At 68.2% G+C, this 57139-nt stretch carries 57 protein-coding genes (1 of these 57 cut by a window edge); 21 read left to right on the top strand and 36 right to left on the bottom strand.

Features of this window, described 5'->3' with window-relative positions:
* The 5 genes from LGY53_RS27890 to LGY53_RS27870 form a co-directional block, all read right to left on the bottom strand.
* A protein-coding gene (locus LGY53_RS27890; RefSeq protein ID WP_225729682.1) for a serine/threonine-protein kinase crosses the window boundary here: on the bottom strand, positions 1-1526 show its 5' portion. The gene continues 334 nt to the left of window position 1, outside the view; 1526 of the gene's 1860 nt are visible here — the first part of the coding sequence; its start codon is at positions 1524-1526; its stop codon lies beyond the left edge, outside the window.
* 95 nt (positions 1527-1621) lie between these two features.
* The gene (locus LGY53_RS27885; protein ID WP_225729681.1) at positions 1622-2485 is read right to left on the bottom strand and encodes a class A beta-lactamase-related serine hydrolase; all 864 of its coding nucleotides are present in this window, start codon (positions 2483-2485) and stop codon (positions 1622-1624) included.
* Between the two features lie 7 nt (positions 2486-2492).
* Positions 2493-4499, bottom strand: coding sequence for a serine/threonine-protein kinase (locus LGY53_RS27880; protein ID WP_225729834.1), 2007 nt, complete (start codon positions 4497-4499; stop codon positions 2493-2495).
* A 45-nt stretch (positions 4500-4544) separates the two neighbouring features.
* The gene (locus LGY53_RS27875) at positions 4545-5198 is read right to left on the bottom strand and encodes a response regulator transcription factor (RefSeq protein WP_225729833.1); all 654 of its coding nucleotides are present in this window, start codon (positions 5196-5198) and stop codon (positions 4545-4547) included.
* Between the two features lie 35 nt (positions 5199-5233).
* On the bottom strand, positions 5234-6547 hold the full coding sequence (locus tag LGY53_RS27870) for a sensor histidine kinase (protein ID WP_225729680.1): 1314 nt from the start codon (positions 6545-6547) through the stop codon (positions 5234-5236).
* A 179-nt stretch (positions 6548-6726) separates the two neighbouring features.
* Between LGY53_RS27870 and LGY53_RS27865 the strand changes: the two genes are divergently transcribed.
* The 3 genes from LGY53_RS27865 to LGY53_RS27855 are packed head-to-tail and all read left to right on the top strand — an operon-like array spanning position 6727 to position 10251.
* Positions 6727-7038, top strand: coding sequence for a hypothetical protein (locus LGY53_RS27865; protein WP_167477105.1), 312 nt, complete (start codon positions 6727-6729; stop codon positions 7036-7038).
* Between the two features lie 22 nt (positions 7039-7060).
* On the top strand, positions 7061-7768 hold the full coding sequence (locus LGY53_RS27860) for an ABC transporter ATP-binding protein (RefSeq protein ID WP_225729679.1): 708 nt from the start codon (positions 7061-7063) through the stop codon (positions 7766-7768).
* Entirely contained in the window at positions 7765-10251 is a 2487-nt protein-coding gene (locus LGY53_RS27855) for an FtsX-like permease family protein (RefSeq protein ID WP_225729678.1), read from the top strand. Before LGY53_RS27860 ends, LGY53_RS27855 begins: the two co-directional genes overlap by 4 nt.
* A gap of 19 nt (positions 10252-10270) precedes the next feature.
* On the opposite strand, the gene LGY53_RS27850 is transcribed toward LGY53_RS27855, so the two are convergent.
* Positions 10271-12160, bottom strand: a complete 1890-nt coding sequence (locus LGY53_RS27850) for a serine/threonine-protein kinase (protein ID WP_225729677.1) — start codon at positions 12158-12160, stop codon at positions 10271-10273.
* Positions 12161-12393: 233 nt separating this feature from the next.
* Between LGY53_RS27850 and LGY53_RS27845 the strand changes: the two genes are divergently transcribed.
* Complete coding sequence (locus tag LGY53_RS27845; RefSeq protein ID WP_225729676.1) at positions 12394-13284, top strand: hypothetical protein; 891 nt, start codon at positions 12394-12396, stop codon at positions 13282-13284.
* Positions 13285-13297: 13 nt separating this feature from the next.
* Here the strand turns inward: LGY53_RS27845 and LGY53_RS27840 are convergent, their stop codons facing one another.
* Both LGY53_RS27840 and LGY53_RS27835 read right to left on the bottom strand, forming a co-directional pair.
* Positions 13298-13963 carry a response regulator transcription factor gene (locus LGY53_RS27840; RefSeq protein ID WP_167477109.1) on the bottom strand — a complete coding sequence of 222 codons (666 nt, stop codon included), beginning with the start codon at positions 13961-13963 and terminating at the stop codon, positions 13298-13300.
* Positions 13964-13994: 31 nt separating this feature from the next.
* Positions 13995-15221: a histidine kinase gene (locus tag LGY53_RS27835; protein WP_308103005.1), complete on the bottom strand. Its 1227-nt coding sequence runs from the start codon at positions 15219-15221 to the stop codon at positions 13995-13997.
* 169 nt (positions 15222-15390) lie between these two features.
* On the opposite strand from LGY53_RS27835, the gene LGY53_RS27830 reads away from it, so the two are divergent.
* From LGY53_RS27830 to LGY53_RS27820, 3 genes are read left to right on the top strand one after another with little or no spacing between them, the layout of a single operon-like run.
* The gene (locus tag LGY53_RS27830; RefSeq protein ID WP_225729675.1) at positions 15391-16104 is read left to right on the top strand and encodes a hypothetical protein; all 714 of its coding nucleotides are present in this window, start codon (positions 15391-15393) and stop codon (positions 16102-16104) included.
* Positions 16105-16160: 56 nt separating this feature from the next.
* On the top strand, positions 16161-17609 hold the full coding sequence (locus LGY53_RS27825; RefSeq protein ID WP_225729674.1) for an alpha/beta-hydrolase family protein: 1449 nt from the start codon (positions 16161-16163) through the stop codon (positions 17607-17609).
* Between the two features lie 42 nt (positions 17610-17651).
* The gene (locus tag LGY53_RS27820) at positions 17652-18095 is read left to right on the top strand and encodes an SRPBCC domain-containing protein (protein ID WP_225729673.1); all 444 of its coding nucleotides are present in this window, start codon (positions 17652-17654) and stop codon (positions 18093-18095) included.
* A gap of 45 nt (positions 18096-18140) precedes the next feature.
* Here the strand turns inward: LGY53_RS27820 and gatA are convergent, their stop codons facing one another.
* Positions 18141-19613: an Asp-tRNA(Asn)/Glu-tRNA(Gln) amidotransferase subunit GatA gene (gatA, locus tag LGY53_RS27815; RefSeq protein WP_225729672.1), complete on the bottom strand. Its 1473-nt coding sequence runs from the start codon at positions 19611-19613 to the stop codon at positions 18141-18143.
* Positions 19610-19909 (bottom strand): Asp-tRNA(Asn)/Glu-tRNA(Gln) amidotransferase subunit GatC, encoded by a 300-nt coding sequence (gatC, locus tag LGY53_RS27810; protein ID WP_225729671.1) that lies wholly within the window; start codon positions 19907-19909, stop codon positions 19610-19612. The genes gatA and gatC overlap by 4 nt, the downstream gene beginning before the upstream one ends.
* A 348-nt stretch (positions 19910-20257) precedes the next feature.
* On the opposite strand from gatC, the gene LGY53_RS27805 reads away from it, so the two are divergent.
* Complete coding sequence (locus LGY53_RS27805) at positions 20258-20908, top strand: amino acid-binding protein (RefSeq protein WP_167477115.1); 651 nt, start codon at positions 20258-20260, stop codon at positions 20906-20908.
* 4 nt (positions 20909-20912) lie between these two features.
* Here the strand turns inward: LGY53_RS27805 and LGY53_RS27800 are convergent, their stop codons facing one another.
* From LGY53_RS27800 to LGY53_RS27790, 3 genes are read right to left on the bottom strand one after another with little or no spacing between them, the layout of a single operon-like run.
* Positions 20913-21461 carry a GNAT family N-acetyltransferase gene (locus LGY53_RS27800; protein ID WP_225729670.1) on the bottom strand — a complete coding sequence of 183 codons (549 nt, stop codon included), beginning with the start codon at positions 21459-21461 and terminating at the stop codon, positions 20913-20915.
* Positions 21462-21492: 31 nt separating this feature from the next.
* Positions 21493-21837, bottom strand: a complete 345-nt coding sequence (locus tag LGY53_RS27795) for a hypothetical protein (RefSeq protein ID WP_225729669.1) — start codon at positions 21835-21837, stop codon at positions 21493-21495.
* Between the two features lie 14 nt (positions 21838-21851).
* The gene (locus tag LGY53_RS27790) at positions 21852-23096 is read right to left on the bottom strand and encodes an ATP/GTP-binding protein (protein ID WP_225729668.1); all 1245 of its coding nucleotides are present in this window, start codon (positions 23094-23096) and stop codon (positions 21852-21854) included.
* Between the two features lie 449 nt (positions 23097-23545).
* Between LGY53_RS27790 and LGY53_RS27785 the strand changes: the two genes are divergently transcribed.
* Positions 23546-23890: a hypothetical protein gene (locus LGY53_RS27785; RefSeq protein WP_225729667.1), complete on the top strand. Its 345-nt coding sequence runs from the start codon at positions 23546-23548 to the stop codon at positions 23888-23890.
* Positions 23891-23951: 61 nt separating this feature from the next.
* On the opposite strand, the gene LGY53_RS27780 is transcribed toward LGY53_RS27785, so the two are convergent.
* The 7 genes from LGY53_RS27780 to LGY53_RS27750 all read right to left on the bottom strand — a co-directional run bounded on the left by LGY53_RS27780 (position 23952) and on the right by LGY53_RS27750 (position 32050).
* The gene (locus LGY53_RS27780; protein WP_225729666.1) at positions 23952-24983 is read right to left on the bottom strand and encodes an S-adenosylmethionine:tRNA ribosyltransferase-isomerase; all 1032 of its coding nucleotides are present in this window, start codon (positions 24981-24983) and stop codon (positions 23952-23954) included.
* Complete coding sequence (locus LGY53_RS27775) at positions 24980-25678, bottom strand: SDR family oxidoreductase (protein ID WP_225729665.1); 699 nt, start codon at positions 25676-25678, stop codon at positions 24980-24982. The genes LGY53_RS27780 and LGY53_RS27775 overlap by 4 nt, the downstream gene beginning before the upstream one ends.
* 64 nt (positions 25679-25742) lie before the next feature.
* Positions 25743-27848 carry an NAD-dependent DNA ligase LigA gene (ligA, locus tag LGY53_RS27770; protein WP_225729664.1) on the bottom strand — a complete coding sequence of 702 codons (2106 nt, stop codon included), beginning with the start codon at positions 27846-27848 and terminating at the stop codon, positions 25743-25745.
* Positions 27849-27970: 122 nt separating this feature from the next.
* Positions 27971-29032 carry a methionine synthase gene (locus LGY53_RS27765; protein ID WP_374111247.1) on the bottom strand — a complete coding sequence of 354 codons (1062 nt, stop codon included), beginning with the start codon at positions 29030-29032 and terminating at the stop codon, positions 27971-27973.
* A complete protein-coding gene (mnmA, locus tag LGY53_RS27760; RefSeq protein ID WP_225729663.1) occupies positions 29016-30137 on the bottom strand; it encodes a tRNA 2-thiouridine(34) synthase MnmA in 1122 nt (373 codons plus the stop codon). Before mnmA ends, LGY53_RS27765 begins: the two co-directional genes overlap by 17 nt.
* A complete protein-coding gene (locus tag LGY53_RS27755; RefSeq protein ID WP_225729662.1) occupies positions 30137-31366 on the bottom strand; it encodes a cysteine desulfurase family protein in 1230 nt (409 codons plus the stop codon). Before LGY53_RS27755 ends, mnmA begins: the two co-directional genes overlap by 1 nt.
* 210 nt (positions 31367-31576) lie before the next feature.
* Positions 31577-32050 (bottom strand): hypothetical protein, encoded by a 474-nt coding sequence (locus tag LGY53_RS27750; RefSeq protein WP_225729661.1) that lies wholly within the window; start codon positions 32048-32050, stop codon positions 31577-31579.
* A gap of 323 nt (positions 32051-32373) precedes the next feature.
* Here LGY53_RS27750 and LGY53_RS27745 point away from each other — a divergent pair, with 323 nt between their 5' ends.
* Both LGY53_RS27745 and LGY53_RS27740 read left to right on the top strand, forming a co-directional pair.
* On the top strand, positions 32374-32613 hold the full coding sequence (locus LGY53_RS27745) for a hypothetical protein (protein WP_225729660.1): 240 nt from the start codon (positions 32374-32376) through the stop codon (positions 32611-32613).
* Positions 32614-32728: 115 nt separating this feature from the next.
* Positions 32729-33649 (top strand): helix-turn-helix transcriptional regulator, encoded by a 921-nt coding sequence (locus LGY53_RS27740; protein ID WP_225729659.1) that lies wholly within the window; start codon positions 32729-32731, stop codon positions 33647-33649.
* Here the strand turns inward: LGY53_RS27740 and LGY53_RS27735 are convergent, their stop codons facing one another.
* From LGY53_RS27735 to LGY53_RS27710, 6 genes are all read right to left on the bottom strand, one after another.
* Positions 33650-35311 carry a bifunctional 3'-5' exonuclease/DNA polymerase gene (locus LGY53_RS27735; RefSeq protein ID WP_225729658.1) on the bottom strand — a complete coding sequence of 554 codons (1662 nt, stop codon included), beginning with the start codon at positions 35309-35311 and terminating at the stop codon, positions 33650-33652.
* 131 nt (positions 35312-35442) lie between these two features.
* Entirely contained in the window at positions 35443-35748 is a 306-nt protein-coding gene (locus LGY53_RS27730) for a transcriptional regulator (RefSeq protein ID WP_225729657.1), read from the bottom strand.
* Positions 35745-36200, bottom strand: a complete 456-nt coding sequence (locus tag LGY53_RS27725; protein ID WP_308103004.1) for a hypothetical protein — start codon at positions 36198-36200, stop codon at positions 35745-35747. Before LGY53_RS27725 ends, LGY53_RS27730 begins: the two co-directional genes overlap by 4 nt.
* Before the next feature lie 76 nt (positions 36201-36276).
* On the bottom strand, positions 36277-37257 hold the full coding sequence (locus LGY53_RS27720) for a lysophospholipid acyltransferase family protein (protein WP_374111246.1): 981 nt from the start codon (positions 37255-37257) through the stop codon (positions 36277-36279).
* Complete coding sequence (locus LGY53_RS27715; protein WP_225729654.1) at positions 37254-38117, bottom strand: GNAT family N-acetyltransferase; 864 nt, start codon at positions 38115-38117, stop codon at positions 37254-37256. The genes LGY53_RS27720 and LGY53_RS27715 overlap by 4 nt, the downstream gene beginning before the upstream one ends.
* A 325-nt stretch (positions 38118-38442) precedes the next feature.
* Positions 38443-39735 carry an NAD(P)/FAD-dependent oxidoreductase gene (locus tag LGY53_RS27710; protein ID WP_225729653.1) on the bottom strand — a complete coding sequence of 431 codons (1293 nt, stop codon included), beginning with the start codon at positions 39733-39735 and terminating at the stop codon, positions 38443-38445.
* A 112-nt stretch (positions 39736-39847) separates the two neighbouring features.
* Between LGY53_RS27710 and LGY53_RS27705 the strand changes: the two genes are divergently transcribed.
* On the top strand, positions 39848-40705 hold the full coding sequence (locus LGY53_RS27705) for a LysR family transcriptional regulator (RefSeq protein ID WP_225729830.1): 858 nt from the start codon (positions 39848-39850) through the stop codon (positions 40703-40705).
* 270 nt (positions 40706-40975) lie between these two features.
* Here LGY53_RS27705 and LGY53_RS27700 read toward each other — a convergent pair whose 3' ends face one another.
* Together LGY53_RS27700 and LGY53_RS27695 are read right to left on the bottom strand one after the other, a co-directional pair.
* Positions 40976-41932 (bottom strand): electron transfer flavoprotein subunit alpha/FixB family protein, encoded by a 957-nt coding sequence (locus LGY53_RS27700; protein ID WP_225729652.1) that lies wholly within the window; start codon positions 41930-41932, stop codon positions 40976-40978.
* Between the two features lie 33 nt (positions 41933-41965).
* Positions 41966-42751: an electron transfer flavoprotein subunit beta/FixA family protein gene (locus LGY53_RS27695; protein ID WP_225729651.1), complete on the bottom strand. Its 786-nt coding sequence runs from the start codon at positions 42749-42751 to the stop codon at positions 41966-41968.
* Between the two features lie 197 nt (positions 42752-42948).
* Between LGY53_RS27695 and LGY53_RS27690 the strand changes: the two genes are divergently transcribed.
* The 6 genes from LGY53_RS27690 to LGY53_RS27665 all read left to right on the top strand — a co-directional run bounded on the left by LGY53_RS27690 (position 42949) and on the right by LGY53_RS27665 (position 48251).
* On the top strand, positions 42949-43734 hold the full coding sequence (locus LGY53_RS27690; RefSeq protein WP_225729650.1) for a bifunctional 2-polyprenyl-6-hydroxyphenol methylase/3-demethylubiquinol 3-O-methyltransferase UbiG: 786 nt from the start codon (positions 42949-42951) through the stop codon (positions 43732-43734).
* Positions 43731-45308, top strand: coding sequence for a glycoside hydrolase family 57 protein (locus LGY53_RS27685; RefSeq protein WP_225729649.1), 1578 nt, complete (start codon positions 43731-43733; stop codon positions 45306-45308). Before LGY53_RS27690 ends, LGY53_RS27685 begins: the two co-directional genes overlap by 4 nt.
* Positions 45305-46558: a glycosyltransferase family 4 protein gene (locus tag LGY53_RS27680; protein WP_225729648.1), complete on the top strand. Its 1254-nt coding sequence runs from the start codon at positions 45305-45307 to the stop codon at positions 46556-46558. The genes LGY53_RS27685 and LGY53_RS27680 overlap by 4 nt, the downstream gene beginning before the upstream one ends.
* A 26-nt stretch (positions 46559-46584) precedes the next feature.
* A complete protein-coding gene (locus LGY53_RS27675; RefSeq protein ID WP_225729647.1) occupies positions 46585-46791 on the top strand; it encodes a hypothetical protein in 207 nt (68 codons plus the stop codon).
* Positions 46792-46793: 2 nt separating this feature from the next.
* The gene (locus LGY53_RS27670) at positions 46794-47207 is read left to right on the top strand and encodes a type II toxin-antitoxin system VapC family toxin (RefSeq protein ID WP_225729646.1); all 414 of its coding nucleotides are present in this window, start codon (positions 46794-46796) and stop codon (positions 47205-47207) included.
* 102 nt (positions 47208-47309) lie between these two features.
* A complete protein-coding gene (locus LGY53_RS27665; RefSeq protein ID WP_225729645.1) occupies positions 47310-48251 on the top strand; it encodes an endonuclease domain-containing protein in 942 nt (313 codons plus the stop codon).
* A 354-nt stretch (positions 48252-48605) separates the two neighbouring features.
* Here LGY53_RS27665 and LGY53_RS27660 read toward each other — a convergent pair whose 3' ends face one another.
* Positions 48606-49892 (bottom strand): PQQ-binding-like beta-propeller repeat protein, encoded by a 1287-nt coding sequence (locus LGY53_RS27660; protein WP_225729829.1) that lies wholly within the window; start codon positions 49890-49892, stop codon positions 48606-48608.
* Positions 49893-50316: 424 nt separating this feature from the next.
* Here LGY53_RS27660 and LGY53_RS27655 point away from each other — a divergent pair, with 424 nt between their 5' ends.
* Complete coding sequence (locus LGY53_RS27655) at positions 50317-51066, top strand: acyltransferase (protein WP_167477142.1); 750 nt, start codon at positions 50317-50319, stop codon at positions 51064-51066.
* Positions 51067-51606 (top strand): DUF1697 domain-containing protein, encoded by a 540-nt coding sequence (locus LGY53_RS27650; RefSeq protein WP_225729644.1) that lies wholly within the window; start codon positions 51067-51069, stop codon positions 51604-51606.
* Here LGY53_RS27650 and LGY53_RS27645 read toward each other — a convergent pair.
* The 5 genes from LGY53_RS27645 to LGY53_RS27625 form a co-directional block, all read right to left on the bottom strand.
* Positions 51587-52765, bottom strand: a complete 1179-nt coding sequence (locus LGY53_RS27645; RefSeq protein ID WP_225729643.1) for a class I SAM-dependent methyltransferase — start codon at positions 52763-52765, stop codon at positions 51587-51589. The genes LGY53_RS27650 and LGY53_RS27645 overlap by 20 nt on opposite strands.
* Positions 52766-53743: a class I SAM-dependent methyltransferase gene (locus LGY53_RS27640; RefSeq protein WP_167477145.1), complete on the bottom strand. Its 978-nt coding sequence runs from the start codon at positions 53741-53743 to the stop codon at positions 52766-52768. It lies immediately after the preceding gene.
* Positions 53744-53768: 25 nt separating this feature from the next.
* Positions 53769-54542, bottom strand: a complete 774-nt coding sequence (locus LGY53_RS27635; RefSeq protein ID WP_225729642.1) for an enoyl-CoA hydratase-related protein — start codon at positions 54540-54542, stop codon at positions 53769-53771.
* A 50-nt stretch (positions 54543-54592) separates the two neighbouring features.
* Positions 54593-55360: an NUDIX hydrolase gene (locus LGY53_RS27630; RefSeq protein WP_225729828.1), complete on the bottom strand. Its 768-nt coding sequence runs from the start codon at positions 55358-55360 to the stop codon at positions 54593-54595.
* A 105-nt stretch (positions 55361-55465) separates the two neighbouring features.
* Positions 55466-56296 (bottom strand): ABC transporter ATP-binding protein, encoded by an 831-nt coding sequence (locus tag LGY53_RS27625; protein WP_225729641.1) that lies wholly within the window; start codon positions 56294-56296, stop codon positions 55466-55468.
* A 123-nt stretch (positions 56297-56419) separates the two neighbouring features.
* On the opposite strand from LGY53_RS27625, the gene LGY53_RS43720 reads away from it, so the two are divergent.
* Positions 56420-56548 carry a hypothetical protein gene (locus tag LGY53_RS43720; protein WP_255664841.1) on the top strand — a complete coding sequence of 43 codons (129 nt, stop codon included), beginning with the start codon at positions 56420-56422 and terminating at the stop codon, positions 56546-56548.
* Positions 56549-56563: 15 nt separating this feature from the next.
* Here the strand turns inward: LGY53_RS43720 and LGY53_RS27620 are convergent, their stop codons facing one another.
* Both LGY53_RS27620 and LGY53_RS27615 read right to left on the bottom strand, forming a co-directional pair.
* Positions 56564-56716 carry a hypothetical protein gene (locus LGY53_RS27620; RefSeq protein ID WP_225729640.1) on the bottom strand — a complete coding sequence of 51 codons (153 nt, stop codon included), beginning with the start codon at positions 56714-56716 and terminating at the stop codon, positions 56564-56566.
* Positions 56717-56867: 151 nt separating this feature from the next.
* Positions 56868-57139: peptidyl-tRNA hydrolase (locus LGY53_RS27615; RefSeq protein ID WP_305082756.1), on the bottom strand; the 272-nt coding region annotated here is incomplete at its 5' end.

Here is a 57139-nt window from a genome sequence, read left to right as displayed (position 1 = left end):
ACGCCCGCCGCGACCAGCGCGGCGATCACGATCAGGCCGATCAGCGTTTTCAGCGCTCGGCGCTCGGTCCGCAAGGGTTGTGGACCGGTCGCCTCGCGGGTGGTCGAATTCGACGGCGCGGCGGTCTGATTCGGCGGCGCGGCACCGTCGCCGAATGGCTCCGGTCGATTCGCCTGGGCCGCGGCACCGTTCGGCCGCGGCCCGCTCTGGTTCGGCTGCGCCGCATTCTGCTGCGCGGCATGCGAATTCGGCTGCACCACGGCCGAATTACCCGGCGGATCGGAACGATTCGACTGGGCTACCGACCGGTTCGGATCACCTGCCTGGCCCGGCCGATTCGCCTGCGCCGCACGCGGTTCCGCGCGCACCGGCTCGACTCGGATAGCGGGCCAGCTCATCTCCGTCGCGCTCGGCCGCACCGGACCGGGTGGCGTCGGATCATTGCGCACCGGTTGGTTCGGCCTTTGCTGGCCGGGCTGCCCGTAACCGGGTTGACCGGGTCGTGGCACCGGTCTGCTCGGCTGCGGTGTGCGATCGAGGCCGGGGCGCGGCGGCACCGGCTGCGGTCCGGAAATCCGCTGCGGCCGAGCCGGTTCCGGATGACTCACCGATCCGGCCCGGTGCGCGGCCCCGAGGTCGAGGAATTTGGCCGTCGGCGGAGCGGGGGCATCCGGCCGCGTCCGGACGGTCGGCGCAGCGGGCGGGGTGTCGATCGCCGAGCGCGCCGCGGCGGCCAGCTCACCCGCCGTCGGATACCGGCCGACGGGCGCCTTCGCCATACCGCGCGCGATCACGTCGTCCAAAGCCGTTGGCACCCGCGGATTCCGGCGACTCGGCCGGGGTGCCGGCTGCGAAAGGTGGGCCCGGATCAGCATGTTCATCCCGTCGGACGGGAAAGGCTGTGCACCGGTGAGCGATTCATAGAGCACACAGGTGAGCGAGTAGACGTCGGCGGTGCCGGTGACCGGACCGGCGTCGAAGCGCTCCGGCGCGATATAGCTGTAGGAGCCGATGGCGATACCGGTCCCGGTGACGCTCGGATCGCTGGCCGAGCGGGCGATGCCGAAATCGGCCAGGTAAGCGAAATCCGTTGCGGTGACCAGGATATTGGCCGGTTTGACGTCGCGGTGCACCAGCCCCTCGGCATGTGCCGCGTCGAGCGCGGCCGCGATCTGTTCCACGATGTGCACGGCGCGGGCCGCCGGCAGCGGACCCTGCTCGCGCAGCACCGATTTCAGGTCCTCGCCGCGCACCAGGCGCATATCGATGTAGAGCGTGCCCTCGATGACGCCCCAGTCGTGGATCGGGATGACGTGCGGTTCGGCCAGCCGGGCCGCCGCCTGCGATTCGCGGCGGAACCGCTCCTGGAAGCGGGGATCGGCGGCCAGATCGGGGGAAAGCAGCTTCACCGCGACGATCCGGTCCTTCACCGTGTCGTACGCCTCGTAAACCTCGCCCATCCCGCCTTTGCCCAGCAACGAGCGCAGTTCGTAGGGACCGAACCGGGTCCCGATCCGCGTTTCCACCCCGTTACCTCCACATGCGGGCACGCGCGGGCACCCCGCGATATCACTCACCCGGTATTCGCGATTCTCAGGTGTGGCCGTTACCTGGTCAAGCCTCAGCTCGGACACTTACCGCCGTTGAGTTCGCCCATGTGCTGGGAGATCAGCGTGGACATCTTGTCCAGCAACGTCATTCCGTCGGAGAACGCGCCCGAATCCGGTTGCGCGGCGAACGCGACGGCGAACTCACCGTTCGCGGTGGGCACCAGCCCGAACTGCCGGACCAGATAGGCGCCCTGCAGATCCGGGCCCCAGCCGCCCTTGAACTCCGCGTTGTTGAACGAGCCGAGGCCCCACCGCTGCTGCGGGGTGATCTGTTCCATCAGGTTGATCACCGTCGCCGACTGCGACAGGCAGGGTAGTCGCGAGGCGAACCGGACCTGGTCGGTGAGCGCCCAATCTGCCTGCCCGAACGAGGACGCGTCGGATCTGGTGCGGGTGGCGGGCACGGTGGTCTTGGTGTCGCCGCCCTCGCGCAACACCGCCTCCACCGCCTGCGCGGCCTCCTGGCTGCTGCCCAGCGATTGCCACAGCACGTCGGCGGCGGCGTTGTCGGACTGGGTGATCGCATTCGACGCGGCGTAGGTGGAGGTGGCCGGGTTGCGGCGCAGCGCGGCGATGGTGAGCGGAACCTTCATGGTGGACCAGGCGGGCCCGGAGGTCCACGAGCCGAAGGACACCGCCCGGTCGCCGCCGACCGGCATGATCGCCATCCCGATCTTGCCCTTCACCCCGGCCTGGAGTTCGGCGAAATCCGCTGCGAGCGTGCCGGGTACGGTGATCGCCAGCCCGGCCTGTTCGGTCTTGGCCGCCGCCTCGGTGATGCCGGTCTCCGTCGTCGAACCGTGCCCGGAGTTCCCCGCACACGAGGTGACCAGGAGAGCCGCGGCTAAAGCCGTACCGCACAACAGGTTTCGCAAGCCTCGCTCAATAAACATATACCACCGCGTTCTCACCGCCGATGCAGGTGACGAGTCGACCATCGGATGTACAAGTCATCGTGTAACTGCGCCCGGTGACCGGACTCACCGCAACCACGCTACGCTGCCCGCCGGAAGCGCTTGTCCCCGAAACGGTTTGGGCATACGCCTGGCGAACCGCCTCGGCGAACGGACAGCTCGTCACGCTGTTGCCCGCCGCGGCGTGCGAAAGCGGTGCGCCGCCCTGCGTCTGGCCACACGGCGTAGCGCCCGCGGGCAGCGTCGATGTCGTCGTCGAGGTGGACGGCGTCGAGGTGGTCGTCTTGCTCTGCGGCGGTGTGGTTTTGGTGAGCGTTGTCGCCGCCGAGACGGAGGTGTTGGTGGCGGTATTCGCGGCATTGCGTTTGCCGAGCACCTGCCAGCCGACCGCGATGCCGACCGCAGCGACGACTATCGCGACGACGGTGAACAGGATCGGCGCGACGATGGAGCGGCGACGGCTCGGCGTCTCGTATTCGCCCGCCTCCGACTGGTCGTGGTCGTCGGCGTACCCGTCCTGGTATTCGCCGTCGTAGTCCTGGTATTCGCCCTGATACGCGTGTGTTTGCGCGTAATCGTCGGCCGGACCGTACTCGTCGGGCTGCGGATGCCCACCGGACTGCCCATAGCCGCGCGCGTATTCGCCACCCTGTGGGTAGCCACCCTGCTGGTATCCATCGGGCGCACGGTGGGCCGGACCCGGCTCGGGTTGGAAGGGCGGGCGGTTCGGCGGATATTCCGGCCCCGTCCAGTTACCCGGCTGATTACTCGAAAAATATTGCGTCTCTTGGGCGTCCGGATAGCTCTCGGGATAGTTCCGCGCGCCGGGATGCGGACCGGAATGCTGGTTATCCGGATAGAGGTGCGCGTCCGGGAACGGCCGCACGGGCGGCAACTGGGTGGTCGGCGGGAACTGCGCGGGCGGCCCGAACGGCGCGGCGGGCTGCTGCGGCGGCAGCGGGGTGAACTGGGTTTCGGTGGGCCGCACCACCGTCGGCGCGCTCGGCGTGATCACCGCCGGCAACGACAGCTCCCCCGTGCTCTCCGGCGGCACCAGACCCAGATGCACCGCGGTCGGATCCGGTTGCCTGCCTGCCGGATCCGGCGGCCGCACCACCAGCGTCGGCCCGCTCTTCGGCGCGGGCGCTGCGCCGAGTGCGGCCTTGGCGGCCGCCGCGAGCGCGCCCGCGGTCGGATAGCGGTCGGCCGGATCCTTGGCCATGCCGCGGGCGATCACCTCGTCGAGCACCGCGGGAATTCCCGGCTGCTGCTGGCTCGGTCGCGGCGGCGGATTCGAAAGATGGGACCGGATCAGCACATTCATGCTGGCCGCCGGATACGGCGATGCGCCGGTCAGGCATTCGTGCAGCACACAGGCCAGCGAGTAGATATCGGCGCGTCCGGTGACCTCGCCGGCGTCGAAGCGTTCCGGGGCCATGTAGATGTAGGATCCGACGGCCATGCCGACCAGCGTCACCGCGGCATCGCCCTCGGTATGCGCGATGCCGAAGTCGGCCAGATACGCGAAATCCTTGTCCGCCACCAGAATGTTGGCGGGCTTGACATCGCGGTGCACCAGGCCCGCCGCATGCGCGGCGTCCAGCGCCGCCGCGATCTGCTCGACGATATGCACGGCGCGCGCCGCACCCAGCGGGCCCTGGGTGCGTAGCAGGGTGCGCAGATCGACGCCGCGCACCAGCAGCATGTCGATGAACAGCACGCCGTCGATGACGCCCCAGTCGTGGATGGGGATGACGTGCGAATCGGCCAGCCGGACCGCCGCCTGCGATTCGCGCCGGAAACGCACCTGATAGACCGGGTCTTTGGCGAGCTCGTCGGCGAGCAACTTGACCGCGACGACCCGGTCTTTCACCGTGTCATAGGCCTCGTAAACCTCACCCATACCCCCCTTGCCCAGCAACGACCGCAGTTCGTACGGCCCGAACCGCGTTCCGGTTCTCGGCCCAGGTGCCACCACCGAAGTCGTTCCTCCACATCCCGGGCCAGCCGAGCCTGCCCGTCAAACAGTGGATTCTCCGGGTGTCACCACCCCGTGGTCAAACGCAAAGACGATCGCGGCGGCCCGATCCCGTAACTCCAACTTCCCGAAAATGTGTCCTACATGGCTTTTCACGGTCACTTCCGAGATACCGAGCGTCCGGGCGATTTCCGAATTCACCCGGCCGCGGCCGATGAGCTCGAGCACCTCGTACTCGCGTGCCGTCAGTTCGGACAGCCGAGGATCGGTGCGCGCCACCGCCGGGCGAATGCTGCGGTAGGTGGACAGCACACGTTCGGTAACCGAGGGATCCAGCCAGGCCCCGCCGCCCGCCACCATGCGGACCGCGCGAATGAGATCCTCGGCGGGCGAATCCTTCAGGATGAATCCGGCCGCGCCCGCGCGCAACGCACCGGAGAGCAGCTGATCGTCGTCGAAGGTGGTGAGCACCAGAACCGGTGGCGCGCCGTCGATCGCGCGCAGCCGCCGGGTGGCATCGATCCCGCCGACGCGCTTCATCCGCAGATCCATCAGCACCACGTCGGGACGTTCCGCCGCGACGGCCGCGGGCACCTCGTCGCCGTCGGCGCATTCGCTCACCACGAAACCGTCACGCCTGCGCAGGATTCGGCGCAGACCGCCGCGCACCAGTTCCTGATCGTCGACGACGAGCACCTCGATGGTGTCCTCGACGGTGTGCGGTAGTACCGTCACGTGGCCTCCTGTTTGAATATGACGCACGCCCCGGATTTGGCCGGCGCCAACGGGAATCGCACTCGAACCGACCAGCCGTCGTCGTATGGTCCGGCGGTGATCCGGCCGCCGAGCAGTTCGACGCGCTGGCGCATACCCGAAAGTCCCATGCCCTGGCCGATTTTCGTAGGTAGCCCACCCGGCAGGGTGTTGTCGACGGTGAGGCGGGCGGTCGCGGCGTCCACCGAGAGCCGGACCCGCACGCTCGCACCCGGCGCATGTTTGACCACATTCGCCAGCGATTCCTGGCCGATTCGATACAGCGCGAGGCCGAGCGCGGCCGACACCGCGTCGGTTTCACCGTCGCACACGTAGTCGACCAGCAAGCCCGCGCGCACGAAATCACCGACCAGATCGTCGAAATCGGCGAGCCCCGGTTCGGGCGCGGGTTTGGACGGCCGACTGTCCAGCAGCCCGACCGTGCGGCGAATATCGGACATCGCCTGGCGGCCAAGGCGTTCGGCGTCAACCAGCGCGTCGACGGCCTCGTCGACATCGCGATCGGTCTGCAGGGTGTGCCGGGCCGCGGTCAGGTGCAGCAGTGTGATGCTGAGCGAATGCGCGATGACGTCGTGCACCTCGCGGGCGATCCGATGACGTTCCTCGTCGGCCGCCTGGTTCGCGCGGAACTGCTGATACTCCCGCTCCTGATAGAGGTGGCGGCGCTGGAACTGCAGCATCACCCCGACCATCCAGCCGAGTACGACACCCGCACAGTAGCTGGACAGGCCCTCGGAGTTCACCGCCGCCGTATCCCAGAGCACATGCCCGTAGACCGCGAAGGCGATCAGTTCGGCGATGGCGGCGACACCGAAGACGAGACTCACCCGCTTCGGTGCGATGGCCGCGACCTCACCCACCCCGATCATCAGCACGAACGGTGCGAAATCGGCCGAAACCGGCTGTACCAGGAATAGCGCGGCCGCGACCAGGCTGCCGACGCCGAGCAGCACCGGATGCGGCACGATCCCGACCAGGCAGAACAGCGGTACCGAGACGAACAGCATGAGCACCGCGAGAATCGGCAGCGGCGTCGGCCAATATGCGTGCCGCTGGATCGCCGCGGCGATACCGACCAGCGCGCACATCGCGTCGGCGGTGAGGATCAGCGACGGCGGATAGTCGAAGGGCAGTTCCTCCAGCGCGAGGCGCAGCGCGACGCTCGGGTTCCGCGTGAAGGCGCGCAGCCGATCGCGGATACGTCCCCGCTCACGGAATACGTCCGCGGCGGCCATCCGCCCCGGTCCGCCCATGGCCTGGGTCATATCCATACAGCAAGGCTAGCGACCTGGTCGGGCCCGGTACATCGTGCCGGGAGCGGTCACGCACTCCTACCGGGGTAGGAGACCGATTCGGGTCCGTGGCACGAAGACACCGGTGTCACCCGGCCGTAGCGTGATGATCACATCGAAGCGGGGGTAACCACGCTCATAAGGAAGGACGAGCACCAATGTCCTGGGAAGATCAGCACCGGCGCACCCGGATCGTGCACACCGTGCTCGACCGCGCGGCCCGCGATCCGCACAGCCCGGACCTGTTCCGTGAACTACCGGATCTGCAGCGTTTGTTCGGCGGCCCGATCGGGCTGCTGCGCGCGCTGGCCTATCGCTGGAACAACCATCTCGCCGCCAAACTCGACCAGGCCCAGATACAGGGTCAATCCGAGTTGGAGGCCTATCTGGAGCTCGCCGCGGAACAACCGGTGCTGCGCGCGCTGCTCGACGCCCATACGCACCGGGACGAAACCGTGCTCGCTCGCTGAGCATCGGAAAAGGGAGGGAATCATGCCGGAACCGGCGATGCTGGAACTGTCCGAGATCACCAAGGAATATCGCGTCGGGGACCAGACCGTCCGCGCGCTCGACGGCATCGATCTGCGCGTCGAATCCGGCCAATTCACCGCGATCATCGGACCTTCCGGCTCCGGCAAGAGCACGCTGCTGCATCTGCTCGGCGCACTGGACAGCCCCGACCGCGGTTCGATCCGGTTCCAGGGCGCGGAAATCGGCACGCTCACCGAGGAGCGGCAGGCCGAATTCCGCCGCCACCGTGTCGGTTTCGTCTTCCAGTTCTTCAACCTCCTGCCGACGCTGACCGCATGGGAGAACGTCGCGATCCCGAAGCTGTTGGACGGCACCGCATTACGCCGAGCCAAACCGAGGGCGCTGGAGCTGCTGGACCTGGTCGGGCTGGCCGACCGGGCCCAGCACCGTCCCGCCGAACTGTCCGGCGGGCAGATGCAGCGGGTCGCGGTGGCGCGGGCGCTGATCATGGATCCGCCGCTGATCCTGGCCGACGAACCCACCGGCAACCTGGACTCCAAAACCGGTGCCGCCATCCTGGAACTGCTGGGAAGCCTTACCGGCAACGGTAATTCGGTGGTGATGGTGACTCACGATATGGGCGCGGTGGCCTACTGCGACCGGGCGATCACGCTGCGCGACGGCCGGATCAACTCCGACGATCGGGTCGAGCGGGCGGTGAACGTATGACTGCGGGCTGGGATCGGTTGCGGCTGTTCAATATCGGCGAGTTGCTCGCCCATCGCGGCCGCACCGTCATGTCGATGATCGTGATGGCGGTCTCGGCCGGACTGCTCGTCTCGGTATTCAGCATCTCCGGTTCGGTCACCGGATCGGTGGACAAGTTGACGAAAAGCCTTGCGGGCAAGGCGGAACTGGAGGTCACCGGGATCACCGACGCCGGATTCGATCAGGGGCTGCTGCCGCGGATCCGCGCGGTGCCCGGGGTCGGGGCGGCGGTCCCGATGGTACGCGCCCAGATCGGCGTGGATGACAAGAAGGCGCTGCTGATCGGCGCCGACGGCAGCATCGCCGCGCTCGGCACCGCACTCGACGGACCGCTGCGCACTCAGGCGTCCCGGCTACTGACCGTGCCGAACGGCGTAATCGTCGGCGGCGCAACGGGTTACCGAGAGGGTGAGCATTTCCGGGTCGGCTCGGCCACGGTCACCGTCGCCGCCGTCCTCGATGACGCCACCGCGAATCGGTTCAACGGCGGCCACCTGGTGGTCACCACGCTGCCGCTGGCACAGCGGCTGCTCGGCCGGACGGGCAACCTGGACTCCATCCAGATCGTGCCCGGCCCGAATACCTCGGTGGCACAGCTGCGTTCAGCGCTCGACGAGCTGGTCGACGGTCGCGCGGTGGTCGCCGACCCGAGCCTGCGCACCGCACAGGCCGGTGGCCCGGTGACACTGATCCGCTACTCCACCACCATGGCGTCGGCCGCGGCGCTGATCGTCTCCGGCTTCCTCATCTACAACGCGATGAGTATGGCGGTGGCGCAACGGCGTCCGACGCTTTCGCTGCTGCGCGCGATCGGCGGCAGGCGCGCACCGATGGTCCGGGATCTGCTCGCCGAGGCGGCGCTGATCGGCATCGTCGGCGGGCTGATCGGCGCGGTATTCGGAATATTCCTGGGCCGCAACGCCATCGACCGGTTGCCCGCCGCCGTCGTGCAGTCGATGGAGGCGCGCACCGAATTCATGGTGCCGGGTTATGCGATCCCGGCGGCGGTGGCGGCCTGCGTGCTCGCCAGCGTCGGCGCGGCCGCGATCGCCGCACGGCAGATCTACAAGGTGCGCCCGGTCGAGGCGCTGGTACCGGTCGGGGTCTCGAAATCCGATGCGGTGAGCCCGCTGCTGCGTTGGAGCGCAGTACTTTTGGGCATGGCGATGGTGGCGGCGGCGATCGTCATCGCGACGGCGGATCTCGGCCGCATCTCGCTGGCGTCCATCTCCCTCTCGATCGTGGCGGCGGTGGTGCTCTGCTTCGCGGCCACCGAACCGATCGTGCGCGCCACCGGCGCCGTCGCCAGGCTTTTCGGTGCGCCCGGTGCGCTCGGGGCCACCACGCTGGAGCGCGCGCCGCGCCGGGTCTGGGCGACCGCGATGACGGTGCTGATGGCGGTCACCGCCGTCGTCGCCATGGGCAACGCGTCGCGCAATCTCGTCGACTCGGCGGGAGCCAGCTTCGACAACCTGGCCAGCTCCGATATCTACGTCAGCCCCACCTCGTGGCTGGAATTCCCGACCGGACCGCTGCTGCCGCCCGATCTGATCGGGAAGATCCGCGCCGTCCCCGGCGTCACCGGGGTGGACGCGGCGCAGATGGCCTGGGCCTCGCTCGGCGGTGGCCGGGTATTGCTGCAGGGCTACCCGAACAACTCGCGCGCCTACCCGGCCGACCTGGATTCCGCCACGGTGAATCGGCTCGCGGCCGGCGACGGGGTGGTGATCTCCCGCGACGTCGCCCGCGCGCAGGGCGTGCGCGTCGGCTCGACGCTCGAACTGCCGACGCCGACGGGAGTCCGGAAGGTCGAAGTGCTGCGGGTGATTCCGTACTTCTCCGCGATCGCGGGCGTGGTCATCCTGAACCTGGACGTGCTGCGGCAGTGGTATCAGCGGCCCGGTGAAACGGTGATCACCGCGAACTTCGCGCCCGGCGCCGATCGGACCGCCGTACTCGCGGCGATCCACGCCGCGATACCGCCCGAGCTGTACGTCAATCTCGGGAAGGATGCGGCCGCGCAGACCGCGAGCAGCGTGGAACAGGGTACGGCGCTGAGCAATTCGATCCTGTGGATCACCGTGCTCGTCGCCACCGTCGCCCTGCTCAACACGCTGATGCTTTCGGTGCTCGACCGCCGCCGCGAACTCGGGGTGCTGCGGGCCATGGGCACCGGGCGCCGATTCCTGTTGCGCACCGTGCTCGCCGAGGCGGCCGGAATCGGATTGGTCGGCGCCACACTGGGTTTGGCGATCGGTGCCGCAGTGCAGTTCCTGGCGACCCGCGCGCTCGGGCACGCCATGACCATCGACGTCGTCTATCGGGCGAGCCCGATGTTGGTGGTGTACGCCGCCGCGGCGCTGCTGCTCGCGCTGATCGGCTCGATACCGCCGGCGCTGCGGGCCGCGCGGATGCCGATTGTCGAGGCGCTCGCTGTCGACTGAAATATGCTGCGCCGCAACGTCACAGCGGAAGGTTGGACCACCAGGTCTTCCAGGCCGAGCTGGTCAGGCCGAAGCCGGAGGAGGCCACCGTATCGGTGATCGTCACATGCGCCAGGAACAGGTAGTTCGCCCGCGGCGGGTCGTTCTCGAAGCTCACCGCGATGAACCCCTCCGGGAATCCGGAACCCGATTTCTGCCAGCGGTAGGTGGTCACCGACTTGCCGTTCTTGATTTCCGTCGCCCTGGTGTTGGACGGGAATCCGGCGACGGCGGCCTTCGCATCATCGGCCGATTTGAAGGCGACGGCAATCATATTGGGCTCGTTGATCGGGGTGCCCCAGCAGTCCCAGCCGACGACCCACTTCGGGAAGTTCGGCACATCCGAATCGGCGGACAGCTTGGTGTCGTTGCGGTCGTTGGTCTCCAGGAAGCACTTCTTACCGTGGTAGCCGTCGCCGTTGCCGATACCGTATTTGGTGTCGACGCCCTGCGGCAGCACCTGCGGGAAGGCCTTGGCCAGCACCTGCGGATCTGTGGACGATCCCGCGGGTCCCGCGGCGCCGCTCGTTTTGCCCGACGCCGTCGGCGACGAATCATCGCCGCCGCCACCGCGATTCGCCACCACGATCACCCCGACGACGAGGACGAGCAGCACGACGACCGCGGCGCCGATCCCGACCAGCAGCCCGGTATTCGAGCGCTTCGGCGGCGGCGTGGCCGGAAATCCGCCCTGCGGTGGATAATTCGGCGGCGCGTAGGCGGTGGGCGAAAATCCCTGCGCCGCACCGTGTTCCGGTGACTGCGCAAACTGCGGAGCCGAAGTCGGAGCGAACTGCGATGCCGGAGTAGGGGTTGGTGCGTACTGCGGCGGCGCGGCACTGAATTGCGGCGCGGGAGCCGGGGTGAACTGCGGCGCGAACGCCTGCCCCTGCGGCGTCTCGGCCTGGCTCGGATACGGCGCGTCACCCTGATTCGCATAGGTCGGCGCGGCGGGATAGGCGAGCGCCGGAACCTGCTGCGACAGTGCGGGATTGGCCACCACCGTCGGCGCAGGCACATATCCGGGCGGCGGCGGTGGCGCGGTCAACGCCTGTTTGGCCGCCGCCGCGAACTCGCCGCAGGAGCCGAATCGCTCGGCGGGCCGCTTCGCCATCGCCCGGCCGAGCACCAAATCCAGCGCCGGATTCAGCCCGGGACGGATGGCCGCGACCGGCGGCGGGGCCAACTGCAGATGGCCGCGGATGATCTCGGCCGGATTGTTCGCGTCGAACGGGCCGACGCCGGTCAGCAACCAGTACAGCGAACAGGCCAGCGAATATTGGTCGGAGCCGCTGTCCAGATGTGCGCCGGTCATCTGTTCCGGCGAGGCGTATGCCAGGGTCGCGGTGAACATGCCGGTCTGCGTCAGATGCGTGGAATCCTCACGCAGCCGGGCGATTCCGAAATCGGTGAGGAACACCCGCTCGCGCTTGCCGCCGTCCGAGCGGGCCAGCATGATGTTGGCCGGTTTGACGTCGCGGTGCAGCACGCCCATGCCGTGCGCGTAATCCAGCGCCGCCGCGACACCCTCGATGATCTGCACCGCGCGCTCCGGCGGCAGGCTGTGCGGCTGCACCGTCGCGGCATCGATGCCGTCGACGTACTGCATCGAGATCCACAGCTGCTCGTCCTCCTCGCCGCGGTCGTACACCGCGACGATATTCGGGTGGTCCAGCTGCGCGGCCAGATCGGCCTCGCGCTCGAATCGGGCCCGCACCTCGGCATCGGTGAACAGCTCGCGGTTGAGCAGCTTCAGCGCGGTCTGCCTCGGCAGCCGCGGATGGCGGGCCAGATACACCGATCCCATACCGCCCTGCCCGAGCATGCGCTCGATGGTGAAGCCGGCGAAGACATCTCCGCTGTTCAGCAACGCGCCCCCCTTCAGGTGACCTACAAAATTCGGAGCGTACCCGGTTACCGGTTCGCGACATCGCTTCGAAATCCGCGACGACAATCGGCAAACTGTGTACAGGTCCTCGCTTCGCCACCGCTCGACGGCGTCTGCGATGATGACCCACCGATCGGTCGACGACCGACGGGCCCATGGATCAGTTTGCACCGCCGACGACAGCGGATACGCGCAGGGGTGGTGGGGAGGACGCGGTGGTGAGAGCTAAATATCGAGTTCCGGCCCTGCTGCGCGTTACGGCGGGCACCGCGGCCCTACTCACCGCCACCTCCTGCGGCCTGCTCTCCGGTGATCCACACCCCACGACACCACCGACCGTCAACACCGCGGCGCACTGGCGCCCCGGCCTCTCGGTGACCATGCCCGATTCGCTGGCCGCCGATTTCACCCAGCTGCAACCGACGCTCGGCGGTCAGGTGGGGATGGCGATCATGCCGGTCGGCGGCGGCCGGATGACCGTATTCGGCGACTGGACCTCCGGTATCGCCTGGTCCACCATCAAGGTGCCGCTGGCCATGGCGGCGCTGCGGCACGACTCCGGCGAGAAGATCTTCGAGGAGGCGCAGGCCGCAATCACCGTCTCGGACAACGATGCGGCCGAGGAACTTTGGGAATCGCTCGGCAACGGTCTGGAGGCGGCCGCCGCGGTGCAGGCGGTGCTCGACGAGGCGGGCGACGGTATGGCGAGCGTCGCCGGTCCGCGCACCCACCTCGACTATTCGGCGTTCGGCGGCACCGAGTGGACGTTGGCCAATCAGGTGCGCTTCGCGTCCCGGCTGCCGTGCCTGGCGCAATCCGACCAGGTCACCCAGTTGATGACGCAGATAACCCCGGAGCAGAGCTGGGGTCTCGGGGTGATCAGCGGTTCGGCGTTCAAGGGTGGCTGGGGTCCCGACGACGACACCGGCGTCTACACCGTCCGCCAGTTCGGGGTGGTGCCGACGCCGTCCGGCCGGATCGCGGTGGCCCTTGCCGCACAGGCGGATACCGGCGAATTCGAGGATGCGACCGCGATACTCACCCAGCTGGCGACCATGTTGTCGCGCCACCTCGGCGAGGTGCGCGGCGGCGGCTGTTCGCACTGAACCACAACGGTTTTCAGCCCGGCGTGACCAGACCGGATTCGTAGGCCAGCACCACCGCCTGCGCCCGGTCGCGCAGGTTCAGCTTCGAAAACACCTTCGACACATGGGTTTTCACGGTCTGCTCGGCGACGAACAGGGATTCCGCGATCTCCGCGTTCGACATACCCTTGGCGATCAGCTCCAGCACCTCGCGCTCGCGCGGGGTGAGCGAGGTCAGCGCGGGTGCGGGTTTGCTGCGGGCCGCCGCCCGCCTGCGGGTGACATCGGCGATGAGCCGCCTGGTGACCGTCGGCGCGAGCAGCGCCTGACCGTCGGCCACCACCCGGACCGCGCGCACCAGTTCGTCCGCGGGCGCGTCCTTGAGCAGGAAGCCGCTCGCGCCGAGGCTCAGCGCCTCGTAGACGTAGTCGTCGATATCGAAGGTGGTGAGCATCAACACCCGCACCGGCGGATCGAATCCGGCGGCCAGAATGGCCCGCGCCGCGTCCAGCCCGTTCATCTCGGGCATGCGCACATCCATCAGCACCACATCGGGGCGCAGCCGCTTCGCCTCGGCCACCGCCACCTTTCCGTCCGGCGCGTCACCTACCACACTGATATCGGGTTGCGCGGCGAGCAGGGCTCCGAAACCCTGCCGCACCATCGCTTGATCGTCGGCGATCAACACCGTAATTGCCACGCCCCAACATTAGGGAATCAGGCCCGAAACCTCATACCTGGTGCGCCGCGGCGATCACGCTCTCGGCGGAGGCGTGCAGCGGCAGCCGCGCCCGGACCTCGAAGCCGCCGTCCGGGTGCGGCCCGGCGTCGATATCCCCGCCGACGGCCACCGCGCGGGCGCGCATCCCCGCGATGCCGTGCCCGCCGTTGCCGACGGGTTTGGCGGGCACGGCACCGGGCCCGTTCACCACCGTCAGCGCCAGTTCGGGCGCGACAACGATATGGACCCGCACGGCCGCGCCCGGCGCGTGCCGCGACGCATTGGACAGCGACTCCTGCACGATGCGATACAGCGCGAGCCCCGCGGTATCCGGTACGGCGTCGAGCGGCCCGTCCACCGCCCAGGTGATATCGACGCCGGCGCGCTTGGCGCCGTCGAACAGGCCGAGCAAATCGGCGGCCCTCGGCTGCGGTGCGTGTTCGGGCAGCTGGCCGTCGCTGCGCAGCACGCCGAGCATGCCGCGGATCTCGTTGAGCGCCTCGCGCGCCGTCGCGCCGATCGATTCGAATTCGGCTCTGGCCGCGTCGGTCACCCCATCCACCCGGTACGGCGCGGTCTGCGCCTGCACCACCACCAGCGACATGTGGTGGGCGACGACATCGTGCAGGTCGCGGGCGATGCGCGCCTTCTCCTCGAGGATGGCGCGGCGGGCCCGCTCCACCTCGTTCTCCTCCTCCTTGCGCACCAGCTGCCGCCTGGAATGCACCAGCCAGCGCACCAGCAGCGCGATCAGCACGACGGCCGCGAGCGCGATCGGCCAGGCCCAGACGCCCTGGCCGGGCATGGTGGTGCCGAGCAGCAGCGAGGTCGCCGCCCAGGCGATGCCGACGATCTGCGGCGACGCCTGCACCGCCACCGCGAACAGCAGCACGAACAGCGCGATGATGTGCACCACCTGGAACGGAATGTGGCTACCGGGCTCATGCGGGATGGCCAGCGTGATGAGCAGCGCGGAACCCGCCGAAATGGCCCAGCCCAGCGCCGGGTTTAGCCGAACGAGCAGCACCGGGAGGGCGGCCAGCGCGGCGAACAGCGGCTGGATGGCCGCGGGCACGGAGTGCGTCACATGCAGGGTCGGCCAGGCGACGATGAAGAACACCGTCGCGACCAGCACCGTGAGCCCGTCGACGAACATCCGGCGGTCGATCCCGCGCAACCGCGACCTCGTCTTCGCGGGCCGCTCCAGTTGATCGACCTCGGTCCTGTTCCGCTTCATACCTATGACAGTAGAAACCGATCGGGCGACCGGTCCTCATACCCACGGGTGAATTCGCGACCGATACCCCGGTACCGGACCCGATGTCGGCTCCCCCGCCGGAAGCGGGCCGGGAACGGCTCCGCGGCGGGAGGCCGGATGGCGTCGGCGCTTCCTAATTTCGATGACCATGAGCACATCGACCAAGCGCCCGCGCCGGATGGCGGCGCTGACCGCGGTCGCCATGACCGCCATGGCGGCCACCGTCACATTCGCACCCCAAGTCAACGCCGCCACCGCGGACAGCGCGCCGCCGGAGAACGCCTCGGCGGGCAGCGCCATCGCCACGCTCACCGCCGACGGCGCGATCAGCGCACCCATCCCGGCCGATTTCGCGACCGAATTCGGTTACCGCCCAGCCGTTGTCGACGGCCTGCTGGTGAACCCGCAGGGCGACTGCTCATCGCCGATACCGCTGCCCGCCGAATTCGACACCGCGTGCAAGGCCCACGATCTGGGCTACGACCTGCTCCGCTACGCCGGACAGCACGGTGAGCCGCTCGGCCCGTGGGCCAGGCAGGCCGTCGACGCCGCACTGGCCCGGCGCATGCACGAATCATGCGGCGCCCGTTCGGATCTGCTGTCACGCGCACACTGCGATGTCATGGCATCGGTCGCCAACATCGCGGTGGATCTCAACTCGCTGCGCCAGGATTACGGCACTCCGATCGTCGAAAAGCTGTTCGGCACGGAGGTTTCCGGCACCGACCCGACCACGATGGCCCCGCTGCTCGCCATTCTGGGCACGGGCATGCTCGGATTCTGGATGCTGGTGCGCCTGCTGATCGGTGCGCTGCGCCGCATCAACCCGATTCCGGCTGCGGCACAGGTGGTTTCGCGATGATACGGAACGCGTTACCACCCGGCGTGGCGGACCACCGCGCTGTTGATCGAATCAGCTTGCGGCAGCGTGTCATTGCCGCCTCGGCGCGGATGGTGCGCCCGCGTCTCGGCACCGCGCTCGGCATCGGGGTCGGCGTGCTCATCTCGCTCGCACCCGGGCTGCTGCCGCGGACGGCGGGGGCGCAGGCGGTGCTCACCGGCCTGCTCGCGGCCGTCGCCCTCGCCGTCGCCGGACTGGTGCGATTCGTGCTGCGGCGCGCGAATTTCGAGATAGACCGCCGATTCGCCCGATGGCGGCTGCCCGCGTTCGTGATCACCGCACTGTTCGTGCTCGGCGCCGTCGCACAGGCGTGGCACTGGCAGAACCGATTGCGGGCCGCGATGGGGACGGCGGCGATCGGGCCGGACTATTGGCTGCGCTGGGCCGTCGGCGCGGTCGCGATCGTCGGCCTGTGCCTCGGCATCGCTCGCGGAATCGGTTGGGTCCTGCGGAAATTGGGTTGGTTGCGGGGGACCGCGGTCGGTGTCGTCGGGGTGTCGATGCTGTATCTGATCGGTATTCCGAGCGTGGTCGACTGGCGGCGCGACACCTACGCCGCCGCCAATGCGGAGATCGATCCGACAGTGGCCCAACCGGTTTCGCGGATCCGATCCGGCAGCACCGCGTCGGCGGTCACCTGGTCGTCCATGGGCGCGGAGGGACGGCGGTTCGTCACATCCGCTCAGGATCAACCGGTTACGACAGCGTCTTCGAGTCCGGCCGCTCGGTCGACCGGCGCGACGGAAGCCGCCGCGACAACGCGGGAATCCGGTCGCGGCCAGGTCCGCGTCTACGTCGGACTCGAATCCGCACCGGATCTGAATTCCCGTGTATCCCTTGCCATTCAGGAGTTGGAGCGAACCGGCGGCTTCGACCGCTCGAATATCGTCGTCGCCGTGCCGACCGGGTCGGGCTGGATCGATGCCAATGCGGTCGCCGGATTCGAGCGGCGCTTCGGCGACGACGCGGCACTGGTCGGCCTGCAGTACTCCTACGCGCCGAGCTGGGTGACGTTCGTCTTCGGCCGGGAGGACGCGATCCGGTCGGCGCGCGCCCTGTTCGACGCCGTCGCGGATCGGATAGCCACGCTGTCGCACAAACCGAAGCTCTATGTCTACGGGCAGAGCCTCGGCGCACTCGGCGGCAGCGCCGTCTTCACCGACGACGCCGATCAGGCGCGCCGCACCTGCGCCGTGCTCTGGGCGGGGCCGCCGGCCAATCGGGCACACCGCGCGAATGCCACCGTGCTGGCCAACAGCTCCGATCCGGTGGTCCGCTGGTCACCCGAATTGCTTTGGCGCGCACCTGATCTCACCGACACCCGGGCCGATGCCCCGCGCCCCGGCTGGTTGCCGGTGGTGAGCTTCGTGCAGACCACCGCGGATCTGCTCGCGGCGCTCGACGCCCCGCCCGGCCACGGCCACCGCTACGGCGCGGATCAGGGCACCGCGCTCGGCACCTGCTGACCCGGCTTGCCCCGCTTGTGAAACTTGTTCTAGTTTGCTGATATGGCCTTTGTCATCGACTCCGGATTCGAGACCGATGTGCCCGCCGCGGTCGTATGGCAGGTGATCACCGATTTCCCCCGGTATGGCGAGTGGAACACCTTCTGCGTCGAATGCCGCAGCACCCTGGTACCGGGCGATCCGATCGATATGCTCGTGCACCTCGGCCCGCGGACGCGGCGGCAGCGCGAATGGGTGCGCACGCATACGCCGGGTGCGGAGTTCAGCTATTCGATGAAGCCCGTGCCATTCGGCGCGCTGCACAGCCTGCGCAGGCACCGAGTGATCGCGCTGGGACCGGACCGCACCCGCTATGAATCGCATTTCGAGCTCGGCGGCTGGTTACGGCCCGCGGTGACCGCGCTGCTCGGTGCCGCACTGCGCACCGGATTCGCCGCGATGACCGAGGGAATCGAGCGCGAGGCGCGGCGGTTGCACGCCGCCTGATCACGGTCGGCGTCCACCTCGAAAGGCGAACGCCGACTGGCGTTTTCAGGCGATGGGTCCCCGTGCGACCTCATAGGCCGCCGCGACACGGTACAGGCGATCGTCGGCCAGCGCGGGCGCCATGATCTGGAAGCCCACCGGCATACCGTCGTCCTTGCTCAGCCCCGACGGCACCGACATGCCCGGATGCCCGGCCAGGTTGCTCGGCAGCGTGCACAGGTCGGACAGGTACATGGCCAGCGGGTCGTCGACCTTCTCGCCCAGCTTCCACGCGGTGAACGGGCTGGTCGGCGCGACGAGCACATCCACCTTCTGGTACGCGGCGTCGAAATCGCGCTGGATGAGCGTGCGCACCTTGAGCGCCTGACCGTAGTAGGCGTCGTAGTAACCGGCCGAGAGCGCGTAGGTGCCGAGCATGATGCGGCGCTTGACCTCCGGGCCGAACCCGGCCTCGCGGGTGGCGGCCATCACCTGTTCGGCGCTGTGCTGTCCGTCGTCGCCGACGCGCAGGCCGTAGCGCATGGCATCGAACCGGGCCAGGTTCGACGACACCTCGCTCGGCATCACCAGGTAGTACGCGGGCAGCGCGTATTCGAAGTTCGGGCACGACACCTCGACCACCTCGGCGCCGAGCTTGGTCAGCACCTCGACCGCCTCGTCGAACGACGCGATGACGCCCGGCTGGTAGCTGTCGGAGTGAAGTTCCTTCACCACACCGACTTTCAGCCCGCGCAGATCGCCTTCGGCGCCCGCGCGCGCGGCGGCGACCACCGGCGGCACCGGCACATCGCGGGAGGTGGAATCGCGCGGATCGTATCCGGCGATCACCTCGTGCAGCAGCGCGGTGTCGAGTACGGTGCGGCCGCACGGACCGCCCTGGTCCAGTGAGGACGCGCAGGCCACCAGACCGTAGCGGGAGACGGTGCCGTATGTCGGCTTGGTGCCGACGGTGCCGGTCATCGATGCGGGCTGGCGGATCGAGCCGCCGGTGTCGGTGCCGATGGCGAGCGGCGCCTGATAGGAGGCGAGCACCGCCGCCGAACCGCCGCCGGAGCCGCCCGGAATCCGGCTGGTATCCCACGGATTACGGGTGGGGCCGTATGCCGAATTCTCGGTGGACGAACCCATCGCGAACTCATCCATATTGGTCTTGCCGAGGATCGGGATGCCCGCCTGCCGCAGCCGGGTGGTGAGCGTCGCGTCGTACGGCGACACCCAGCCTTCGAGGATTTTCGACGCACAGGTCGTCGGCATATCCGTGGTGGTGAAAACGTCCTTGAGCGCCAACGGAACTCCGGCCAGCGGCGAGGCGGGCGCCCGGCCCGCGGCCAGCTCGGCGTCGACGGCGGCGGCAGCGGCCAGTGCCTGCTCGGCGCCGACGTGCAGGAAGGCGTGGTATTCGCCGTCGACCTCGGCGATCCGGTCGAGATGCGCCTGCGTCACCTCCACGGCCGACACCTCGCGGCCGTGGATCTTGTCCGCCAGCTCCGCCGCGGACAATTTCGTGAGGTCGCTCATTCGCCCTCTCCCAAGATCTGCGGAACCATGAACCGCTGCTCCTCGACCGCGGGCGCGCCGGACAGCGCCTCCGCCGGGGTCAGGCCCGGCGTGACCACATCGGGGCGGGTCACGTTGGTCGTCGGATTCGGCGACGCGGTTTCCGGGACATCGGCGGTCGCGACCTCGGAGATGGTCCGCACGTGGCTCAGAATCGAATCCAGCTGCCCGGCGAACTGATCGAGTTCGGACTCGGACAGCGCGAGCCGGGACAACCGGGCGAGGTGTGCGACCTCGTCGCGGGAGATGGCGGGCACCGCGTGACCCCTTTCGGCATGGTTTAGCTTGGTGAAACGGCCGACGAACAGCCTAATATGCGCTGTCGGCGAAGCCGTCATCAGCCTGCGCCGGGCCGAGCTCCTGTGCGAGGCACTCGCCTAGCCTGGGCGTGAGAAGGCCTGTCGGACGGGGACGATCGCATCCCGGTCGCCAACTCCGCGACACGTTTTCGCCACCCAGCCCGACACGCCGCATTGGCGGGAATCAGCCACATGAGCTACCTCACCCGACGTGCTCCGAGTCGATAACGCAGGCTTAGGGGTGTAAGTATTGCCAGACCCGGGTACCCGTTTTCCAGTCTCGGCCGCTCAAGGAAAGGAACGCACGTGTCATTCCTGCTCCGCGTGCAACTTCCGGATCGACCGGGAAGTCTCGGCGCACTCGCTCTCGCACTGGGTTCGGTCGGCGCCGACATACTCTCGCTGGACGTGGTGGAACGCGGGGCCGGATTCGCGGTCGACGATCTGGTGGTCGAGGTGCCGCCGAACGCACTGCCCGACACGTTGATCACCGCGGCGGAATCGATCAGCGACGTACACGTCGACTCCATCCGCCCCTATTCCGGCGTGCTGGACACCCATCGCGAACTCGAGCTCATCGACCAGGTGGCCAGCGCCCGCGACGACCGGCTGCAGGTGCTGGTCGACGGCGCGCCCCGAGTGTTGCGGGTGGGCTGGAGCACCATCATCGATATGGGTCCGCAAGGGGCCTACCGCGTCGTCGGCAGCCCGAGCGCACCCGAGACGCAGGCCGGTTCGGCGCCGTGGATGCCGCTGGAGAAGCCGGCCGTACTCGATCCGGAAGCCGATTGGGTACCGCAGATCTGGCGCGATATGGACACCAAACTGGCCGCCGCACCGCTCGGCAACACCGGCAAGGTGCTGCTGCTCGGCCGGCCCGGCGGGCCCGACTTCCGGCCCTCGGAGGTGGCCAGGCTCGGCTATCTGGCCGGGATCGTCGCCACCGTGCTCGGCTGACGAATCACTGCGCGCGCCAAACATTTTCGGCGATGCGCTCGGCGTTCGCGACGAGATCCAAGCGCAGCACGGGGAGCCGGTTGCCCGCGTCGGTGATCCAATCCCGTTCCGGCACACGGACGAATCCGAAGCGTTCGTAGATGCGCATGGCATCGGTCATAGTCGGCATCGTGGTGATCATCACCGCGGCATAGGATTCCGCGATCGCGCGGTCGATCACGGTGCGCACCAACGCGGTTCCGACTCCGAGCCCACGCGCCGCCTTGGCGACGGCCAGCATCCGGAACTCCAGCTCGTCGGGGCGCGCGGTCTCCGCGTACGGGGTGCCGGGCGCCGCGATCGTCAGCGAGCCCACCACCTGGCCCCGATACTCCGCGACCAGCACCTCGGCCAGGGGCGCGCGGCGCGCGGTATCCCTGAGCTCCGGCACATAGGCGCTGGCCGGATCGATATGACCCTCGCCGACATAGACGTCGACGGTCAGCTCACCGATCGCCGCGTACTCGTCAGGGCGGGCCACACGGATGACCGGCCGGGCTTCGTTCGCATCCATGATCGACGATCCTGCCATCCACGTCCGGCGCTCAGGAACCGAGATATGGCCGGACACCCGGGTGATCCACATGGAAGCTCATCGGATTGCGCGGGGCGTACAGCACGCTGAGCTGGTCGCCGACGGCGGGCCACTGGTTCACATCCCAGGCGAAACGGCCGAAAACCACCTCGCCCGGCACGCTCGGGCCGGACAGGTTGCCGGTGATGGTGACGTACTGCTCACCGTCGGCGTTCGGCAGCGGGCTCACCCCGGTGACATAGAGGGTGCCGGACTCCGCGCCGACCATCGGGCCCGCCCGCCTGCCGCGCAGGTAGGCGGCGACCGCGACGGCCGTCGCGGCGGCGAGCAGGATCAACAGACCGAACTGCAGCATGCCACCCATGCTATTCAGTGCTGGGTGAGCTCACTGACACCGTCCTCGGTGCGGCGCACCTGCCAGACCGCGGTGCGGGTGCGCGGCGAGCGACCGTTGCCGCGATCGATCAGCGCGCGATTGTTGGTGGTGAAAATCAGTTGGGCGCCACGGGAATTCGTCTCCGGATTCTGGAAAAGCTGGATCAGCCGGTCGGTTTCCTCGGCGGGCAGGTGCGCGCCGATATCGTCGACGGCGAGCACCTTCCCGGAATCCAGCGCGTCGAGCATCGCGGGCAACAGCCGCAGCACCGACAGGGTGGCGGTGGACTCCTCGGCGATGTCGAAGTGGGCATCGATACCGTTGTGCACCAATCGAAGTCCGACACCGCGGCGGGCGACCATGCGGGCGTAGAGCGCATCTCGCGCGGCGCGCAGGTTGGTCAGCTCCCGCTCCAGCAGCACCTCGGTGATGCCATTGTCGCGCAACAGCATATCCGCGTGGCTCGGTGAAACCGCGCACAGCTCGGCCTGTTTACCGATGTCGGCGATCTCCGCGTCCAGCTCCCGCAGATAGTCTGCATACATCGGATCCGGTTCGGCGACAAGCAGATCGACGATGCCGAGCCCGGCGGTGCGCAGCAGCAGGAGCAGGCGCGCCGCATTCTCCGGGGATTTCGACAGATGACCGCCGAGGCGGTGCGCCACCGCATCGGCATCCGTCGCGCCGTGCTGCACCTCGAGCTTCGACTCGAACCATCGGTAGGCGGGCACCAGCGCCTCGGCGTACAGCTGCCCGGCGAGGCTGAGCAGCAACGCATTCGGCCGCACCAGCGGCGCCAGCGCGGCGATACCGTAGCGCGCCGCCTCGAACATCGGGCCGACCTTCACCTGTTCGCCGGTGCGCTCGAACACGATTCGCTTGCGCGAGCGCGGATGCGTATACAGCCATTCGGCGGCGACCTCCGCGCTCTCCAACCGGAACCCGTAGGTGTACGGGTAGCCCTCGGCGACGAATTCGGCGACGAATTCCGATGGCCGCTCCGGGAATCCGAGGTGCGGCGCGCGCACCGGACCCGCGTACGGATCCCAGCCGGTCACCGAATCCAGCACCGCCGACCGCATCTGCGCCAGCGCATCGATCAGGTTCGTCTTCCCCGCGGCCGCCGCACCGTGTATCGCGGTCACCGGCACCGCCACCGGCCCCGCCCCCCGACTCGACCGCAACTCCTGTGCCCCCGCCAACGACTTGTGATTGGTCACCCGAAAACTGCGCAGCATTGAGCCATCCTGTCGGGTCCGAATTCATCCCGCGACACCGCGGTCCCGCCGCCGATGAATCCACCACCGGCCCACACATCGGCGATAGCCTCCCAACATGACCGTCCTTTCGATCGCGTACCGCTGGACGCAAGAGGAATTCCTCCTGGCTTGGGATGCAGGCGTATTCGATCGCCGCGCTACGAGCACACCGAACCCTCGCCATACGGCTACTTGAACCGCCGGAAATTCCCACCCGGCAACCACATTCCAGTGAGTTATGCGAACACTTCGATTCCGGTCGATGACCTACTTCAGGTTGACCCATAGCCATTAGGCATAGCGCCTCGGATTCGCGTTCGACCGGACACACCTGGACACGGCGCGTTACCATGCTGGCGCGTCGGGCTTGTTGCGCGGCGGATTTGCTGGACGTTCGGATTGATGAGGTAGTGATGGTTGGTCGGTTGGTGGTACGTGGGTCCGTGATCGCCGCGCTCGGGTTGGGGTCGGTGGTCGCGTTCGGGCCCGGGAACGCGGTGGCCGATGCGCCGTGTCCGGATGGGACCGCGCGGATCTTCGTCGCGGGCGGCCACGACGACGAGAGCACCGACACCTGCCAGGGGCCGGGGTCCGTGACGTTCAGCTGGCCCAAGGCGGTGTCGAAGGTGTGCGCGGTCGGCTCGGCGAAGGCCGTTGTCGAGATCTCGGGGGCCAAGCCATACGCCGGAACCTATGAGCTGGTCAACGGGCACTGCGCGATGTTCAACTACAAGAAGGTGGACTCCGCGACGATTACCGTCTCGCGCGGCTGACACCGCATCGGGCGTACCTCCGCCTTTGCTCCGGCCATGCGCTGGCCGCGGACAGCGCCCATCAGGCGCGGAAAAGCAAAGCGCTGTCGCCGAATTCGTGCCAGAGGTAGCCGGTTTCCAATGCCGCCGCGTACGCCGCGCCGACGGTCGCCGTGCCCGCGACCGCGACCAGTAGGTCGAGATGCGATGCGCCCGGCGCGTGCCAACCGGTGATCAGGCCGTCCACCACGCGTGCTGGCCGATGCTCGCCGAGCACGAGATCGGTCCAACCCGAGGATGTTTCGACATACCCCGCAGGATCGGCGGCCGACTCGAGCGCCCGGGTGACCGTGGTGCCGACCGCGATCACCCGCCCGCCCGCCGCCCTGGTGTCGTTGACGAGCCGAGCCGTCGCCGCCGGAACCGCGAAACGCTCCGGGCTCGGCGGCTCCCCGGCCTCCGGTGACGAAACACCGGTATGCAGCGTCACCGGCGCGACCGCGACACCGGAGGTGATCAGGTCGAGTACCAGCCGCTGCGTGAACGGCCTTGCCGCGCTTGGCATCTCCGCACTTCCCGGAATGCGCCCGAAAACGGTGTGATAGTAGTCCGCCGACCACTGCTGCGGCACATAGGAATACGTGATAGGTCGCCCGTACGCGGCCATCAGCGCGCGTGGATCGGTGTCGATATCGGCGATCCAGAGCCGCTTCGCCCCCGGCAGCCACGGCTCCCGCAATGTCGCGCAGGCACCGCCGGGCAGCCGGATCACGGTGCCGCCGTGCAGTTTTCCGGCAGTGAACGGCGTCCGCTCGGGTGTCCGCAGCTCGACCACCCACCGGCCGTCTTCCAGCCAGGTGGAAAAGTGCAGCGCGACCGCCGCGCCGTCGACCGACGCGTCGACGGCGGCGGGCAGCGTCGCCGAATTGTTCACCACCACAAGGTCGCCCGGCCGCAGCTGCCCCGGCAGTTCCCGAAAGACGGCGTGGGTCAGGCGATCACCGGCCACCAGCAGCCGCACCTCGTCGCGGGCGAGTCCGCGGGCCTCGGGTGGGGTGCTCGCATTGAGTTCGGGCGGCAGCACGAAAGAACGCTCGGAAAGCAGTACCGTCATCGCACCGCACCCGTCGCGAAATCGGCCGTGGTGTAGCGACCGCGGTTGGGCCGGGTCTCGATCAGCCGGAGTAGTGCGGGGACAACGGCTTCCGGTTCCGGACGGTCCGAAATATCCTCGCCCGGAAACGCCGCCTGATGCATCTCGGTGCGCATATCACCGGGATCGAAGGCGTAGATCGGTATTTCCGGATGTTCGGCGGCAAGGACCGCGGTGAGCTGATCCAACGCCGCCTTCGACGAACCATAGCCGCCCCAGTTCGGATACGGTTCCACCGCCGCGTCGGAGCTGATATTCACCGCGACGCCGCCGGATTCGCCGAGCAGCGGCAGCGCGAGCTGCAGAATCGCCAGCGGCGCTACGACATTGGTGCGGTAGACCGACTCCAACTCGGCCAACGGATACCGGTCCAGTGCGGGCAGCGGGCTCGGGCCCAGCCTGCTCGCGTTGTTCACCAGCAGGTCGAGCCGCCCTGCCGCCCTTATGATTTCGAATAAGCGGCCGCGGTGGGCCGCATCCATGACGTCACCGGGGACGGCGGTGAACCCCTCCCCCAATTCCGCCGCCGCCCGGTCCAGCCGGTCGGCCCGGCGCGCGGTGCCGAACACCTGCCAGCCCCGCGCGCGGAGTTCCCGGCTCAATGCCAGGCCGAGCCCTGCGGAGGCACCGGTGACGAGTGCGGATCGGTGAACCATGACAACCTCCTGGTATTCGCTACCAGTCGATCGTCATACCTGAAGAAAGGTTCAGGTCAAGGTGTCACTCCGCCGCGGCGTCCTCGTTCGCCGACGGCGCAACGGCTTGCGGCCCCTGCTCCAGCAGCAACCGGAATCCGGCCTCGTCCAGGATCGGCACCCCCAGCTCCTCCGCCTTGGCGGCCTTGGACCCCGGCGAATCGCCGATCACGACGAACGCCGTCTTCTTCGACACCGATCCGGCCGCCTTACCGCCGCGCACCAGGATCGCCTCCTTGGCCCCGTCGCGGGTGAAACCCTGCAGCGATCCGGTCACCACGATCGAAAGGCCCTCGAGATTGCGCTCGATGGATTCGTCGCGCTCGTCCTCCATCCGAACACCCGCGGCCCGCCACTTGTCGACGATCGCCAAATGCCAGTGCACGGTGAACCATTCGGCCACCGCCGCCGCAATCGTCGGGCCGACGCCGTCCACCGCGGCCAATTCCTCGGCCGACGCCTCGCGCACCCGGTCCATGCTGCCGAGCTGCGCGGCCAGCGCCCGCGCGGCGGTCGGGCCGACATGCCGGATCGACAGGCCGACCAGCACCCGCCACAGCGGCCGGTCCTTGGCGACCCGCAGATTCTCCAGCAGCCGTTTGCCGTTCGCGGACAGGCTGCCATCGATATTGGCGTACAGCGAGGTGGTGAGCAGCCGCGCCTCATCCAGATCGAACAGATCACCCTCATCGGTGATCGCACCCGATTTCAACAGGTCGATCGCGCCCTCATAGCCGAGCGCCTCGATATCGAACGCGCCGCGGCCCGCGACATGGAACACGCGCTCGCGCAACTGCGCCGGGCAATACTGCTGATTCGGGCAGCGGATATCGGCGTCGCTCTCCTTCTCCGGCGCGAGTTCCGATCCGCACTCCGGGCAGTGCGTCGGCATGACGAATTCGCGCTCGTCGCCGGTACGCGCGTCGACCACCGGGCCGAGCACCTCGGGAATCACATCACCCGCCTTGCGGATGGTGACGGTGTCACCGATCAGCACGCCCTTGCGCTTGACCTCGGAGGCATTGTGCAGCGTCGCCCGCGCGACCGTCGACCCGGCGATCGACACCGGCTCCATCACCGCGAACGGCGTCACCCGGCCGGTGCGGCCGACGTTCACCTCGATGCCGAGCAGTTTGGTGGTGGCCTCCTCCGGCGGATATTTGTAGGCGATCGCCCAGCGCGGGGCGCGCGAGGTGGACCCGAGGCGCCGCTGCAGCGCCATCTGATCGACCTTGATGACCTGGCCGTCGATCTCGTGCTCGATATCGTGCCGGTGCTCGCCCCAATAGGCGACCCGCTCGATCACCGCGTCGATGCCCTGTACCAGGCGGGTGTGCTCGGAAACCGGCAGACCCCAGGCAGCGAGCGCGCGGTAGGCCTCGTGCTGTGAGGTGGGCGAGTAACCCTCCATCCGACCGAAACCGTGGCAGATCATCCGCAGCCGGCGCCGCGCGGTGACCGACGGATCCTTCTGCCGCAGCGAACCCGCGGCGGTATTGCGCGGATTCGCGTACGGCGGTTTACCCTCGGCGACGATCTGGGCGTTCAGCGATTCGAAATCCTCCAGCCGGAAATACACCTCGCCGCGGACCTCCAGCACGTCCGGGATCGGGAATTCGGGATGGGCCGTGAGCTCGCCCGGGATGTCCTCGATGGTGCGCGCGTTGAGCGTGACGTCCTCACCGGTGCGCCCGTCGCCGCGGGTCGCACCGCGCACCAGCCTGCCCTTCTCGTAGACGAGGTTGAGCGCGACACCGTCGATCTTCACCTCGCACAGGTAGTGCAGGTTCGCGCCGGCCTCGGCCTCCACCCGGCTCGCCCAGGCGCGCAGCTCGTCGTAGTCGAACACATTGTCCAGCGAGAGCATTCGCTCCAGATGGTCGACCGCGGTGAAATCGGTGGCGAAACCGCCGCCGACCAGCTGGGTCGGCGAATCCGGCGTGCGCAGATCCGGATGCTCGTTCTCCAGCTCCTCCAGGCTGCGCAGTAGCTTGTCGAATTCGCCGTCCGAAATGATCGGCGCATCGCGCACGTAGTAGCGGAACTGGTGCTCGCGCACCTCGTCCGCCAGTTCCTGCCAACGCACCCGCTGCTCCGCCGTCGCCGGCACCGCCACGCCTTCGTCACTCACAAACTGGCACATTAGCCGAGCCGACCGACAAGTATCGCCACGTCAACGCCCATCAGAACCGACGTTTATCATGGACAGCCCCCAAGGACGGATGCCCCGCAAAGCAACCAAGATCGGGGCGGCTAGCCGAAGGTGAGGGATTCCGGGTCCTCGGCGAAGGCGCGGGCCACCTCGGCGCTCAGGGCGAGGGCCTTGCGGGCCCAGGCAATGGGCGCCGCGGCGAGGCCGCAGGACGGGCTCACCATGACGGAGGTGGCGAGGGTGGTGCGGGGGAAGCCGAGGCGATCGATGAGGCGCACACCGGGTTCGGCGAAATCGCGCCATGTCGGCGGGGCGGCCGGGGCGGTGGTCGGGATCAGGCCCAGGACAAGGAGTTTGCTCGCGTCGAGGGCTTCGCCGATACCGTCGAGATCCTTGACGCCGATCGCCGCTATGTCGAAACCCATTGCGGCGCAGGCGCTTTTGCTCAGGAAGCGCAGGGCGGGTGGTTCGGCGCAGGTGTGGACGAGCACCGGCGCCGTCTGCGCGTCGATCACACCATCGAGGACCGCGAGCGCCTCGGGCTCGGGCACGGCGGCCACCGTATTCAACACGCTGACACCGCGCAGCGACCCGTCCAGCACCGCACTGAGCGACGGCTCATCCAGTTGCACAACGACTTCCGCGCCGAGCCGCCTGCGCACCTCGGCGACGTGCTGTGCCAATCCCTCGGCCAGCGATGCCGAAAGGTCGCGCACCGCACCGGAATCGGTGAGCACCCGATGTCCGCCGGGCAGCTCCACCTGCGCGGCGAGGGTGAGCGGTCCGGCCGCCTGCACCTTCACCGGATGCCCACGCCCCGCGAGACCCGCTGTCTCCCAAGCCTCTTCGAGCGCGTCGAGATCGGTGCGCAGCAGATCGTGCGCCCGTCGCGATACCGCGCCCGGCCGGGCGGCGAGCCGATAGCCGCGCGTCGTCGTATCGAATCGCAGGTCGATCAGCAGCGCCGAGGCTCGGCCGACCATATCCGCGCCCGCCCCGCGCCGCGGCAGCTCGACCAGATGCGGCAACTCCGCGAGCTCGCCGACGATCGTCGACGCCGCCTCGCGCGGGTCGGCGCCCGGCCATGATCCGACGCCGGTCGCGATGCCGCCACGCAATGCCTGTACCACCTGATTCGCCGCGCCACTACCGATTTCGGTCACGGCTGCCGATCGTGTCCAACTCGGCGCGGTCCTTGCCGGTGCCGGTGATGGTGCCGCTGCCGATCACCTCGTCGCCCAACGGATCCGGGCGATACACCACGACCGCCTGACCGCGTGCGACACCGGTGAGCGGCTCACGCAACCGCACCAGCATGCCGTCGCCGACCGCCTCGGCCACCGCGGGGGCGGTGCCGCCGTGCGCGCGCACCTGCGCGACGCATTCGATCGGACCGTCCGGCGCCAAGCCCGAGGTCCAAACCGCCTGTGCCGCATCGACCGTCCACACCCGCAGGTCATCGGCCGAGCCGACCCGCACCGTGCCGGAGTCGGGATCGATTCCGGTGACATAGCGCGGTTTCCCGTCGGCGGCGGGCCCCGGCAGGCCGAGCCCCTTGCGCTGGCCGATGGTAAACCCGTGCACGCCTTCGTGTTTCGCCAATTCGGTGCCGTCGGCATCGACGACGGCGCCCGGCCGGATGCCGATCTTCGCGCCGAGGAAGGCCCGGGTGTCGCCGGACGGAATGAAGCAGATGTCGTGGCTGTCCGGCTTGTTCGCCACCGCGAGACCGCGTTCGGCGGCCTCCGCGCGGATCTGCGGCTTGGGGGTGTCGCCCACCGGGAACATGGCGCGGGACAACTGTTCCGCGGTGAGCACCGCGAGCACGTACGACTGATCTTTGTCGGCGTCGACCGCGCGCCGCAGCACACCGTCGTCGAGCCGCGCGTAGTGCCCGGTGACGACCGCGTCGAAGCCGAGCGCGACCGCCCGATCGGCGAGCGCCGAGAACTTGATCTTCTCGTTGCAGCGCAGGCACGGGTTCGGCGTCTCACCCGCCGCATAGGCCGCGACGAAATCGTCGATCACGTCTTCCTTGAAGCGATCCGCGAAATCCCATACGTAGAACGGGATTCCGAGTACGTCGGCGGCCCGCCGGGCATCGCCGGCGTCCTCCTTCGAACAGCACCCGCGCGAACCCGTGCGCAGGGTGCCCGGTGTCGCCGACAGCGCCAGGTGCACGCCGACCACCTCATGGCCCGCGTCGACGGCACGCGCGGCCGCGACCGCCGAATCGACTCCACCGCTCATCGCGGCGAGTACCCGCATCAGACACCTCCTTTCGCACCGGCCAGGCCCGCGGCCATGGCCCGTTCGACAACCTGGGGCAGCACCCGAAGCAGCGCATCGGTATCGGCGCGGGTCGTGGTGTGCCCCAACGAGAATCGCAGTGACCCGCGCGCCTGCCAGGCCGGAACGCCCATGGCGATCAGCACATGGCTCGGCGTGGCGACCCCGGCGTTGCAGGCCGAACCGGTCGAGCATTCGATGCCCGCCGCGTCCAGCAGCATGAGCAGCGAATCGCCTTCGCAGCCGGGGAAAGTGAAGTGGGCGTTGCCCGGCAGCCTGCGCTCGTCGCGCGGGCCGTTGAGCACCGCATCCGGTATCGCGGCCAGCACGCCTTCGATGAGCTCGTCGCGCAGCGTCCGCAATCGCGCCGCGTACGTCGGCAATTCGGTCGCCGTCTGGTGCAGTGCGGTGGCGAGTCCGACGGCCGCCGCGGTGTCGGAGGTGCCCGATCGCAGATCCCGTTCGTGCCCGCCGCCGTGCAGCAGCGGCACACACGGCACCTCGCGGCCGAGCAGCAGCACGCCCGCGCCGTGCGGCCCGCCGAGCTTGTGACCCGCGATGCTGGCGGCCGAAAGTCCGCTCGCCGCGAAATCGATCGGCAGCTGGGCCGCGGCCTGTATCGCGTCGCTGTGCATCGGCACATCGAATTCCCGTGCGACCGAAGCCAATTCACTGATCGGCTGAATCGTGCCGACCTCGTTGTTGGCCCACATGATGGTGACGAGCGCCACCTCACCCGGGTATTCGGCCAGCGCGGCGCGCAGCACCCGCGGCGCGACGACGCCCTCCGCGTCGACCGGTAGCCAGGTGACCTGCGCACCCTCGTGACGCTCCAGCCATTCCACGGCGTCGAGCACCGCGTGATGCTCTATCGAGCTCGCGATGATCCGGGTGCGGCGGGGGTCGGCGTCGCGGCGCGCCCAATAGATGCCCTTCACCGCCAGGTTGTCGCTCTCGGTGCCGCCGGAGGTGAAGATGACCTCCGAGGGCCTGGCGCCCAGATCGGCGGCGATGGATTCGCGCGCCTCCTCCAGCGACCGGCGCGCCGCGCGCCCCGATCCGTGCAGCGAGGAGGCGTTACCGGTGCGCATCAGCGCGGCCGTCATCGCCTCGACCGCGGCGGGCAGCATGGGAGTGGTCGCCGCATGATCGAGGTAGACCATCTGGGGCGCAGCACCGCTGACCGGACCCGAAAAACCCGACTTCATGACCGAGATAGCCTATCCCACCGTTGACCAGCGCATCTTCGGGGTCTCCCCCTGGTTACCGGACTCATCCAGGAGTCGTAACCCGGTCACGGCCTCGCATATTCCCGAAGCCCGCCCCGCGACGAAGTACGACTGCCGTGCCGGCACGGCAGTCGTACTTCGTTCCGGCGTAATCGTTCCGCCGAACTTCAGCGCGGTGACATCATCCGGCTACGACCCCTCACACCGGTGCCACGACTGCCAGCTGCTGCCGGTCCAAGAACTGCACCAGTGACGGCTGTCGCGACCGATCACGTCGATGGTCGCGTAGGTGTCGTGCCAGTAGTAGGCGGAGATGCTGTCTTTCGCCCACCCGCCCATGCTGGTCCAGTGCTGCGCACCGTTCAGCGCTCGATAGACCTGGTGGTCGGATCCGATCGCGAAATCCTCCTCGTGTCCGTCGTTCCAGAACACGTCGATGGCGCAACCGTCCTGGCATGCGGCGCATCCGCCGAGGCCCCACGGGGTCTGGAACGAATACGAGCCGCTGGGGCAACCGGCGGCGCTCGCCTGGTCGGAGGCGTCATCGGCGGTGAGCGGCGAGACGGTCGCACCTTGCCGGTCCGCCGCGTTGGCTATCGCACCACCGATCATCAGGCCGAAAGCCAGGACAATCAGGCCGAATAATCTGAATATTCGGTTCATGAACATCGAAATACCTTTCTATTGATAGCAGCCGCGAACGCAGCAATATCGGTAATTGCAATTCACTCGAATACAATCGCTCCGGATCGGGCCCCGCCTATAACAGGTGATATGTATTCGAATCCCGAACAGGAATCCCTGCAGCGTTATTGTTTCGCACGGACTCTGGGGATTCGGCTCGGCTCACATCTGGGGATCTAGCATGGATCTGCTATTGCCGATTACGCCGGTTCCCGCAGGCTGACGGCGTTTCCAGCCTGTTCGCGCGGGCAGGGCAATGGCATCGGCGACGCCATCGCGATTCTCGCCGCCGTTTCGCGGAAATGGCGGCAGAAATCATCGAACGTCCGCGAACCGAGGCGGGATTCGACTTCGATCAACCGGTCGAGATCATCGCACGATTCCGCGCGGTAATGACACCGGGAAGCTATCTCGCTTTCGCCCACCATCTTCGCGGTTTCGAAATGTTCGGCCCCGGCGTCGCACCGATCCGAGACCGGCTCGGCCGCGATCTGCCGCCCACCCGGCTGACCGTGTTGGGCGGCGTGTGCCGAAAACGATGACAAGCCCGGGCGATTCACCCGACGGCGGCGATACCATGGGCGAAGCGGTGGGGACTTGCGGGGAAAATTCGCGGGTTACCAGCGGTGATCACTGAGCATCGGAGTTAGGATCAACATGTGCGCGGAGCCGATCCGGGTCGGGCAATTTGATTCTGCCGCACCCCTTTTCGAAGCCGATGTCTCCGATGTGGCGGACTGCGGGCCGACCGCACTGCGAATCGCGATCGGTGGTCAACTCCGCAAACTGCGCGAGGAATGCGGGATTACGCCCGCGGATGCGGGTAGGCACATCCGCGGCTCACACGCCAAGATCAGTCGGCTCGAACTCGGGCGCACCGGATTCAAGGAGCGCGACGTCGCGGATCTGTTGGCCCTCTACGGCGTGCGCGACCCGGCTCAGCGCGAGATGGTGCTGGCCCTGGTTCGCAAGGCGAATCGGCCGGGATGGTGGCATCCGTACAGCGACCTGCTGCCGCCGTGGTTCCAGACCTATCTCGGCCTGGAGGGGGCCGCGACGTTGATCAGAACCTTCGAGGGTCACCTGGTCCCCGGCCTGCTGCAGACCAGGAACTATGCCCGCGCGGTCGTCGCGCTCGGTCGCCGCGAGAGTGCCGAGGCAGGGCGGCGAGTCGAGCTGCGATGCAAGCGTCAGCAGATCCTCGATGCGCCCGGCGGGCCGACGCTGTGGGCGGTGCTGGACGAGGCCGTGCTACGCAGGCCGGTCGGCGGAGCGACCGTAATGCGCGAGCAAATCGAGCATCTGGTGCGGATGTCGGACCGGCCGAATGTGACCATCCAGGTAATACCGTTCCTCGCCGGTGGTATCGCCGCGGCGGGCACCTCGTTCACACTGCTCCGATTCGCCGAGCAGGTACTGCCCGATATCGTCTATCTGGAGCAGGTGGCCAGCGCGATGTATCTGGATCGGCGCGAGGATATCGATGTTTATCGCGAGCTGATGGACATCCTCGCCTTACAGGCCCAAACCCGACAGCAATCCCGCGACATGCTGGTCGCCGCGGCAGCGCAGTTCTGATTATTTCGCGTCCCAATAGCATTCGACCACCGCGGTAGTGAACGGGAAGCGCACCGGTGTCGGGCCGAAGACGATCCGGCCCGCCGCATCGGCGGCGGTCGCGATCGCATCGGCGACCGCGGCGGCCTCCTGCTCCGGACAGTGCACGATCACCTCGTCGTGTTGGAAGAAAACCATTTCGGCGCGCAGTCCCGCATTCGTCAGCGCGTGCCGCAGGCCCGCGAGCATCAGCAGGGCCCAGTCGGCGGCGCTGCCCTGCACCACGAAATTGCGGGTGAAGCGGCCGCGGGCGCGCGCAGCCGCGGTGCTGCCGTATCCGGCGCCGTCCTCCTGGAATTGGTCCATCTCGTCGAGCGTGGCATGCAGCGGCGGGCAGGTGCGGCCCAACCAGGTTCGCACCAGGCGACCCTCCTCGCCCGCGCGCGCCGCATCGTCGACATATGCCACCGCGGCCGGATACCGCCGGCGGAGTTCGGCCATATGAGCGCGCGCATCGCCGGAGGTCTGGCCGTAAATCGCGCCCAGCAGCGCGATTTTGGCCTGCGCGCGGTCACCGCCGAAGACGCGGGCGGCCAGGTCCGCGTATAGGTCCTCGCCGCGTCCGGCCACCTCCATCAGACCGGGGTCGCGGGAGATCGCGGCGAGCACCCTCGGCTCCATCTGAGCGGCATCGGCGACCACCAGCCGCCAACCCGGATCGGCGCGGATCGCCTGCCGGATCACCTTCGGAATCTGCAGTGCACCACCGCCATTGGTGGTCCAGCGCCCGGAAACCGTTCCGCCGGGCAGATATTCGGGGCGGAAGCGGCCGTCGTGCACCCACTGCTCCAGCCAGGACCAGCCGTTGCTGGTGTACAGGCGGTAGAGCGATTTGTAGGCGAGCAGCGGCTCCACCGCGGGATGATCGATCCGCCGCAGCTCCCACTTTCGGGTGGACGAAAGCGAAATACCGGCTCGGGCAAAGGCTTTGATGATGTCGTTGGGCAGATCCGGCCGAACCCGCGTCCCGAAGGCACGCGATACCTCGTCGGCCAGCTCCGCCATCCGCCTCGGCTCCCCGCCCGGAAAACGCTCACCGAGCAGACGATCGAGCAATTCCCGGTGAACGTCCGCGCGCCAAGGGATTCCGGTTCTCGACAGTTCCGTCGCCACCAGCATGCCCGCCGATTCGGCGGCCAGCAGCAGCCGCATCCGCTCGGGATATTCGGTCCGCTCGGTACGGGCGAGCTGTCCGGCGTACACCTCCAGCAGCGCGGTGAACTCGTCCGTGCCGGGCGGCAGCGGCACCGGGCCGGACTCGAACAGCGACGGCTGGGTTTCCGCGGCCCGCACGGGTGCGTCCGGCGGGACGGGCAGCTTGTGCAGCCGCGCCCACGCCGCCGCCAGCGAGCGGGCCTGGCCCGACTGACCCTCCTCATGGCCGATCAGCAGGGCCTCCGCGGCCTCGACGTCATAGCACCGTTCGACCCGGACACCGGCCGCGAGCAGCCGCCGATAGATCTCGGCGGTCGAGCGCCAGACCCACCGCTCGACCTCGGGACGCGAACGCACCGCGGCGGCGAGCGACGGTTCGCGGACCACCGGTCCCGCGGGACGGCCGTCCCGATCGAGTGGGCATAGCCGCGCCCCTCCGTCGTCTGTTTCCGCCAACGCCCATCGCACGTCCCAGAGTCTCGCATCGGGGACAGACATCTCCGGGGGTGCGTCGAGCCTGTTCGGCGATCCAGGCCTGGGTCGCACCGGCGGAATCGTCATAACCGGTATGCCGCGGCGGGACCATGCGATCGAAGGGCTCAGGTGCGCTCGGGCCGGGCGCTGGCGACTATTTCCTGAAGGGCTGCGATATGCCCGTCGAAGGCCGCGCGCCCGGCGTCGGTCAGCCGGGCGCGGACCTTCCTGCGCGTGCCGTCCAGGCGGCGTTCCGTCGCGACGTATCCGGCCTCTTCCAAGGTCGCCAGCTGCTTGGACAGTGCCGAATCGGACAGGCTCAGCCGATCCTTCAGATAGGCGAATTCGGCCCAGTCCGCCGCCGCGAGCGTCGCCACCAGTGAGAGCCGAGTGCTCGGGTGGATCAGCTCGTCGAATCGCGGAACGGTCATGCCCGAGCCCAATGCCGAAGTACCCGAAGGATTTCCGGTCCGCCGAAGCCGACGACGGCCGCGACGAACACCGCCGCCCAGATGGTCGGGTGGGTCGCACCGTCGGCGTCGAACGCGAATGCCGCCACGATGGTGAGACCGACCAGCGCGATCAGCATGCCGATCACCACCAGCGGGATGCGCCGCCCGGCCACGGCCGCGCTGACCTGCAGACGATCCGTTCGCCGCCGCCCGTCGAGCAATCGCGACGCGAGCGTCGAATGCCCCATACCGAAGCCGAGCGTCGCGATGGTGATCAACCACCACGGCCCCCACTCGCCGACCACACCCAGTACGAGCCAACCGCCCGCGAGCGCCCACCAATAGCCGCGCGGCAGACCGACCTCATCGGCCACCTGCCGCCGGGCCCGCTCGGCCGCCTCGAGTGCGGCGCGGGCCTGGTCAGGAACCATATTCTCCATGACATCCTCACTTTCCTACCTGGAAAGTAAGGCTCTCACTTTCCCAGTAGGAAAGTCAAGGCTCGAATCAGGAGAGGGCGGCGTGCTCCCCGCCGCGAACCCGCCTGCCCGGTAGTAGTCGGCGGCGCGGTCTGCGCACTGCGGGCTCGGCCACCGCGCCAGATTCCGGATCCCGAACCTTGGTGGCCGTCGCCTCGATCCAGCCGTAGCCGTGCTGGTCGCGCCGGATCGGCTCGACGCCGTGCACCGCACGCTGGGCGCGACGGGCCAGCTCACGCCGATCCTCGCCCGGTAGCTCCAACGGCTGCAGCGCGATCTCGACAACCATCCCGCGCGATCGCAGCACCCGGCCCGCCGAGGTGGCGAAGGTGTCGACGCCGACGAATCCCGGCACCGTCGTCTGCACGCCGTGCCGGTCCAGATAGCGCAATCGCACCGGCTGCACCGGCACCCCGGCATCGATGGCCGCCTGGAAGAGCGCGGGGCGCATGGTGCCGTATGCCCGGCCACACCAGGTGGTGCCCTCCGGGAAGGCCGCGACCTGCTCACCCGCCGCCAGCCGCGCGCCGAGTTCGGCTACGACGCCGGGCAATTCGCGCAACTTCTCCCGTTCGATCGGGATCACCCGCAGCAGCTTCGCCAGCCCGCCGATCAGCGGCCACTCCACCATGTCGGCCCGCGCCACGAAGCCCAGCGGCCGCACCGCGGACAGCGCGACGATATCGGTCCAGCCGATATGCCCGATCACCACCAGCGCACCGGAATCCACACGGTCCGTTCGGTTGTCGATGACACGCAAACGAATTCCGAGGCTGCGCAACAACATTCCCGCATACCGGCGCTGCAGTCCGGTCCGCCACCGCAGCGGCGTCAGCACGTGCGCCACCGGGAAACTGACGAGCAGTCCGACGATCCGCACCAGGCGGACCGCAACCCGGGCGGTACCAACCTGATCGATGGCCTCGATACAGCCGGGCCCGCACGGGCTCGACGGCATCCACGCATGGGTCACCTGGGCCGGTGGCGCGTCGAATACCATCGCGCTCACCGCCCGTCGAAGGTGGCGGCCGCACCCTGTAGCCGCTCGAGATACCGCCGGTTGATGGTGTCCAGGCCGAGCAGCACGACGAAATCGGCGACCGCGAAATCCGGATCATGTGCGGGCTCACCGCAGATCTCGGCGCCGAGCCGCAGATAGCCGCGCAGCAGCGGCGGCAGCTTGGGGCGCGACGGCGGGGTCAGCTCATCGAGCGTCTTACCGTCGACGACCACCGGGCGGTACGGCAGCACCCGTCGCTCCGGATCACAGCCGTGTTTGCCGAGCAGCATGTCGCGCACGCCGCGCACATTCGCGCCGGGCGGATCCGCCGGTGTGTCCCGCATCGGCACCGAGGCGCAGCCCATCACCCAGTCGTATCCGGTGAGCTGGATGTAGTGCAGGATGCCCGCCCACATGAGCGTCACCACCGAACCGTTGCGGTGATCGGGCACCACGCAGGCCCGGCCCATCTCGACGATCCGCTGACCGACCGGATCCAATTGGGCCAGATCGAATTCCGTCGCCGTGTAATAACCGCCCGCCGCGGTCACCTTGTCCGGCGGCAACATTCGATAGCAACCGACGAATTGTTCGGTCAGATCGTCGCGCACCAGCAGGTGGTCGCAGTGCTCGTCGAACCGGTCCGCGTCCAGCCCCGTACCGTTGTCGGGGATGTGGAAACCCGGTTCGTTGGCGAACACCTGGTAGCGCAACCGCTGGGCGGCCTCGCGATGTTCGGCGTCGGACGAGACGACGAGCGAGTAGCGGGACCGTTCCACCCCGGAGTCCGCCGGTCGAGCCGGGAACGTCGCCACGGACGAAACCGGTCCACCGCCACCCCTCAACGTATCGCTGCGCGATGCTGTCATATGTCCGATGAAGCCAGCTCGACACTGCGCCGGGGCGACCTCTGAGTGTCGCCCCGATGCCGCTTCGGTGAACGAGACGACAGTCACACCGAGCGTTCACCGAGCGGTCGCGCTCAGTTCGCGTAATCGCGTCCTACCTGCGCATTTCTTCTGCTTGCCGGTCTGGCCGACCACCGGGTCGGGCGACGGCCGAACCGATTCGATGACGCCGGGAGCGACGGAGCCCTCACGCAATCCGCCGTTCCACCGGGTCACCGATTCCGTTCGGCCGTTCGGCATTCGGCGTCGCGTGACCGGGATCACGAAGCGCCGCTTGGCAACCCGGTCAGGCGGCTCGTCGATCGGGCAATTGAACCACCTCGGCCGCCTTGTGCGCCTCGGCGAAACCGGGCCGCCCGGTACCGATGAACGCGACGAGCCAGGAGGCAACGGCCGCAAAGCGATTCCGGAAGCCGACCAGGTAGAACAGGTGCACCGCGAGCCACATGAACCAGGCGATGACGCCGCAGAAGGTGATGTGCTCGTTCAGCTTGGTCACCGCGCTGAACCGGCTGATCACCGCCATGCTGCCCTTGTCCCAGTACTTGAACGGGGTGCCCGGCTGCTTCTTGCGGCGGATGATGTCGGCCGCGTGGCGGCCCTCCTGCATGGCGACCGGCGACTGGCCCGGGTAGCCGTTCAGCGAGGTCATATCGCCGATGGCGAAGATATCGGCGTGGCCGCCGACGGTGAGGTCCTGGTTGATCAGAAGCCTTCCGGCACGGTCGGTTTCGACGCCGGTGGCCTCGGCGAGGACCTTCGCGAAACCGCCCGCCTGCACCCCGGCCGACCAGACGATGGTCTCGGCGGCGATGCCGCGTTCGACGCCGTCCTTGCCCTTGACGGTGACCTTGCCCGGTTCGATATCGGTGACGAACGTGCCGAGCAGCACCTCGACGCCGCTGCGGGTCAACGACTTCTTCGCGTATTCCGAGAGCCCGCCGCCGAACGGGGGCAGCACCTCACCGGCGCCCTCCACCAACGTGACCGAAATCTCTTGGTGGTAGTGCCTTTTCGCGAGTTCCTTCAGCTGACCCGCGACCTCGACGCCGGTCGCGCCCGCGCCGACGACCACGAAGCTGAGCAGTCGTTCGCGAGTGGCCGGGTCGGCGTCCTTCGCCTCGGTGAAGACGCGCTCGATCTGGGCGCGCAGCAGTTTCGCGTCATCGATGGTCTTGAGCGAGAACGTCTTGTCGGCGAAATCGTCGCGGCCGAAGTACGACTGGCTGGCGCCGGTGGCGGCGATCAGCGAGCCGTAGCGGATGCGGCGCGGGCCCTCGGCGGTCTCGTAGGTCAGGATGGCGCGGTCCGCGTCGAGCGCGGTGACCTTGCCGAGGCGGACATCGGCCTCCTTGTGCCGCCGCAGCACCCCGGCGATGGGCGGGGCGATCTCCCCCGAGGCCAGCACACCCGTCGCAACCTGGTACAACAGCGGCTGGAAAAGGTGTTCAGGCGTGCTGGAGATCAGCACGTAGTTGATTCCCGACTTGGCCAGCTGCTTGGCGGCGGCGAGACCGCCGAAGCCCGATCCGACGATGACCACTTCCGCGGTTTCGATTCCCGCGTCCACGTACTGCATGACATCCTCCTTCTCTCATTAGCAACCGTCATTTTGAACGCGGATGTTCCAGGGGATAAGGCGCATAATGTAGATGACTCTTATCTGGATCAGTAATGAATCGGAGGCGATGGTGGAACTTCGCCAGCTCACGTACTTCGTCGCGGTGTGTGAGGAGCTCAGCTTCAGCGGTGCGGCGACGAGGTGTTTTATCTCACAGTCGGCGATCAGCCATCAGATCTCCCGGCTGGAGCGCGATCTCGGTGTGCAGCTGTTCGAGCGTTCGACAAGATCGGTGGTACCCACCGACGCGACCACGCGGCTACTTCCCCTTGCGAAACAGATGCTCAGCCTGGAGTCCGCCATCCGCGCGGCCGTGCGTACCTCGGGTCCTCGGGTGCGGCTGGCCGCCAACATGTCCTTCGCGACCCGGTCGCTGTCGGCCATCGCGAGCACCCGCGCCGAGCACCCGGGCGCGGAGATCGAATTCGTGATCAAACCCTTCCGTCAGCGCATCGCCGCGGTGGCCGACGGCGACTGCGATCTCGCACTCATCCGCGGCAGCGTCGACCAGCCGGGTCTCACGGTGCGCCAACTCTGGGTCGAGGATCTGGTGATCGTCACCGCGCCGGGCCATCCGCTGTCCGCGGGCGACGCCGTGACGCTCGCCGACCTCAGCCGCTATCCGCTGCTGCTGCCGCCGGAACAGGAACAGGTGTTGCTGCACACCATCATTCGGCAGGCCTTCGCCGATCAGGCCAGCGGCCCGACCTACGGCCCGCCGATCCCGCCCGATCACACCGCGTCGATGGAATTGATCAACCGCCCCGACGCCTGGACTGTGCTCTACGCCGAGAGCTCGACCGAGGGCCTGGTGGCGTTGCGACTGGCCGACCACCGCCTGCGCATCCCGGTTTCGGCGGTGCTGCGCAGCGATATTCGCCGCTCACCGATTCTGGAAACCCTACTCGCCACGCTCGAACAGCACTGAGCCAGAACGGTTTTCACCAAAACCACTGTCGCACAAGCAAGCCCACCGAATCCGTGGATCCGGTGGCCAAAAACTTCGAATGCCTTCGACCGCCCGAATAAAGCGAAAGGCTCGCCAAATCTGTTGCTACCCTACGCAACAACAGATTTGGCGAGCACATGGGTAACTCACCGGGAACCGGCCACCCGAGCCGCCCACTTTCGCCAGCCGGGTTGCCAACCCACCGCGCACCTGACAGGTCCGCCAAAATACGCGGAGAGGCGGAGCAGCCTAGCCCTTGTGCGCCTTGACCGCCTCGGTCAGCTGCGGGGCGACGTTGAACAGGTCGCCGACGATGCCGTAGTCCGCGATCTCGAAGATCGGGGCTTCCTCGTCCTTGTTGACCGCGACGATGGTCTTCGAGGTCTGCATACCGGCGCGGTGCTGGATGGCGCCGGAGATGCCGAGGGCGATGTACAGCTGCGGGGAGACCGTCTTACCGGTCTGGCCGACCTGGAACTGGCCCGGGTAGTAACCCGAGTCCACCGCGGCGCGCGATGCGCCGACGGCCGCGCCGAGCGAATCGGCCAGCGCCTCGACCACCGAGAAGTTGTCGGCGGAACCGACGCCGCGGCCACCGGAGACGACGATGCTCGCCTCGGTGAGCTCCGGGCGGTCACCGGCGACGACCGGCTCACGGGATACGACCTTGACGACGCCGTCTTCCTGCGCGGGCACTTCGACGGCGACCTTCTCACCGGCGCCTGCCTGCGGCGCGGCCTCGATCGCGCCGGGACGCACCGAGATCACCGGCACATCGCCGGTGGCCTTGGCGTCGACGGTGAACGCGCCACCGAAGATGGAGTGCACGACCGAACCGTCGGACTTCACGTCGATGACGTCGACGAGCAGGCCGGAGCCGATGCGCGCGGCGAGGCGGCCCGACACCTCCTTGCCCTCGGCGGTGGCGGCGACCAGCACGGCGGCCGGGGACGCGGATTCGACCAGTCCGGCGAGCACGTCGACCTTCGGGGTCACCAGGTAGTTGTCCACATCGTCGGATTCGGCGACGTAGATCTTCGCGGCGCCGGCGGCGGCCAGCGCATCGGCCAGTTTGTCGCCGGTGCCCGCGGCGCCGAGCACGACGGCGGCGGGCTCGCCCAGGGCGCGCGCGGCGGTGAGCAGTTCGGTGGTGACCTTCTTGACGGCACCGTCGGCATGCTCGATGAGCACAAGTACTTCAGCCATTGTTCTCTCCTAAGAAGTCTCGACCGGGCCGGATCAGATGATCTTCTGGGCGATCAGGTACTGGGCGATCTTGTTGCCGCCGTCGCCCTCGTCCGCGACCTTCTCACCGGCGCTGCGCGGCGGCTTCGGGGTGGCGGCCGTGACGATGCTGCCCGCGTTCGCGACGCCGACGGTCGACGGGTCGATGCCCAGGTCGGCCAGCGTGAAGGTCTGCACTTCCTTCTTCTTCGCGGCCATGATGCCCTTGAAGGACGGGAAGCGCGGCTCGTTGATCTTCTCGGTCACCGAGACGATGGCGGGCAGCGTGGCCTCCAGCTTGAAGACGCCCTCGTCGGTCTCGCGCTCGCCGGTGATCTTGTTGCCGTCCACGGTCAGCTTGCGCAGGTGGGTCAGCTGCGGGATGCCCAGGTATTCGGCGATGATCGCGGGAACGGCGCCCGCGCGGCCGTCGGTGGCCTCGTTACCGGCGATGACCAGCTCGACGCCCTCGACCTGACCCAGCGCGCCCGCCAGCACCCACGCGGTCTGCACGGCGTCGGAGCCGTGGATGGCCGGATCGTTGATGTGGATGGCCTTGTCGGCGCCCATGGACAGCGCCTTGCGGATGGCCTCGGTGGCGCGGTCCGGACCGGCGGCCAGCACGGTGACCTCACCGCCCTGCGCCTCCTTGATCAGCAGCGCCTCTTCGACGGCGCGCTCGTTGATCTCGTCGAGCACGGCGTCGGCGGCTTCGCGGTCGAGGGTGAAGTCGCCGTCGGTCAGCTTGCGCTCGGACCAGGTGTCGGGAACCTGCTTGATGAGTACGACGATGTTCGGCATTGGTCTTCGTCGACCTCCTGTTCTAGGTGGCACAGCGTTTGGTGGCGGTCGCACGAGCAGGGCCGTACGTCCATGTGAGTAGCTCGCTGCGTGACACTACCCTACGTTAAGTTACCCATGGGTAACTTACTGGCCGCACTCTCGGAACAGGCAACCGGACGATCGGGTTCGCCGGATCGGCCAGTAACGTCTGACGGATGAGTGAGGCTGTGATCCCTGCCGCGGCGGCCGAGTCCGGTGCCACCGCACCGCTGCCGCTGACCGGCGAGCGCACCGTCCCGGGCATAGCCGAGGAAAATTACTGGTTCCGCAGGCATGAGATCGCCTATGCCCGGCTGCTCGAGCGCTGCGCCGGAAAGGTGGTGCTGGAGGCGGGATCCGGCGAGGGCTACGGTGCGGACATGATCGCGGACGTCGCCGCCAAGGTCATCGGCCTCGACTACGACGAGAGCGCGGTCGCGCACGTGCGCGCCAGATATCCGCGCGTGGAAATGCGCCACGGTAACCTCGCCGAACTGCCGCTCGACGACGCCTCCGTCGATGTCGTGGTGAATTTCCAAGTGATCGAACATCTTTGGGATCAGGGCCAGTTCCTCCTGGAATGCCTGCGGGTGCTGCGGCCGGGCGGCGAACTCCTGATCAGCACGCCCAACCGGATCACGTTCTCCCCGGGCCGGGATACCCCGCTCAACCCCTTCCACACCCGGGAACTGAACGCCGCCGAACTCACCGAACTGCTCGTCACGGCCGGATTCACGGTCCGGCTGATGACCGGCGTGCACCACGGACCGAAGCTGAAAGCGTTGGACGCCAAGCACGGTGGCTCGTTCATCGACGCGCAGATCCAGCGCGCGCTGGCCGGCGAACCATGGCCCGCCGAGCTGACCGCCGATGTCGCCGCCGTCACCATCGACGATTTCGAACTCGTCCCCGAACACATCGACGCCAGCCTCGATCTGGTTGCCATAGCGGTGAAGCCTTGACCGACAACGTTCCAGGACAGTTCACCCTCGTACTGCACTCCCATCTGCCGTGGCTCGCGCACCACGGCCGGTGGCCGGTCGGCGAGGAGTGGCTGTACCAATCATGGGCCGCCTCTTACCTTCCCGTCGTCGAGGTGCTGAGAACCCTTGCCGCCGAAGGACGTTCACACCTACTGAGCCTCGGGATCACACCGGTGCTCGCGGCACAGCTGGACGATCCACACTGCCTCGCCGGCATGCACCATTGGCTCGGCAATTGGCAGCTGCGCGCCGACGAGGCGGCGATGAGCGGCAACATCGCGCTCGGTAGACACGAACATCGTTTGGCGGCAAAGGCTTTGGCTGATTTCGAGCTACGCTGGCGGCACGGCGCCACACCGGTCTGGCGGGAGCTCATCGACGCCGAGGCGATCGAATTGCTCGGCGGCCCACTGGCACATCCGTTCCAGCCACTGCTCGATCCCCGGCTGCGTGAGTTCGAATTGCGCGAGGGCCTCGCCGACGCCCGCGCCCGCTGGGGTCACACGCCCACCGGCATCTGGGCGCCGGAATGCGGCTTCACCCCCGGAATGGAGTTCGGTTACGCCGCAGCGGGTGTGACCCATTTCATGGTCGACGGGCCCGCGCTGCGCGGTGACACCACCGCCGGACGGCCGGTTCGCGACTCCGACGTGGTGGCCTTCGGCCGCGATCTTCAGGTGAGCTACCGGGTCTGGTCGCCGAAGTCCGGCTACCCCGGGCACGGGGCCTACCGTGATTTCCATCACTACGATCACGCGACGGGTCTCAAGCCGTCCCGCGTCACCGGGAAAACCGTCGCCGGACCGGATAAGGCGCCATACGATCCCGAGCTCGCGGCCGCCGCGGTGCTGCGCGATGTGGACGACTTCGTGCAAACCGTCCGCGAACGGTTGATCAGCGAGTCGGCGCGCATCGGCAGACCCGCCCTGGTGGTCGCCGCCTTCGATACCGAACTCTTCGGGCACTGGTGGCACGAGGGGCCGCAGTGGCTCGCGCGGGTATTGCGGGCGCTGCCGGAGGCCGGGGTCACCGTCGGCACGCTGGCCGACGCCAGAGCGCGCGGATTCGTCGGCGCCCCGGTCGAATTGGCCGATTCCTCGTGGGGGTCCGGCAAGGACTGGCGGGTCTGGGCCGGGGATCAGGTGCGCGATCTGGTCGAGCTCAATGCCGATATCGTCCGGCTCACCCTGGACACCGTCGACAAGATGCGCGCCGCCGAGAACTCCGGCCCGGCGCTGCGCGATCCGGTCGCCGATCAGTTGCTGCGCGAGGCCATCCTGACCGTCTCCAGCGACTGGGCGTTCATGGTCAGCAAGGATTCCGCCGCCGGATACGCCCGCGATCGCGCGCACCGGCACGCGCACGCCGTCCGCGAGCTCGCCGCCGCCGTCGGCGCGGGCCAACTCGCGAAAGCACGGCAGTTGACGGCAGGATGGAACGCGGCCGACGGACTCTTTCCCGGTTTGGACGCGCGCCGCCTCGGCGCCACGGCCACCGAACACCCGGCAACGGCCGCCGCGGATCAGGCCGGTGCCGCAGAAGGATATGCATGAAAATCTTGATGGTGTCCTGGGAGTACCCGCCGGTCGTCGTCGGTGGGCTGGGCCGGCACGTGCATCACCTCGCGGTCGAGCTGGCCGCGGCGGGTAACGAGGTGGTCGTGCTCTCGCGCCGCCCCACCGGCACCGACGCCGCGACCCATCCCACCCACTCCTTCATCGCCGAGGGTGTGCTGGTGGTCGCGGTCGCCGAGGATCCGCCGTGCTTCGACTTCGGCGAGGACATGCTCGCCTGGACCCTCGCCATGGGGCATGCCATGGTGCGCGCGGGCGTCGGACTCGGCAAACCCGGCATCGGCGACGGCTGGACCCCCGACGTGGTGCACGCGCACGACTGGCTGGTCGCACATCCGGCGATCGCGCTGGCCGAGTACTACGACGTGCCGCTGGTGTCGACCATCCACGCCACCGAGGCGGGCCGACACAGCGGTTGGGTGGCAGGCAAGGTCAACCGGCAGGTGCATTCGGTCGAGTGGTGGCTGGCGAACGAATCCGACGCGCTCATCACCTGCTCGAGCTCCATGCAGGACGAGGTGGAGCGGCTGTACGGGGCCGAACGCGTCCCGATGACGGTGATCCGCAATGGAATCGACGTCGGCGCGTGGACCTTCCGGCCGCGCGCGCCGCGCACCGGGCCGCCGCGGCTGCTCTACGTCGGCAGGCTCGAATACGAGAAGGGTGTGCAGGACGCGATCGCCGCGCTGCCGCGCATCCGCCGCGCCCACCCCGGCACCACGCTCACCGTCGCCGGTGTCGGCACCCAGTTCGAATGGCTGCGCGAACGGGCCCGGGTGCACCGGGTGGCCAGGGCCGTGAACTTCGTCGGACAGCTCGGCCACGCGGAACTGCTCGGCTGGCTGCACGGCGCCGACGCCATCGTATTGCCCAGCCGCTACGAACCTTTCGGCATCGTCGCACTGGAGGCGGCCGCCGCGGGCACCCCGCTCGTCACCTCCACGGCAGGCGGTCTCGGCGAGGCGGTCATCGACGGCGTCACCGGCGCCTCCTTCGCCCCGGCCGATGTAGACGGTCTGGTCGACGCGGTCCGCGCCACCCTCGACGACCCGGCCGCCACTCAGGACCGCGCCTACGCCGCCCGCGAACGCCTCACCGCCGACTTCGCCTGGGACGTCGTCGCCGCCGAAACCACCCAGGTCTACACGGCCGCCAAACGCCGCGTCCGCAACCCCCTCCCCCGCCCCACCATCATCGAACGCCCCCTCCCCGAACGAGACCCCAAGTAACCACCCCTGCTGCTTACTATTGGGCTATGAGCGCGATTCGGAAGGAACTGCACCAGCTGGTGGATCAGTTGCCTGAGCCCAAGCTGCGACCAGCGCTGGAATTGATCCGTTGTCAGCTTGCCGATGACGGCGAGCAGAGCACTCGCGATCTGCCGTTCTTTGGGTCCTTCGAGGCAGAGCCCGACCTATCCGAACGTCACGAGGAGATACTGCGGGCCGAATTGGGGCACTGATCATGCTCCTCTGCGATACCGGCGTGCTGCTTGCTGCGGGCAATGCCAAGGACCGGCATCACGTTGCGTGTGTACGGCTGCTCCGGCAAGCCAAGGGCCCACTGCTGGTGCCTGCGCCGGTGCTGGGTGAAATTGGCTATCTCTTGGAGAGCAGAGTCGGACCGAAGGCTGAGGTCACCTTTCTCGAATCATTCGGTGGCAACGGATTTCACATCATCAACCTGGAAAATGACGATATTCCCCGGGTCAAGGAACTGGTAGCGACGTATCTCGACCTTCCGCTGGGGATCGTCGACGCCAGCGTCATCACGATCGCCGAGCGCCTCGAGTTGTCGGATATCGCGACCGTCGATCACCGGCGCTTTCGGGTTGTCCGACCTCGGCATATTGCGGGATTTCGGTTGCTTCCGGAGTAGGTGATATGCCGCCGGAAAGCTGGCTGTCCACATGCGTGGAGTTATCCACAGGGTGGGGGTTTTCGGAGGGGGTTGGGGTTTGGGGGCGGGCATGATGTGGGCATGGGGATGGGACCGATCGACGGGCGGGATATTTCGAACACCGGGGTGGTGCCGCAGGTGCTGCCGCGGGCGGGGTGGGTGCGGGTGCGGAGCGGGTGTTGGGTGCCGCCGGAGAGTCGGGTGGTGGTGGATCCCGTTGCGCGGCACCGGATTCTGGTCGAGGCAGCGATACGGCGGATGTCGGCGGAGGGGGCGGTGAGTCATCAGTCGGCGGCCGTACTGCGCGGATTGCCGGTGTGGGGGTACCCGTTGGACCGGGTGCATGTGACGCGGCGGCATATCAGGGAAGGGCAGCGCGGGCGGTACGTGCGGGTGCACTGCGCGCCGTACCGCGATGACGAAACGGACGAAATCGATGGTATGCGAACGCTTTCGACCCAACGCATCGTCGTCGATCTGGCCCGCTGCGGTCCGCCGCATGCCGTCGTCGCTGCGGGAGACGCTGCGGCGCAACGTTTTTCGGTGACCCGCCGGGAGCTGCGCGCCGCACTCGGCTACGCGGTGGGCAGACAGGGCTACCACACCGCGGTGCGCTTGCTCGACCTGATCGACGGGCGCAGCGAAAGTGTCGGCGAGTCACGCAGCCGGATGATCATGGTGGAGGCTCGGCTGCCGGAACCGGAACTGCAGACCATCGTCCTCGACGAAACCGGCCGCAGCGTCGGACGAGTCGACTTCTGCTTCCCCGATTTCGGGGTGATCGGCGAATTCGACGGCGGCTTCGAATACGGCTGCACGATGACACCGGACGCCGACCCGGACGCGGTGATCCAGCGCGAGAAACGGCGCGAGGCGCAGCTGCGCGACCTCGGCTGGCATATCGTCCGCTGGACCTGGCTCGACCTGGACAAACCGGATCTGCTGACCGCTCGCTTGCGCCGCGCCCTCATCGCGGGCGCGAATCCCGCGGGCGCGATCCTGCGCGCACCGCGCCCGGACTGACCGGCGCACCCGATGTCGTGCTTCGAAAGCCCACGCTGCGGTTGAGAAGCCCGATGCCCCGACTCGAAAGGCGATGCCGCAACTCGAAACCTCAGGGCTGCGGCTCGAAACTCAGGGCTGCGGCTCGCAACACAGTGCCGCGGCTCGCAACCCAGGCTGCGGCTCGCAACCCACTGCCGCGACTCGCAACCCAGTGCCGCAACTCAAAACCCACTGCCGCGACTCACAACCCACTGCCGCAACTCAAAACCCACTGCCGCGGGTCGAAACTCACTGCGGCAGCTCGAAAATTCATCGCCGCAGCTCGAAAACTCACCGCCGTGGCTCGAGAAGTCAGTGCTGCTGGTCGAAAACTCAGTGCTGCGGTTTGAAGACGAACACCTCACCGATCCGGGTGGCGATGACGATCTCGCCCTCCGCGCCGATCGACGTGCCGGTGGTGCTGCCCTGTGCGCCGGGCAGCACCTCGGAGTCGATGGTGGTTCCGGATTTGGTGTCGAAGGTGGTCAGATTCAGTCCGTCGCCGATGGCGGCCACCGTGTACCCGGTATTGCCCGCCGTCTGCACCGGGGTGCCGCGCAGGGCGAGATCCTTACGCTCCCAGACGGTTTCGGCATGGTCGCCCTTATCGCGCAGGGCGAACAGGTAGCCGTCGTCGCCGGACGGGATGATCAGCCCGTTGTCGGAGACCGAAATCCCGCCGCGCGGAGTGAATTCCAGCTGCTGCGTCCAGCGGGTCTGCCCGTTGGCGGCGTCGACGGCGATGAGCCGGTTGCTGTTGTCGCCGACGTAGATCGTCGCGCCGTCGGCGGACAGCGCCGGTGCGGTCGCGCTGCCGTTGGTCAGCATGTCGGCGGTCCACTGCTGCTCCACCCTGCCGTTGCCGTAGCGCAGCGCCACCAGCTCGGCGGTGGGTTTGCCGGGACGCCACAACGTCACGTAGAACCGGCCCGTCTTCGGATCGATCGCGGAGGTGTTGGCGACGGGGCACTGCGGCCCGCCGGTGCGGCAGTCGTCGAGTCCCTGGCTCGCGGCCGGGCGGGTCAGGTCCGGGTAGGCCAGCGGATCCGGATCGCCGAGCAGCTGCAGCGTCGGCGTGACCCGGTCGCCGGTCTGCCTGCTCAGTACGTCGATCTGACCGGTCTGGGTGATCGAGACGACATTGCTGTCGGGGGTGAACTGCGCCGAAATCGGTACGCCCGCAACGGGTGTGCGCCACCGCGGCTGTCCGAGGTAGTTGAAGGAGTTCATCGCGCCGTCATCGCCGACGTACACGTTGTCGACGGCGTCGGTCAGGGTCGGCGCCCAGATCGCGCCGGGACCGAGCAGACTGCAGAACCGCTTACGGCCGGTGAGCATTTGGAAGGAGAAAAGCATGCAGTTCGACGTATCGGTGGTGACGAACATCTGCCCGTCCGGGCCGATGCTCACCGGCTGGGCGATGGGGCCGCCGACCGGCCGGGTCCAGCTGAGCGCCACCTTGCGTGATCCGGTGGCCGGACTCGTCCCGCTGTTGCGACCGTCGTGATGGGCGGCGGGCCAACCCTTTCCGGAACCCGCGGTGATGTCGTCGATGGTGGTGCTGCCGCAACCGGATAGCGCGAACACCCCGGCGGCGGCCAGTGAAAGTGCCACCCGCATCCGGGACGGTCGCCACACGGGACCAGCCAGTACGCCGCTTCCCACCCGTCTGCTCTCCCTGTCGTCGTTGGCCATGTGCGACGCCGCGGGGCCGGCAATCGGCCGCGTCGCGCACTCTGTCATGGTTCGCCGAGACCAAAGCGCGGCGAACCAACGGAGGTCGGCTCCCGATCCGGGTATCCGCGTTGGCGGGTTCGCCGCGAGTCACTGTACGGGAGCGGGCGCGGTGCGGGCGTGCGAGTCCCAGGTGTCGCGCCGCGCAGGTTGTACCGTCAGCTCTCAGCCAGGCGAGCACCGCGCAGTAGTTCGGCCCGACGCGGGCAGGACGCGCCCGAGGGACGGCCACGCCGACCGCGCCTATTACGCTCTATTGAGGTCGCGGCGGAGATGGGCGCGACGGAAGACCACGACAGGAGAACCGTTCGTGACGAGCATGTGGGGCGCACCGTTGCGCGCGCGGTGGCGGGGCTCGCGCCGCCGGGATCCGCAGCAGGCGCGATTTCTGACCTTGGCGTCGCTGCGCTGGGTGCTCGCCAACCGCGCGTACACGCCCTGGTATCTGGTGCGCTACTACCGGCTGTTCAAATTCAAGGCGGCCAACCCGCACATCGTCTTGCGCGGCATGGTTTTCCTCGGCCGCCGGGTGGAGATCCACGCGACTCCCGAACTGGGCCGGATGGAGATCGGCCGCTGGGTGCACATCGGCGACGGCAACGCCATCCGCTGCCACGAGGGTTCGCTGCGCATCGGCGACAAGGTGGTGTTCGGCAAGGACAATGTCGTCAACACCTACCTCGATATCGAGATCGGCGAATCCACGCTGGTCGCGGACTGGTGCTACATCTGCGATTTCGACCACAAGATGGACGACATCACCATGCCGATCAAGGATCAGGGCATCGTGAAGAGCCCGGTCCGGATCGGCCCCGACACCTGGATCGCCGCGAAGGTGACGGTGCTGCGCGATACCAGGGTCGGCCGCGGCTGCGTGCTCGGCGCGCACGCGGTGGTGAAGGGCGAGATCCCGGACTTCAGCATCGCGGTCGGCGCACCGGCCAAGGTGGTGAAGAATCGCAAGGCGGCCTGGGAGGCGGGCGCCGAGGAGCGGGCGAAATACCTTGCGGCGCTTGCCGATATCGAACGCAAGAAAAACGGCACGACGAAGACCGCTTAGATGAACCGATACGCCGCCCTGCTGCGCGGGATCATGCCGTCCAACCCGAATATGGCCAATGCCAAACTGCGGGGCGTATTCGAGGGTCTCGGATTCGAGAACGTCGCCTCGCTGTTGGCGAGCGGGAACATCGTTTTCCGCACGAAGGATACGAGGGTGCCCGAACTGGAGGCGCGAATCCAACAGGCGCTCAATAAGGAACTCGGCATCGCGGGCGGCACGATCATCCGCGAATACGAGGAGCTGCGGGCGCTGCTCGCCACCGATCCGTTTCCGGGCCTGACCCACCAGCGCGGCACCTACCTAATCGCGACCTTCTTCAAGTCCGCCGAAATCCCCACCGAAATACCGGATTTCGACGATCCCGCGGCCCGTGTCGTCGCCGTCGACCCGAAGGCCCGCGCCATCATGGCGGTGATCGACAACAGCACACCGCGCACACCCGATTTCATGGCCTGGCTGGAGAAGCAGTACGGCAAGGAGATCACCACCCGCACCTGGCTCACCGTCCAGAAGATCGTCAAGAAGCTGGAGAGCTAGCCGCCACCGCCGTGCACAGAAATGCAGTGGGGGCGCGGCCGATTCGGGTGATGATCAGCGTATAGGGCTGCGCGCCTTCGGGTTTCAGTCGGCGACGCAGCTGGTCGGGATCGATATCGACGCCGCGGGCCAGGATTTCGAGTTGGCCGCAGTCGCGGCGGCGCAGTTCCGCGCGCAGGGTTTTCTCGCGCACGTCGAGGCGGTCGATGACGCGGAAGCCGCGCATACCCGCGGGCACGCTGTCACCGGTCAGGTATGCGATGCGCGGATCGAGTTGCCACAGGCCGTATTTCGCGGCGTAGTGGCGGACGAGCCCGGCCCGCACGACGGCGCCGTCCGGGTCGATGATCCATTCACCGGGCGCCCGTTCGGGAATATCGTCCGGATCGGCGTCGGTGCACGTCTCGGTGCCGCCGCCGGACCGTAATACGGTGGCACGCCGGGTAATCGATGATTCGGCGAATCCGGGCGACCACAGGCACGCCTCCCGGACGGCGCCGTCGAGCGATACCACCTCGACCTCCCCCGCCCAGTCGAGCGCGCCGAAATCCAAACCGGGAGCGCATTTCACGGCCAGATCGCGCCCCGGATAGGCGGCGAGCAGATCCGGCAGCGGCGGCTGCAGTTTGGCCGGATCGTAGGTGCGCCTGCCGTCGGCGCGGCGCGCCGGATCCGCGATGACCACGGTGCCGCGACTCACCGGAATCAGCGCATCGGCCTTGGCCAGCAACACATTCCGGGCCGCACCCAGATTGTGCGCCGCCATCGCCAGCCGCACCGGATCCAGATCGCTGCCGAGCACTGCGGGGCATACCCGCTGCAGCTCGGCGAGTTCGGCACCGATCGAGCAGGTGACGTCGTGTACCGCACGACTGGCCAGGCGGGCGGCCCGGTGCCGGGCCACCGGTGTCGGCGTCGCCTGCTGCAGCGCATCGTCGGTGAACAGCCAGCCGCGGGCGCCAGCCAGTTTGGCGGCGGCGCGGCGGCGCAGGCGCACGGTCTCCACCAGCGCCGGGGCATGCGCACCGTGCGCGCGGCGCACCCGTTCCAGATCGCGCAGATGCGTCGCGGGAGTCAGCTCCAGCTCGTCCACCTCGGCCAGCGCGCCCGCCGCACCGGCGAGGTAGGTGACATCGGCGCGGCTGAAGCCGTACCCCACCTACTTGTCGGCCGAGCCCGGCTTCACGCCGGTGATCATCGCGTTGTAGAAGAACTGACGCGGCACGATGCGGCGCATCACGTTCTCGTCCACCCAGCTCAGGCCCAGCCAGGCCCGGTACATCGCCATCCGGTACTGCCAGGTGAGCTTCTCCGCGGGCACCGCGGCTTCGAAGGTGCGCACCGGCCAGCCCCACAGCGCCGCCGCGAACTCCTCGGTGGTCGCCTTCACCTCGACGGCGCCCGCCGAACGAGCCATCGCCTCCAGGTCGCGCGGGTCGAAGGTGTGCAGGTCGACGACCGCCTCCAGCGCCGCGGCGCGCGAGGACTCGTCGAGTTCCTCTTGCGGCCGTCGCCAGCCGGACAGGAACGGCAGCTTGGTCACCTGGGTGGTGGCCTTCCAGGTGATCCGGCCGAGCCAGCGGGCGTAGAAATTGCCGACGGTGGTCGGCTCACCCGCGAAGACGAAACGCCCGCCGGGCTTGAGCACCCGTAGGCATTCCTTCAGCGCCAGTTCGACATCCGGGATGTGGTGCAGCACCGCGTGCCCGACCACCAGATCGAAGGTGTCGTCCTCGTACGGGATGGTCTCCGCGTCGGCGACCCGGCCGTCCACGTCCAGGCCCAGGTGCTCCGCGTTGCGCAGCGCCACCTTCACCATGCCCGGCGACAGATCGGTGACCGAACCGCGCCGCGCCACCCCGGCCTGCATCAGGTTCAACAGGAAGAAGCCGGTGCCACAACCCAGTTCGAGCGCGCGCTCGTACGGCAGCGGGGCCGGGCCCACCGCGGCGTCGAAGCGGCCGCGCGCGTACTCGATGCACCGCTCGTCGTAGGAGATCGACCACTTGTCGTCGTAGGTCTCGGCCTCCCAGTCGTGATAGAGCACCTGGGCCAGCTTCGTATCCTTGAGCGCAGCTTCGACCTCGGCCTCGGTGGCGTGCGGGTTCGGCGCGGGGTCGTCGGGGTGAACCGTCATGGGAGCGAAGCCTACCGAAACAAGTTCATCGCCCGACGAACGCCGCCGAGTTGGGCCCATCGGCCACATACGCGCGCGTGCCGACCGTCCGGTCCTCGGTGTCGAACAGCTCGGCCCATTCGGTGCGCGCGCGATCCAGACCGTGCGGGCCCGCCTCGAATACCGCCTTGGCGGCGGCCAGCGCGCGCGACGGCCCATCGATGAATTGGCGCGCCCAGGCCAGGGCGGCGGTGTAGACGTCGTCCGGCGGCACCACCTCGTCGACCAGCCCGAGCGCCGCCGCCTCCTCGGGTTCGACGAACCGCCCCGTGTACACCAGATCCTTGGCCGCCGACGGCCCGATCAGCAGGGTCAGCCGCCGGATGCCCGCCAGCGGGATGAGGCCCGCCTTGATCTGCGGCAGGCCGAGTTTGACGTTGTCGCCGATGATGCGGCGGTCCGCGCCGAGCGCGAGTTCGAGCCCGCCGCCGAGGCAGTAGCCGCTGATCGCCGCCACCGTCGGCTGCGGCAGCCCGGCCAGACAACCCAGTGCGCGCTGCAGATCGGCGGCCATGGCGCGGGCCCGGTCCGCATCGAGTTCGGCCAGCTCCGCGAAATCGTCACCGGCCGAGAAGACGCGCTCGTCGCCGTATACGACCACCGCGGCCACCCGCGGATCCGTCGCGAGCGCGGCCGCGGCGGCCGCCACCTCGCGCACCACCTGCGTGGTGAGCAGGTTCATCGGCGGGCGGGCGATCCGGAGCACGGCGACGCCGCGCGCCTCGCCCTCCGGCAGCTCAACGGTCACGAATTCGGCCATGGGACGCAACGCTACCGCCCGGTCCCGGCCGCCCGGTATGCCGCTCTGTGTCAGCGCGCGGACCCCTTGAGCCGCTTCACGTCCGGCAGGTCCGCGAAGTACCGCTCGTCATTCGGAAAGCGCAGCCGCTGCTGCCCATTGGCGCCGACGAGTTCCGGCATGATCGGGGCGATCTCCCGTTCCGCCGCGAGAATGTCCGCGGTGCAAGCGAATTCGCTCAACGCGACCAGCGCCGACCAGGTGGGCGGCAGCAGGATGTCGTTACCGGCCCGCCACTGCGCCAGCGCCTCGGCCGGGGTGCGCCAATGGACATCGGCGGCCTCGGTGGTCGCGCCGTCCGCCTGCTGTCCGTCCGGCAGCACCGCGACGAAGAACCGGGTGTCGTAGCGGCGCGGTTCCACCACCGGGGTGATCCAATTCGCCCACGGCCGAAGCAGATCCGCGCGCAACACCAGCCGCTGTTCGGCGAGGAATCCGGCCAGCGAGAGTTCCCGGCGTTCCAAACGTCCTCTGGCGTCGCGGAATCCGGCGGTTTCGGAGACGACGGTATTGGCGGCGGGCCCGGCCAGCAGCACCCCGCATTCCTCGAACGTCTCGCGCACCGCCGCGCACACCAGCGCCTTGGCGCGCGGTTCCGATGTCCCGAAATGCCGTGCCCACCAAGCGGGTTCGGGTCCGGCCCAGGCGATATCGGCGGTGCCGTCGGTGGGATCGACGCCCCCGCCCGGAAATACCGTCATACCCGCGGCGAAGGCCATGGCGCCGACCCGGCGCTGCAGGAAGACCTCGGGGCCGTGCGCGCCGTCGCGCACCAGCATCACCGTTGACGCATCCTTGGGCGCCGCTGTCGTCTCACTCACCTCAGCACCATAACGAGCGACGGCTATACGCCGTCAAGTAACCGGCCATTCCGCCGGCGAAGATCAGGAACGGTGCCGCCCGGCCCGCGCCGCCCGCCGCGCGAAGTACCGGCCGTCCACCCTGTCCAACGCGATCGATTGCCGGAAGGCATCGCTCAGGTTCTCCGAGGTGAGCACATCGGAGAGCAGCCCCTGCGCCACCACCTCACCCTCGTTGAGCAGCAGGCCGTGGGTGAATCCCGGCGGAATCTCCTCGACGTGATGGGTCACCAGCACGATCGCCGGCGAATCCGGATCGGCGGCCAGATCGCCGAGCCGCTCGACCAGTTCCTCGCGACCGCCGAGATCCAGTCCGGCCGCAGGCTCGTCGAGCAGTAGCAGTTCCGGATCGGTCATCAACGCGCGGGCGATGAGCACCCGCTTGCGCTCACCCTCGGACAGGGTGCCGTAGGTGCGGTCGTGCAGATGTTCGGCGCCTAGGCTTTCCAGCATGTCGATGGCACGTTCGGTATCCATCTCGTCGTAGCGCTCCCGCCACCGCCCGAGCACCGCGTAACCCGCCGACACCACCAGATCGGCCACCTTCTCGTCCACCGGCACCCGGCTGGCCACCGCGGCCGAGGACAATCCGATGCGCGGGCGTAGCTCGCTGATGTCGACCTTGCCGATGCGTTCCCCGAGCAGATGGGCGGCGCCCGAGGTCGGATGCAGTTCGGCGGCGGCCATCCGCAGCAGCGAGGTCTTGCCCGCGCCGTTGGGGCCGAGCACCACCCAGCGTTCGTCCAGTTCGACTTGCCAGGTGACCGGACCGACCAGGGTGTGCCCCGAGCGTCGGACGGTTACGTCGGTGAAATCGATGAGCAGATCGGGATCGGGTTGCGACACGCGCTCCATCTTCGCCCACCGCACAAACACATTCGCAACACGGGCGGCGCGCTGCCGCCGTGTCGCCGATCCTCGGTCATGCAGTCTCCGAATAACCGCTTGCCAGCGCACACCTCGAGAAGGGAGACGGCAATGCAGTACCGTCCAGGACCCGACGACGAAGAACCGGCCGAGAACGACGAACCCGGTTACTCGGACGACGCGGACGACGACCCCGCCGCCGCCCAACCGGACACCTATGTCGAGTACGACTACGAATGATCCGACGCGGGACCGTCAGCGCACCGAGCGGTGACGGTCCCGCAACTGATTGTCATACGGTAATTCGGAACCATCCGGCTCCTTGGTCCGGAACAGGCGCGCGACGACGAGTGCGATCGGAACCGACAGCAGCGCCCAAACGGCGAGGACCACCAGCAACGTTGTCACGATTGTCCGTCCCTTCGATCGAGCAGGTCACTCACCGACTCCCCTGCGGCCGCCGGTGGACGATCGAACCCGCCTGCCACTGTCATACCCGTATCGAACCCGGCGGACACGTGGTTCTCGACCAGCGACCCGTTCCATCCCCCATTACACCTCACCAGTCCGCGGCCGGTACCGCGATGACCGTCATCGAACCGGGCGCCACCTCGGTGAAACCCGCGTCCCGGACCGCGACCGCCGCACCATCGCGCACCAGCCCGGTCAGCTCCCGCCAGCGCGCGGCATCGGCTTCCCGTACCGCGCAATGGAATTCGAGCTCGGCCCAGCGGCAGACCGGATCCAGTTCGAGTGCGCCCGCCAGCAGCATACTCGCGTGACCGACCTGCGCCGCGGCCTTGCCCAGCGTCATCCCGAGCGCCGAATTCA

This window comes from Nocardia sp. JCM 34519.1, assembly GCF_020361265.1.
GTDB classification, from domain to species: Bacteria; Actinomycetota; Actinomycetes; order Mycobacteriales; family Mycobacteriaceae; genus Nocardia; species Nocardia arthritidis_A.
This window is presented reverse-complemented; position numbering and strand designations above follow the sequence as displayed.

Bases quoted from the DNA above. Each gene is read 5' to 3' on its own strand.
- LGY53_RS27870 (WP_225729680.1), bottom strand. From the start codon at position 6,547: ATGGATATGACCCAGGCCATGGGCGGACCGGGGCGGATGGCCGCCGCG.
- LGY53_RS27865 (WP_167477105.1), top strand. From the start codon at position 6,727: ATGTCCTGGGAAGATCAGCACCGGCGCACCCGGATCGTGCACACCGTG.
- LGY53_RS27860 (WP_225729679.1), top strand. From the start codon at position 7,061: ATGCCGGAACCGGCGATGCTGGAACTGTCCGAGATCACCAAGGAATAT.
- LGY53_RS27855 (WP_225729678.1), top strand. From the start codon at position 7,765: ATGACTGCGGGCTGGGATCGGTTGCGGCTGTTCAATATCGGCGAGTTG.
- LGY53_RS27835 (WP_308103005.1), bottom strand. From the start codon at position 15,221: ATGAAGCGGAACAGGACCGAGGTCGATCAACTGGAGCGGCCCGCGAAG.
- LGY53_RS27830 (WP_225729675.1), top strand. From the start codon at position 15,391: ATGAGCACATCGACCAAGCGCCCGCGCCGGATGGCGGCGCTGACCGCG.
- LGY53_RS27820 (WP_225729673.1), top strand. From the start codon at position 17,652: ATGGCCTTTGTCATCGACTCCGGATTCGAGACCGATGTGCCCGCCGCG.
- gatA (WP_225729672.1), bottom strand. From the start codon at position 19,613: ATGAGCGACCTCACGAAATTGTCCGCGGCGGAGCTGGCGGACAAGATC.
- LGY53_RS27800 (WP_225729670.1), bottom strand. From the start codon at position 21,461: ATGGATGCGAACGAAGCCCGGCCGGTCATCCGTGTGGCCCGCCCTGAC.
- LGY53_RS27795 (WP_225729669.1), bottom strand. From the start codon at position 21,837: ATGCTGCAGTTCGGTCTGTTGATCCTGCTCGCCGCCGCGACGGCCGTC.
- LGY53_RS27790 (WP_225729668.1), bottom strand. From the start codon at position 23,096: ATGCTGCGCAGTTTTCGGGTGACCAATCACAAGTCGTTGGCGGGGGCA.
- LGY53_RS27780 (WP_225729666.1), bottom strand. From the start codon at position 24,983: ATGACGGTACTGCTTTCCGAGCGTTCTTTCGTGCTGCCGCCCGAACTC.
- LGY53_RS27775 (WP_225729665.1), bottom strand. From the start codon at position 25,678: ATGGTTCACCGATCCGCACTCGTCACCGGTGCCTCCGCAGGGCTCGGC.
- mnmA (WP_225729663.1), bottom strand. From the start codon at position 30,137: ATGCGGGTACTCGCCGCGATGAGCGGTGGAGTCGATTCGGCGGTCGCG.
- LGY53_RS27755 (WP_225729662.1), bottom strand. From the start codon at position 31,366: ATGAAGTCGGGTTTTTCGGGTCCGGTCAGCGGTGCTGCGCCCCAGATG.
- LGY53_RS27750 (WP_225729661.1), bottom strand. From the start codon at position 32,050: ATGAACCGAATATTCAGATTATTCGGCCTGATTGTCCTGGCTTTCGGC.
- LGY53_RS27745 (WP_225729660.1), top strand. From the start codon at position 32,374: ATGGCGGCAGAAATCATCGAACGTCCGCGAACCGAGGCGGGATTCGAC.
- LGY53_RS27740 (WP_225729659.1), top strand. From the start codon at position 32,729: ATGTGCGCGGAGCCGATCCGGGTCGGGCAATTTGATTCTGCCGCACCC.
- LGY53_RS27730 (WP_225729657.1), bottom strand. From the start codon at position 35,748: ATGACCGTTCCGCGATTCGACGAGCTGATCCACCCGAGCACTCGGCTC.
- LGY53_RS27725 (WP_308103004.1), bottom strand. From the start codon at position 36,200: ATGGTTCCTGACCAGGCCCGCGCCGCACTCGAGGCGGCCGAGCGGGCC.
- LGY53_RS27715 (WP_225729654.1), bottom strand. From the start codon at position 38,117: ATGACAGCATCGCGCAGCGATACGTTGAGGGGTGGCGGTGGACCGGTT.
- LGY53_RS27710 (WP_225729653.1), bottom strand. From the start codon at position 39,735: ATGCAGTACGTGGACGCGGGAATCGAAACCGCGGAAGTGGTCATCGTC.
- LGY53_RS27700 (WP_225729652.1), bottom strand. From the start codon at position 41,932: ATGGCTGAAGTACTTGTGCTCATCGAGCATGCCGACGGTGCCGTCAAG.
- LGY53_RS27695 (WP_225729651.1), bottom strand. From the start codon at position 42,751: ATGCCGAACATCGTCGTACTCATCAAGCAGGTTCCCGACACCTGGTCC.
- LGY53_RS27690 (WP_225729650.1), top strand. From the start codon at position 42,949: ATGAGTGAGGCTGTGATCCCTGCCGCGGCGGCCGAGTCCGGTGCCACC.
- LGY53_RS27680 (WP_225729648.1), top strand. From the start codon at position 45,305: ATGAAAATCTTGATGGTGTCCTGGGAGTACCCGCCGGTCGTCGTCGGT.
- LGY53_RS27675 (WP_225729647.1), top strand. From the start codon at position 46,585: ATGAGCGCGATTCGGAAGGAACTGCACCAGCTGGTGGATCAGTTGCCT.
- LGY53_RS27670 (WP_225729646.1), top strand. From the start codon at position 46,794: ATGCTCCTCTGCGATACCGGCGTGCTGCTTGCTGCGGGCAATGCCAAG.
- LGY53_RS27665 (WP_225729645.1), top strand. From the start codon at position 47,310: ATGGGGATGGGACCGATCGACGGGCGGGATATTTCGAACACCGGGGTG.
- LGY53_RS27660 (WP_225729829.1), bottom strand. From the start codon at position 49,892: ATGCGGGTGGCACTTTCACTGGCCGCCGCCGGGGTGTTCGCGCTATCC.
- LGY53_RS27650 (WP_225729644.1), top strand. From the start codon at position 51,067: ATGAACCGATACGCCGCCCTGCTGCGCGGGATCATGCCGTCCAACCCG.
- LGY53_RS27640 (WP_167477145.1), bottom strand. From the start codon at position 53,743: ATGACGGTTCACCCCGACGACCCCGCGCCGAACCCGCACGCCACCGAG.
- LGY53_RS27635 (WP_225729642.1), bottom strand. From the start codon at position 54,542: ATGGCCGAATTCGTGACCGTTGAGCTGCCGGAGGGCGAGGCGCGCGGC.
- LGY53_RS27630 (WP_225729828.1), bottom strand. From the start codon at position 55,360: ATGCTGGTGCGCGACGGCGCGCACGGCCCCGAGGTCTTCCTGCAGCGC.
- LGY53_RS27625 (WP_225729641.1), bottom strand. From the start codon at position 56,296: ATGGAGCGCGTGTCGCAACCCGATCCCGATCTGCTCATCGATTTCACC.
- LGY53_RS43720 (WP_255664841.1), top strand. From the start codon at position 56,420: ATGCAGTACCGTCCAGGACCCGACGACGAAGAACCGGCCGAGAACGAC.